General features: G+C 72.9%; 54 protein-coding genes (1 of these 54 cut by a window edge). 9 read left to right on the forward strand and 45 right to left on the reverse strand.

The window, feature by feature from the left end; translation table 11 throughout:
• Positions 1-602: 602 nt before the first annotated feature.
• The 11 genes from tyrS to argC form a co-directional block, all read right to left on the reverse strand.
• Positions 603-1,865 carry a tyrosine--tRNA ligase gene (gene tyrS, locus ACXJKF_RS03440; protein ID WP_456786345.1) on the reverse strand — a complete coding sequence of 421 codons (1,263 nt, stop codon included), beginning with the start codon at positions 1,863-1,865 and terminating at the stop codon, positions 603-605.
• A gap of 76 nt (positions 1,866-1,941) precedes the next feature.
• Positions 1,942-2,643, reverse strand: coding sequence for a DNA-3-methyladenine glycosylase (locus ACXJKF_RS03445; protein WP_456786346.1), 702 nt, complete (start codon positions 2,641-2,643; stop codon positions 1,942-1,944).
• A gap of 259 nt (positions 2,644-2,902) precedes the next feature.
• The gene (locus ACXJKF_RS03450) at positions 2,903-3,469 is read right to left on the reverse strand and encodes a uridine kinase family protein (RefSeq protein WP_456786347.1); all 567 of its coding nucleotides are present in this window, start codon (positions 3,467-3,469) and stop codon (positions 2,903-2,905) included.
• Positions 3,466-4,920, reverse strand: a complete 1,455-nt coding sequence (gene argH / locus ACXJKF_RS03455) for an argininosuccinate lyase (RefSeq protein ID WP_456786348.1) — start codon at positions 4,918-4,920, stop codon at positions 3,466-3,468. Before argH ends, ACXJKF_RS03450 begins: the two co-directional genes overlap by 4 nt.
• The gene (locus ACXJKF_RS03460; protein ID WP_456786349.1) at positions 4,913-6,154 is read right to left on the reverse strand and encodes an argininosuccinate synthase; all 1,242 of its coding nucleotides are present in this window, start codon (positions 6,152-6,154) and stop codon (positions 4,913-4,915) included. The genes argH and ACXJKF_RS03460 overlap by 8 nt, the downstream gene beginning before the upstream one ends.
• Positions 6,155-6,200: 46 nt before the next feature.
• Entirely contained in the window at positions 6,201-6,731 is a 531-nt protein-coding gene (locus tag ACXJKF_RS03465) for an arginine repressor (protein WP_456786350.1), read from the reverse strand.
• Complete coding sequence (gene argF, locus ACXJKF_RS03470; protein WP_456786351.1) at positions 6,731-7,663, reverse strand: ornithine carbamoyltransferase; 933 nt, start codon at positions 7,661-7,663, stop codon at positions 6,731-6,733. The genes ACXJKF_RS03465 and argF overlap by 1 nt, the downstream gene beginning before the upstream one ends.
• A gap of 120 nt (positions 7,664-7,783) precedes the next feature.
• Positions 7,784-9,076, reverse strand: a complete 1,293-nt coding sequence (locus tag ACXJKF_RS03475; protein WP_456786352.1) for an acetylornithine transaminase — start codon at positions 9,074-9,076, stop codon at positions 7,784-7,786.
• Positions 9,073-10,047 carry an acetylglutamate kinase gene (gene argB / locus ACXJKF_RS03480; protein ID WP_456786353.1) on the reverse strand — a complete coding sequence of 325 codons (975 nt, stop codon included), beginning with the start codon at positions 10,045-10,047 and terminating at the stop codon, positions 9,073-9,075. Before argB ends, ACXJKF_RS03475 begins: the two co-directional genes overlap by 4 nt.
• The gene (gene argJ, locus ACXJKF_RS03485; protein ID WP_456786354.1) at positions 10,044-11,249 is read right to left on the reverse strand and encodes a bifunctional glutamate N-acetyltransferase/amino-acid acetyltransferase ArgJ; all 1,206 of its coding nucleotides are present in this window, start codon (positions 11,247-11,249) and stop codon (positions 10,044-10,046) included. Before argJ ends, argB begins: the two co-directional genes overlap by 4 nt.
• The gene (argC, locus tag ACXJKF_RS03490) at positions 11,246-12,310 is read right to left on the reverse strand and encodes an N-acetyl-gamma-glutamyl-phosphate reductase (protein ID WP_456786355.1); all 1,065 of its coding nucleotides are present in this window, start codon (positions 12,308-12,310) and stop codon (positions 11,246-11,248) included. Before argC ends, argJ begins: the two co-directional genes overlap by 4 nt.
• An 84-nt stretch (positions 12,311-12,394) precedes the next feature.
• Between argC and ACXJKF_RS03495 the strand changes: the two genes are divergently transcribed.
• From ACXJKF_RS03495 to ACXJKF_RS03505, 3 genes are all read left to right on the forward strand, one after another.
• Positions 12,395-13,378 carry a quinone oxidoreductase family protein gene (locus ACXJKF_RS03495; RefSeq protein ID WP_456786356.1) on the forward strand — a complete coding sequence of 328 codons (984 nt, stop codon included), beginning with the start codon at positions 12,395-12,397 and terminating at the stop codon, positions 13,376-13,378.
• Entirely contained in the window at positions 13,375-14,124 is a 750-nt protein-coding gene (locus ACXJKF_RS03500; protein ID WP_456786357.1) for a DsbA family oxidoreductase, read from the forward strand. Before ACXJKF_RS03495 ends, ACXJKF_RS03500 begins: the two co-directional genes overlap by 4 nt.
• A gap of 76 nt (positions 14,125-14,200) precedes the next feature.
• Positions 14,201-15,487: a TrpB-like pyridoxal phosphate-dependent enzyme gene (locus ACXJKF_RS03505; RefSeq protein WP_456786358.1), complete on the forward strand. Its 1,287-nt coding sequence runs from the start codon at positions 14,201-14,203 to the stop codon at positions 15,485-15,487.
• Between the two features lie 50 nt (positions 15,488-15,537).
• Here the strand turns inward: ACXJKF_RS03505 and ACXJKF_RS03510 are convergent, their stop codons facing one another.
• The 9 genes from ACXJKF_RS03510 to infC form a co-directional block, all read right to left on the reverse strand.
• Complete coding sequence (locus tag ACXJKF_RS03510; protein WP_456786359.1) at positions 15,538-20,481, reverse strand: ExeM/NucH family extracellular endonuclease; 4,944 nt, start codon at positions 20,479-20,481, stop codon at positions 15,538-15,540.
• Between the two features lie 194 nt (positions 20,482-20,675).
• The gene (gene pheT, locus ACXJKF_RS03515) at positions 20,676-23,234 is read right to left on the reverse strand and encodes a phenylalanine--tRNA ligase subunit beta (protein ID WP_456786360.1); all 2,559 of its coding nucleotides are present in this window, start codon (positions 23,232-23,234) and stop codon (positions 20,676-20,678) included.
• Positions 23,234-24,277 carry a phenylalanine--tRNA ligase subunit alpha gene (pheS, locus tag ACXJKF_RS03520; protein ID WP_456786361.1) on the reverse strand — a complete coding sequence of 348 codons (1,044 nt, stop codon included), beginning with the start codon at positions 24,275-24,277 and terminating at the stop codon, positions 23,234-23,236. Before pheS ends, pheT begins: the two co-directional genes overlap by 1 nt.
• Positions 24,278-24,516: 239 nt before the next feature.
• Complete coding sequence (gene thpR / locus ACXJKF_RS03525; RefSeq protein ID WP_456786362.1) at positions 24,517-25,158, reverse strand: RNA 2',3'-cyclic phosphodiesterase; 642 nt, start codon at positions 25,156-25,158, stop codon at positions 24,517-24,519.
• Entirely contained in the window at positions 25,155-25,967 is an 813-nt protein-coding gene (locus ACXJKF_RS03530; RefSeq protein ID WP_456786591.1) for a TrmH family RNA methyltransferase, read from the reverse strand. The genes thpR and ACXJKF_RS03530 overlap by 4 nt, the downstream gene beginning before the upstream one ends.
• 13 nt (positions 25,968-25,980) lie before the next feature.
• Positions 25,981-26,625, reverse strand: a complete 645-nt coding sequence (locus tag ACXJKF_RS03535; RefSeq protein WP_456786363.1) for a hypothetical protein — start codon at positions 26,623-26,625, stop codon at positions 25,981-25,983.
• A gap of 183 nt (positions 26,626-26,808) precedes the next feature.
• Complete coding sequence (rplT, locus tag ACXJKF_RS03540) at positions 26,809-27,192, reverse strand: 50S ribosomal protein L20 (protein ID WP_055921876.1); 384 nt, start codon at positions 27,190-27,192, stop codon at positions 26,809-26,811.
• Between the two features lie 63 nt (positions 27,193-27,255).
• Positions 27,256-27,450 carry a 50S ribosomal protein L35 gene (gene rpmI / locus ACXJKF_RS03545; RefSeq protein WP_028046910.1) on the reverse strand — a complete coding sequence of 65 codons (195 nt, stop codon included), beginning with the start codon at positions 27,448-27,450 and terminating at the stop codon, positions 27,256-27,258.
• Between the two features lie 94 nt (positions 27,451-27,544).
• Positions 27,545-28,783, reverse strand: a complete 1,239-nt coding sequence (infC, locus tag ACXJKF_RS03550; protein WP_456786592.1) for a translation initiation factor IF-3 — start codon at positions 28,781-28,783, stop codon at positions 27,545-27,547.
• A 233-nt stretch (positions 28,784-29,016) separates the two neighbouring features.
• On the opposite strand from infC, the gene ACXJKF_RS03555 reads away from it, so the two are divergent.
• The gene (locus ACXJKF_RS03555; RefSeq protein WP_456786364.1) at positions 29,017-29,385 is read left to right on the forward strand and encodes a DUF1844 domain-containing protein; all 369 of its coding nucleotides are present in this window, start codon (positions 29,017-29,019) and stop codon (positions 29,383-29,385) included.
• On the opposite strand, the gene ACXJKF_RS03560 is transcribed toward ACXJKF_RS03555, so the two are convergent.
• Positions 29,366-30,652 (reverse strand): MFS transporter, encoded by a 1,287-nt coding sequence (locus ACXJKF_RS03560; RefSeq protein ID WP_456786365.1) that lies wholly within the window; start codon positions 30,650-30,652, stop codon positions 29,366-29,368. The genes ACXJKF_RS03555 and ACXJKF_RS03560 overlap by 20 nt on opposite strands.
• A gap of 117 nt (positions 30,653-30,769) precedes the next feature.
• On the opposite strand from ACXJKF_RS03560, the gene ACXJKF_RS03565 reads away from it, so the two are divergent.
• From ACXJKF_RS03565 to ACXJKF_RS03575, 3 genes are read left to right on the forward strand one after another with little or no spacing between them, the layout of a single operon-like run.
• On the forward strand, positions 30,770-31,444 hold the full coding sequence (locus ACXJKF_RS03565; RefSeq protein WP_456786366.1) for a hypothetical protein: 675 nt from the start codon (positions 30,770-30,772) through the stop codon (positions 31,442-31,444).
• Positions 31,441-32,163: a trypsin-like peptidase domain-containing protein gene (locus ACXJKF_RS03570; RefSeq protein ID WP_456786367.1), complete on the forward strand. Its 723-nt coding sequence runs from the start codon at positions 31,441-31,443 to the stop codon at positions 32,161-32,163. Before ACXJKF_RS03565 ends, ACXJKF_RS03570 begins: the two co-directional genes overlap by 4 nt.
• Before the next feature lie 20 nt (positions 32,164-32,183).
• Positions 32,184-32,588 (forward strand): spore germination protein GerW family protein, encoded by a 405-nt coding sequence (locus tag ACXJKF_RS03575; RefSeq protein ID WP_456786368.1) that lies wholly within the window; start codon positions 32,184-32,186, stop codon positions 32,586-32,588.
• Here ACXJKF_RS03575 and ACXJKF_RS03580 read toward each other — a convergent pair.
• The 11 genes from ACXJKF_RS03580 to hisD all read right to left on the reverse strand — a co-directional run bounded on the left by ACXJKF_RS03580 (position 32,572) and on the right by hisD (position 44,240).
• Entirely contained in the window at positions 32,572-33,309 is a 738-nt protein-coding gene (locus tag ACXJKF_RS03580) for an SseB family protein (RefSeq protein ID WP_456786369.1), read from the reverse strand. The two genes, ACXJKF_RS03575 and ACXJKF_RS03580, sit on opposite strands and share 17 nt — an antisense overlap.
• Positions 33,306-34,046 (reverse strand): bifunctional 1-(5-phosphoribosyl)-5-((5-phosphoribosylamino)methylideneamino)imidazole-4-carboxamide isomerase/phosphoribosylanthranilate isomerase PriA, encoded by a 741-nt coding sequence (gene priA / locus ACXJKF_RS03585; protein WP_456786370.1) that lies wholly within the window; start codon positions 34,044-34,046, stop codon positions 33,306-33,308. Before priA ends, ACXJKF_RS03580 begins: the two co-directional genes overlap by 4 nt.
• Positions 34,043-34,723: an imidazole glycerol phosphate synthase subunit HisH gene (locus ACXJKF_RS03590; protein WP_456786371.1), complete on the reverse strand. Its 681-nt coding sequence runs from the start codon at positions 34,721-34,723 to the stop codon at positions 34,043-34,045. The genes priA and ACXJKF_RS03590 overlap by 4 nt, the downstream gene beginning before the upstream one ends.
• Before the next feature lie 82 nt (positions 34,724-34,805).
• On the reverse strand, positions 34,806-35,972 hold the full coding sequence (locus ACXJKF_RS03595) for a GH12 family glycosyl hydrolase domain-containing protein (RefSeq protein ID WP_456786372.1): 1,167 nt from the start codon (positions 35,970-35,972) through the stop codon (positions 34,806-34,808).
• A 72-nt stretch (positions 35,973-36,044) separates the two neighbouring features.
• Positions 36,045-36,536, reverse strand: coding sequence for a hypothetical protein (locus tag ACXJKF_RS03600; protein ID WP_456786373.1), 492 nt, complete (start codon positions 36,534-36,536; stop codon positions 36,045-36,047).
• The gene (gene hisB, locus ACXJKF_RS03605) at positions 36,536-37,150 is read right to left on the reverse strand and encodes an imidazoleglycerol-phosphate dehydratase HisB (RefSeq protein WP_456786374.1); all 615 of its coding nucleotides are present in this window, start codon (positions 37,148-37,150) and stop codon (positions 36,536-36,538) included. The genes ACXJKF_RS03600 and hisB overlap by 1 nt, the downstream gene beginning before the upstream one ends.
• Positions 37,147-38,274 carry a histidinol-phosphate transaminase gene (locus tag ACXJKF_RS03610; protein ID WP_456786375.1) on the reverse strand — a complete coding sequence of 376 codons (1,128 nt, stop codon included), beginning with the start codon at positions 38,272-38,274 and terminating at the stop codon, positions 37,147-37,149. The genes hisB and ACXJKF_RS03610 overlap by 4 nt, the downstream gene beginning before the upstream one ends.
• A gap of 9 nt (positions 38,275-38,283) precedes the next feature.
• Entirely contained in the window at positions 38,284-39,279 is a 996-nt protein-coding gene (locus ACXJKF_RS03615; protein WP_456786376.1) for an NAD-dependent epimerase/dehydratase family protein, read from the reverse strand.
• Positions 39,276-41,822, reverse strand: coding sequence for an alpha/beta fold hydrolase (locus ACXJKF_RS03620; RefSeq protein WP_456786377.1), 2,547 nt, complete (start codon positions 41,820-41,822; stop codon positions 39,276-39,278). The genes ACXJKF_RS03615 and ACXJKF_RS03620 overlap by 4 nt, the downstream gene beginning before the upstream one ends.
• Entirely contained in the window at positions 41,819-42,841 is a 1,023-nt protein-coding gene (locus ACXJKF_RS03625; RefSeq protein ID WP_456786378.1) for a 3-oxoacyl-ACP synthase III, read from the reverse strand. Before ACXJKF_RS03625 ends, ACXJKF_RS03620 begins: the two co-directional genes overlap by 4 nt.
• 76 nt (positions 42,842-42,917) lie before the next feature.
• The gene (gene hisD, locus ACXJKF_RS03630) at positions 42,918-44,240 is read right to left on the reverse strand and encodes a histidinol dehydrogenase (RefSeq protein WP_456786379.1); all 1,323 of its coding nucleotides are present in this window, start codon (positions 44,238-44,240) and stop codon (positions 42,918-42,920) included.
• 99 nt (positions 44,241-44,339) lie between these two features.
• Here hisD and ACXJKF_RS03635 point away from each other — a divergent pair, with 99 nt between their 5' ends.
• Entirely contained in the window at positions 44,340-44,570 is a 231-nt protein-coding gene (locus ACXJKF_RS03635; protein ID WP_456786380.1) for an RNA-binding S4 domain-containing protein, read from the forward strand.
• 4 nt (positions 44,571-44,574) lie between these two features.
• Here the strand turns inward: ACXJKF_RS03635 and ACXJKF_RS03640 are convergent, their stop codons facing one another.
• Together ACXJKF_RS03640 and ACXJKF_RS03645 are read right to left on the reverse strand one after the other, a co-directional pair.
• Complete coding sequence (locus ACXJKF_RS03640; RefSeq protein ID WP_456786381.1) at positions 44,575-45,072, reverse strand: SRPBCC family protein; 498 nt, start codon at positions 45,070-45,072, stop codon at positions 44,575-44,577.
• On the reverse strand, positions 45,062-45,385 hold the full coding sequence (locus tag ACXJKF_RS03645) for an ArsR/SmtB family transcription factor (RefSeq protein WP_456786382.1): 324 nt from the start codon (positions 45,383-45,385) through the stop codon (positions 45,062-45,064). The genes ACXJKF_RS03640 and ACXJKF_RS03645 overlap by 11 nt, the downstream gene beginning before the upstream one ends.
• Positions 45,386-45,455: 70 nt before the next feature.
• Here ACXJKF_RS03645 and ACXJKF_RS03650 point away from each other — a divergent pair, with 70 nt between their 5' ends.
• The gene (locus tag ACXJKF_RS03650) at positions 45,456-46,022 is read left to right on the forward strand and encodes a peroxiredoxin (RefSeq protein WP_456786383.1); all 567 of its coding nucleotides are present in this window, start codon (positions 45,456-45,458) and stop codon (positions 46,020-46,022) included.
• Here the strand turns inward: ACXJKF_RS03650 and dnaE are convergent.
• The 11 genes from dnaE to ACXJKF_RS03705 form a co-directional block, all read right to left on the reverse strand.
• The gene (dnaE, locus tag ACXJKF_RS03655) at positions 46,003-49,542 is read right to left on the reverse strand and encodes a DNA polymerase III subunit alpha (protein ID WP_456786384.1); all 3,540 of its coding nucleotides are present in this window, start codon (positions 49,540-49,542) and stop codon (positions 46,003-46,005) included. The genes ACXJKF_RS03650 and dnaE overlap by 20 nt on opposite strands.
• Positions 49,543-49,625: 83 nt before the next feature.
• On the reverse strand, positions 49,626-50,108 hold the full coding sequence (locus ACXJKF_RS03660) for a GNAT family N-acetyltransferase (RefSeq protein WP_456786385.1): 483 nt from the start codon (positions 50,106-50,108) through the stop codon (positions 49,626-49,628).
• Positions 50,105-51,043 (reverse strand): RluA family pseudouridine synthase, encoded by a 939-nt coding sequence (locus ACXJKF_RS03665; RefSeq protein WP_456786386.1) that lies wholly within the window; start codon positions 51,041-51,043, stop codon positions 50,105-50,107. Before ACXJKF_RS03665 ends, ACXJKF_RS03660 begins: the two co-directional genes overlap by 4 nt.
• Positions 51,036-51,683, reverse strand: coding sequence for a signal peptidase II (locus ACXJKF_RS03670; RefSeq protein ID WP_456786387.1), 648 nt, complete (start codon positions 51,681-51,683; stop codon positions 51,036-51,038). Before ACXJKF_RS03670 ends, ACXJKF_RS03665 begins: the two co-directional genes overlap by 8 nt.
• A gap of 20 nt (positions 51,684-51,703) precedes the next feature.
• Positions 51,704-52,165: a TraR/DksA family transcriptional regulator gene (locus ACXJKF_RS03675; protein WP_456786388.1), complete on the reverse strand. Its 462-nt coding sequence runs from the start codon at positions 52,163-52,165 to the stop codon at positions 51,704-51,706.
• Positions 52,166-52,336: 171 nt separating this feature from the next.
• Positions 52,337-53,020: a DivIVA domain-containing protein gene (locus ACXJKF_RS03680; protein WP_456786389.1), complete on the reverse strand. Its 684-nt coding sequence runs from the start codon at positions 53,018-53,020 to the stop codon at positions 52,337-52,339.
• A 132-nt stretch (positions 53,021-53,152) separates the two neighbouring features.
• Entirely contained in the window at positions 53,153-53,437 is a 285-nt protein-coding gene (locus ACXJKF_RS03685) for a YggT family protein (protein ID WP_456786390.1), read from the reverse strand.
• A 3-nt stretch (positions 53,438-53,440) separates the two neighbouring features.
• Positions 53,441-53,935, reverse strand: a complete 495-nt coding sequence (locus ACXJKF_RS03690; protein WP_456786391.1) for a cell division protein SepF — start codon at positions 53,933-53,935, stop codon at positions 53,441-53,443.
• A gap of 147 nt (positions 53,936-54,082) precedes the next feature.
• Entirely contained in the window at positions 54,083-54,853 is a 771-nt protein-coding gene (gene pgeF / locus ACXJKF_RS03695) for a peptidoglycan editing factor PgeF (protein ID WP_456786392.1), read from the reverse strand.
• A 7-nt stretch (positions 54,854-54,860) separates the two neighbouring features.
• Entirely contained in the window at positions 54,861-56,126 is a 1,266-nt protein-coding gene (ftsZ, locus tag ACXJKF_RS03700) for a cell division protein FtsZ (protein ID WP_456786393.1), read from the reverse strand.
• Between the two features lie 222 nt (positions 56,127-56,348).
• Positions 56,349-57,142, reverse strand: partial view of a cell division protein FtsQ/DivIB gene (locus ACXJKF_RS03705; RefSeq protein WP_456786394.1) — the 3' portion only. 205 nt of this gene lie beyond the right edge of the window; the window shows 794 of its 999 coding nt (coding positions 206-999); its start codon lies off the right edge, out of view; its stop codon occupies positions 56,349-56,351.

A 57,142-nucleotide genomic window follows, 5' to 3' on the forward strand; every position in this document is an offset into this window, starting at 1 on the left:
GATAAGGACCGTTCAGATTCGGCTGAATTTTGGCCCCGCCACCCCACGGAGGTGGAGACAACGGAACCTATCTCAACCAAGACCCACCACCCTCCAACACCCCCACCCAAACGGGCGCAAGCATCATCAGATAGCGAGCCATATGGCATCGACTATTTGGCACACTGTTGAGTTCTCAAGGAACAGACGCGCATCTCCTCGAGATCTTTCGATCTCATCCGAGAGGCTTTGTCGTTCTGAATCCTACCTGGCTTTCCGACCGCTTCCTGCCACCCTTTCGGGCAGCGTCCGCGGGCCGAGAGCCCGTCCCCGTCCGGCTTCAGGGCGCACGAAGCGCCTGTCAGCACGATCGGGGGTGGCCACCCTAGGGACCAGCCACCGTGGGTCTATCCGCGGTGTCCGTTCCTCCCTCTCGGGCGACATCGAGAACATTACGCGCGTGTTGCGGCAGGTGGCAAATCCCGTCGCGGTGACGCCGGTCACCAGACCCCGTCCGGAGGGCAGATCAGCAGGTCAGTGGCCAGAAACGGCGACGACGGGACCTCCGTCGCCTGCAGGCGGAACGGAGGACCCGTCGTCGGACGGTGCCCGGTCAGGTGCCGTCAGGGCTGCGCGTCGACCACGGCGAGGGTCCGCTTGCCCCGGCGCAGGACCGCCCAGCGCCCGTGCAGGAGGTCGTCGGCGGTCAGGACAGCGTCCTCGGCCGCGACCCGGACGTTGTTGACCGACGCACCGCCCTCCGCGATCGCTCGTCGGGCCGCCCCCTTGCTCGCCACCACGCCGGTCGCGGCCAGGAGGTCGGCGATGGTGTCGCCGGCGGTGCCGGGAGCCGACGGGAGCTCGGCCACGGCTGCGGCGAGCGTCGCGGCGTCGAGCTCGGCCAACGAGCCTCGCCCGAACAGCGCCTGGCTGGCAGCCACCACCTGGTCGGCGGCAGCTGTGCCGTGCACGAGAGACGTCACCTCGTACGCCAGCGCGCGCTGCGCCTCGCGAGCCGCCGGTCGTTCCGCGACGGCCGACTCCAGATCCTCGATCTCGTCGCGCGAGCGGAAGCTGAACACCTTGAGGTAGCGCACCACGTCGGCGTCGTCGGCGTTCAGCCAGAACTGGAAGAACGCGTACGGCGTCGTCATCTCGGGGTCGAGCCAGACCGTGCCGGTCTCGGTCTTGCCGAACTTGGTGCCGTCCGCCTTGGTGATCAGCGGCGTCGTGAGCGCGTGCACGGCGACACCCTCGGCCTTGCGGATCAGCTCGACGCCCGAGAGCAGGTTGCCCCACTGGTCGCTGCCGCCGGTCTGCAGGGTGATCCCGTGCCGGCGGTGCAGCTCGAGGTAGTCCATGCCCTGCAGGATCTGGTAGCTGAACTCGGTGAAGCTGATGCCCGCGTCGCTGTTCAGGCGTCGAGCCACGGTGTCCTTGGCGAGCATCGTGCCCAGCCGGTAGTGCTTGCCGATGTCCCGCAGGAAGTCGATGGCCGACAGCGGGGCCGTCCAGTCCAGGTTGTTGACCATCGTGGCGGCGTGGGGGCCGTCGAAGCGGAGCAGCGGCTCGATCTGCTTGCGGATGCGCTCCACCCAGACCGAGACGACGTCACGGTCGTTGAGGGTGCGCTCCCCCGCCATCTTCGGGTCACCGATCAGACCGGTCGCGCCGCCGACGAGGCCGAACGGCGTGTGGCCGGCGTCCTGCAGGCGACGGACGGTCAGGATCTGGACGAGGTTGCCGATGTGCAGGCTCGGCGCGGTCGGGTCGAAGCCGCAGTAGAGGGAGACGGGCCCGGCGGAGAGCGCGTCACGGAGGGCGTCGAGGTCGGTGGTCTGGGCGATCAGGCCGCGCCACTCGAGCTCGTCGAGGATGTGGTTCACAGGGTCTCCAGGCAGTAGGCCGGCTCGCGTCCGGCACAGAGGGTGGGCGAAGGCGTCCAGCCGGCGTCGTCGTCCCTCACGGGACGTCTACCGACGCCGGCGCGCGATACGCCGGGCGATACGCGGAGACCGTGCGCTCGTCCGTGAGCCAGTAGCGCCACGGGAACCTGGTGCCCTCGCCGCCCGAGCCCGAGACGCCGACCCTCGGGCCTGTCTTGTGCGTCGGCTGGGCCACGACCTGGTGGCGGTGCAGCACGATGTCGCCGCCCGCCTCCGTGATGTCGGCACCGTTCGCGCGCAGGTCCAGGCCGAGGGCGACCGCGAGCCGGGCGGGGCCACGGGCGAGCTGGCGCTCCGAGTCCACGACTCCGACCGCCTCACGTCGACGCCACGCCAGGTCGGCGCCGTCGACGATCTCGCCGGCGCGCAGCAGGACGGCCGACGGCCTGCCGGTGGGCTCCGTGACGATGTTGAGGCAGTGGTGCAGGCCGAGGTGGCGGTACACGTACAGCCGGCCGGGCTCCGCGAACATCACCGCGTTGCGCGCGGTCCGGCCGCGGAACGCGTGGGAGCCCGGGTCGTCGGCGCCGCCGTAGGCCTCGACCTCGGTGATCCGCAGCGTGACGTCACCCTCGGGCGAGCGCGCCGTGAGGTACGCACCGAGCAGGTCGCGAGCGACCGTGTGCACGTCGCGGCTGAACCAGACGCGCGCCGGCACAGCCACGGGGGCGTGCCGACCGGCGGCATCCGGGCTCTGCAGCGGTTCGGACGGGCTCACCCGAACATCTTGCCGCACGAGCCGGTCACGGCGATCCGGGATTCCGGGCTCGGTGCGCCGAGCGGTCGGTGCGAAGGACGTCGCACGCGTCGAGACTCGTGGCGACACGAGGCCACCGGCATCCCCACAGGCAGCCAGAGCATCCCCGGCCGCACCCCGGCCGTCCGGCGCGGGGGCCGCGCGACCACGGACCGATCGACATCCGGGTCGCCGCCCAGGCGGCGTCGCCCGCCGACGCTGTGCTTCCGGTGGCGAGGACTCACGGCGCCATCTCGCCGGTGAGGAGGTGGCCGAACGCGTCGAGCCGCACGTCGGCGCGCTCGCGCGTGCGTTCGCGGGCGAAGTGGGCGGCCTCGTCGGCCATCCAGGTCAGCCAGTGCTCGCGGGCGTCGGCGCCGTCGCGGGCGAGGCCGCGCTCGAGACGCAGGTCGTCGGGGGCCTCGACCCAGACGCGGAGCGTCGCGACGGTATCGACGGCACGGCGGGCCGACCCGCACCCCTCGACGACGAGCAGGCCCGGGACCGGAATGTCGACCCACTCCGCGAAGGCCCCTGCCGCCCAGTCGTAGCGCTGGTAGCGGCCAGGCACGCCCCGGCGGAGCGGCTCCAGGACCTGCGCCGAGAGGCGCGGCCAGAGCGAGCCCTCGAGGCCCGACCAGCCCTCGTAGAGGTCGTCCAGGTGCAGCACGGTGGCACCGCGGGCGCCCAGCGCGTCCGCGAGCGTCGTCTTGCCCGAGCCGGCGGGACCGTCGACGGCCACGACCCGGACGGGCCCGAGCCGAGGACGGGCCGCGAGTGCGCGCGCAACGAGCTCGTCGGCGATCACGACGCCCAGGAACGCAGCTCCGCCGCACGGGCCCGGGCACGCTCCAGCTGCTCGGCGACACGCACGGGCGCCGTCCCGCCGAAGGCCGACCGCGACGCCAGCGACCCCTCGACCGTCAGCACGGTGCGCACCTCGGGCGTCAGGTGCGGCGAGATGGCGGTGAGCTCGTCGTCGGTGAGGTCCCACAGCTCGATGGCCGGCTCGTGCTCCTCGCACGCACGGACGCACGCGCCCGCGACCTCGTGCGCGACCCGGAACGGCACGCCGTTGCGGACCAGCCACTCGGCGATGTCCGTCGCGAGCGAGAAGCCCTGCGGCGCGAGCGCCGCAAGCCGGTCGGTGTCGAACTCGAGGGTCTGGACCATGCCGGAGAACGCCGGCAGCAGGACCGAGAGCTGGTCCACCTGGTCGAACACCGGCTCCTTGTCCTCCTGCAGGTCGCGGTTGTACGCGAGCGGGAGGCCCTTGAGCGTGGTGAGCAGGCCCGTCAGGTCGCCGACGAGACGGCCCGCCTTGCCGCGCGCCAGCTCGGCGACGTCGGGGTTCTTCTTCTGCGGCATGATGCTCGACCCGGTCGAGTAGGCGTCGTGCAGCCGGACGAAGCCGAACTCCTTCGTGGCCCAGAGGATGACCTCCTCGGCGAGCCGGGAGATGTCCACCGCGAGCATGGCCGCGACGAACGCGAACTCCGCGACGACGTCGCGCGACGCGGTGCCGTCGATCGAGTTCTCGACCGGGCCGTCGAACCCGAGCTCCGCGGCGACCGCGGCAGGGTCCAGGCCGAGCGACGAGCCCGCCAGCGCCCCCGAGCCGTACGGCGAGCGGGCCGCACGGGCGTCCCAGTCGACCCAGCGCTCGACGTCGCGCAGCAGCGGCCACGCGTGCGCCAGCAGGTGGTGCGCGAGCAGGACCGGCTGGGCGTGCTGCAGGTGGGTGCGGCCCGGCATCGGCGCCTCGCCCGCGCGGTCGGCCTGCGCGACGAGCGCGTCGACCACGTCGAGCACCAGGCGTGCAAGACCACGCGACTCCTCGCGCAGGTACATGCGCACGAGGGTGGCGATCTGGTCGTTGCGTGACCTGCCCGCGCGGAGCTTGCCGCCGAGGTCCGCGCCCGCACGGTCGATCAGCCCGCGCTCCAGGGCGGTGTGCACGTCCTCGTCCTCGAGCACGGGCAGGAAGTCGCCGCTCGCGACGTCGCTGCGCAGCCGCTCGAGGGCGTCGACCATGCCGGTCAGCTCGTCGTCCGTGAGCAGACCGGCGCCGTGCAGGACGCGGGCGTGCGCGACGGATCCGGAGATGTCGTGCCCGGCGAGCCGCCAGTCGAAGTGCGTCGACTGCGACAGCGCCTGCAGCGCCTCCGAGGGGCCGCCGGCGAACCGGCCTCCCCACAGCGACACGCCGCCTGTCGGCTGGACGCCGCCGCCCGACGTCGTGGCGACGTCCTCAGGCACTCGTGATCCCGCCCTGCGTGCCGAGGTCGACCCCGTTGCCGAAGCGCACGTCGCGCGCCGCGGCCAGCTTCGAGGACAGACCGTAGATCTCGATGAAGCCCTTCGCGGCGGACTGGTCGAACGAGTCGCCCGTGTCGTACGTCGCGAGGTTGAAGTCGTACAGGCTCGCGTCCGAGCGGCGGCCCGTGACGGTCGCGCGACCGCCGTGCAGGACGATCCGCACGTCGCCGGAGACGTAGCGCTGGGTGTCGTCGACGAACACGTCGAGCGACTTCTTCAGCGGCGAGAACCACTGGCCGTCGTAGACCAGCTCGGTCCAGCGCTGCTCGACGCCCCGCTTGAACCGCGCCTGCTCGCGCTCGACCGTGACGTTCTCGAGCTCCTGGTGGGCTGCGATGAGGGCGATCGCGCCGGGGGCCTCGTAGACCTCGCGGGACTTGATGCCGACCAGGCGGTCCTCCACGATGTCGATCCGGCCGATGCCCTGGGCACCCGCGCGACGGTTCATCTCCTGGATCGCCTGCAGCGGCGTGACCGGGATGCCGTCGAGCGCGACGGGGATGCCCGCCTCGAACGTGATGACGACCTCGTCGGCGACCGGCGGGAACGTCGGGTCGTCCGTGTACGTGTAGACGTCCTTCGTCGGACCGTTCCAGATGTCCTCGAGGAAGCCGGTCTCGACCGCGCGGCCCCACACGTTCTGGTCGATGGAGAACGGGTTGTGCTTGGTGGTCTCGATGGGCAGCGCGTTGCGCGTCGCGAACTCGATGGCCTTGTCGCGCGTGAGCGCGAGGTCCCGGACCGGTGCGAGGCACGTGAGGTCGGGCGCCAGCGAGGTGATGCCGACCTCGAAGCGGACCTGGTCGTTGCCCTTGCCGGTGCAGCCGTGCGCGACCGTCGTCGCGCCGAACTGGCGGGCCGCACGGACCAGGTGCTTGACGATGACCGGACGGGACAGTGCCGAGACCAGCGGGTAGCGGTCCAGGTACAGCGCGTTCGCCTTGAGCGCGGGCATGCAGTACTCGTTCGCGAACTCGTCGCGGGCGTCGGCGACGTAGGCCTCGACGGCGCCGCAGTCGAGGGCGCGCTGGCGGATCACGTCGAGGTCCTCGCCGCCCTGGCCGACGTCGACCGCCACGGCGATCACCTCGGCGCCGGTGGCCTCGGCGATCCAGCCGATGCCCACGGAGGTGTCCAGGCCGCCGGAGTAGGCGAGGACGACGCGCTCAGTCATTGTTCTTCTCTCTTCGGGGTTCTGGGTCGGGGAGGACGTTGTGTGGTCAGTCTGACGGACGGGTGCGCGACGGCGCGTCGGTGGCCAGCGCGAGGAAGCGGGCGGCCAGTGCGACACCGGTCTCCCCCTCCCGCGCGATGACCAGGACCGTGTCGTCGCCCGCGATCGTGCCGAGCACGGCGGGCAGGACGGAGTGGTCGATGGCCGACGCGAGGAACTGGGCGGCCCCGGGCGGCGTCCGCAGCACGACGAGGTTGCCCGACGCCTCCGCGGTCACCAGGAGCTCGGCGCACAGCCGGGCCAGCCGGGCGGCGAGCATCTCCTCGTCCGGCCCGGCGGCGGGCGTGCGCAGGCCACCCTCGGCGGGGACCGCGTAGGCGAGAGCGCCGGACGGGGTCCGGATCTTCACCGCGCGCAGCTCCACGAGGTCGCGCGAGAGCGTCGCCTGAGTGACCGTGACGCCCTCCGCGGTGAGCAGCTCCGCCAGCTGCTGCTGCGAGTGGACCGTGCCGCGGGTGAGCATCGAGGTCACGAGCGCCTGCCGGGCGGCCTTCGTGTGCGGGACGGTGACGCTCATCATCGTCCCTCCACCAGCCAGGACAGGAGGGCCTTCTGCGCGTGCAGGCGGTTCTCGGCCTCGTCCCAGACGACCGACCGCGGCCCGTCGAGCACCTCCGCGGTGATCTCCTTGCCGCGGTAGGCCGGCAGGCAGTGCAGGACGAGCGCGTCCGGCCGGGCGAGGGCCATCGCGGCCGCGTCCACCCGGAACGGCACGAACGGGGTCTCGCGGTCCGCCGCCTCGGACTCCTGGCCCATCGACACCCAGGTGTCCGTCGCGACGACGTCCGCTCCCGCGACAGCCTCCGCGAGGGAGTGCACGACCGTGACCGAGCCACCCGTGTCCGCGGCGATCTCGGCGGCGTCGGCGAGGATCGCCGCGTCGGGCAGGTACCCGTCGGGCGTGCCGATCCGCACGTGCAGGCCTGCGGTCGCGCCCCCGAGCAGGTACGAGTGGGACATGTTGTTGGCACCGTCGCCGACGTAGGCGAGCGTCAGCCCGGACAGCCCGGAGACTCCCCCGCGGTGCTGCGCGACCGTCGCGAGGTCCGCGAGGATCTGGCACGGGTGGAAGCTGTCCGTCAGCGCGTTCACGACCGGGACGCCCGCGTGCTCGGCCATCTGCTCGAGCCGCTCCTGGGAGAACGTGCGCCAGACGATCGCCGCGACCTGCCGGCCCAGCACGCGGGCGGTGTCCTCGATCGACTCCCGCTCACCGATCCTCGCGAGCTTGCCGTCGACGCTCAGCGGGAAGCCGCCGAGCTCCGCGATGCCCGCCGCGAAGGAGACCTGGGTGCGCAGCGTCGGCTTGTCGAAGATGACGGCCACCGCCCGCGGTCCCGTCAGCGGGGTGCGGATGAACCGGTCGTCGCGGAACGCGAGGGCGAGCTCGAGGACGTCGCGCTGCTCGCGGGGGGTGAGGTCGTCGTCGCGGAGGAAGTGCCGGGTCATGACAGGTCACCGCCAGCCAGGTCGCCGGAAGCACAGCCGTCGCGGAGGAAGTGCCGGGTCATGACAGGTCACCGCCAGCCAGGTCGCCGGAAGCACAGCCGTCGCGGAGGAAGTGCCGGGTCATGACAGGTCCTCCGGCAGGCTCGCGAGGAAGTCGACGAACTGGGCGGCCTGCTCCTGCGTCAGCAGGAACGGTGGCGCGAGGCGGATCGTCGTCGGGGTGCAGGGGTTCACGATGAACCCGGCCTCCAGCGCGCGGACGGCGAGCGCCGCGGCGACGGGCGCCGTGAGCTCGATGCCGACGAGGAAGCCCTCGCCGCGGACCTCCCCGACGAGCGGGTTGCCGGTGCCGGCCAGCTGCTCGCGCAGCTTCGCGCCCAGCGTGCTGACGTGCTCGAGGAGACCGTCCCGTTCGATCACGGCGATCGTCGCGAGCCCGGCGGCCGACGCGACGGGGTTCCCACCGAACGTGGTGCCGTGCTGGCCGCGGCCCAGGAGCGTCGCGGTCTGCCCGCCGTAGGCGATGAGCGCGCCGACGGGGAACCCGCCGCCGAGCCCCTTCGCGACGGTCACGGCGTCGGGCACGATGCCGCCGCCGACGTGCGGGAGCTGGTGGGCGAACCAGGAGCCGGTCCGGCCCATGCCGGTCTGCACCTCGTCGAGGATCAGGAGAGCGCCGTGCTCGGCGGTGAGCGAGCGGGCGAGGGCCAGGTAGCCCGGCGGGAGCGGCCGCACGCCGGCCTCGCCCTGGATCGGCTCGACGAACAGCGCGGCGACCCGGTCGCCGTCGACCGCGAAGGCGGCCTCGAGCGCCTCGGTGTCCCCGAACGGCACGAACTCGACGCCCGCGGGCAGCGGCTCGAACGGCTCGCGGTACGCCGCCTTGTGCGTGAGCGCGAGGGCACCCATGGAGCGGCCGTGGAACGAGCCCTCCAGCGCGAGGATCCGCGGCCGGTCGGTGCCGCCGTTGCGGCGGGCGAGCTTGAACGCGGCCTCGTTGGCCTCGGTCCCGGAGTTGGTGAGGAAGACCCTCGACCCCTCCGGGGCGCCGGCCAGGGCGAGCAGCCGCTCGGCGAACGCGATCTGCGTCGGGCTGCCGAAGAAGTTGGAGACGTGCCCGAGCGTGCCCAGCTGGGCGCTGATCGCCGCGGTCAGGGTGGGGTGGGCGTGGCCGAGCGAGTTCACCGCGATCCCGCCGAGCAGGTCGAGGTACCGGGTGCCGTCGGCGTCCCAGACGTAGGGACCCTCGCCGCGGACGAGCACCCGCTGGGGCGCGCCGAACGTGTCCATGACGGCGTGGGTGTACCGGTCGGTCCACTGCGCGACGGAGCCGTCGGCAGCCAGCACCGGCAGGTTGGCGTCCGTGGCCTCCGGGGACCGGTGCCGGGCCCGGGCGTTCTCGAGCGCGGTCACAGGGTCACCTCGGGGTCGTGGGGGATCACGGGGATGGGGGCCGTGAAGGGGGCGTCGGCGGGCTCCTCGTCGGGCAGCACCATGGTGCCGATGCCGTCGGAGGTGAAGACCTCGACCAGGATCGAGTGCGGGGCGCGCCCGTCGATGACGTGGGCGCGGCCGACGCCGCCCTCGACGGCGCGCCAGCAGGCCTCCATCTTCGGGCGCATGCCGGCGTCCAGGCCCGGCAGCAGCTCCGCGAGGGCGCTGGCGCCGATCCGGCGCACGAGCGAACCCGTGTCCGGCCAGCTGGTGTAGAGGCCCTCGACGTCGGTGAGCACGATGAGCTTGCGGGCGCCGAGCGCGACCGCGAGCGCGGCGGCCGCGGTGTCCGCGTTGACGTTGAGCACCGTCGTGGGGTCGTCGAGGTCGGGGGCGACGGTCGAGACCACGGGGATGCGGCCGGCGTCGAGGAGGTCGAGCACGGCACCCGGGTTGACCTTGACGACGTCGCCGACCAGACCGATGTCGACGCTCTGACCGTCGACGATGGCCGTCCGCCGACGCGCCTGGAACAGGCCGCCGTCCTCGCCCGACAGGCCGACGGCGTGCGGTCCGTGCGCGTTGAGCAGCCCGACGAGCTCCCGGGAGACCTGCCCGGTGAGCACCATCCGCACGACGTCCATCGCCTCGGGGGTGGTGACGCGCAGGCCGCCGCGGAACTCCGACTCGATGCCGAGCCGGTCGAGCATCGCGTTGATCTGCGGTCCCCCGCCGTGCACCACGACGGGCTTGAGGCCCACCTGGCGCAGGAACACCATGTCCTGGGCGAAGGCCCGCTTGAGGTCCTCGTCGATCATCGCGTTCCCGCCGTACTTCACGACGACGAGCGCGCCCGCGAACTTCTGCAGCCACGGGAGGGCCTCGATGAGGACCTCCGCCTTCTGGTCGGCGCGCAGGTCGGTGCGGGTGTTGAACGTGAAGTCGCTCATGTGGAGTACGCGCTGTTCTCGTGGACGTAGTCGTGCGTGAGGTCGTTGGTCCAGACCGTGACCACCTCGCCGCCCGCGTGCAGGTCGATCAGCACGTGCACCTCGCGGTTCGCGGCGAGGTCCACCTCGGAGCGGGGCCGGAACGCGCCGCCGGCCTTGCACACCTGGACACCGTTGATGGTCACGTCGAGCTGGTCGGGGTCGAACGCGGCGACGCTCTCCGGGACGGTCCCGACCTGCGCGAGCACCCGTCCCCAGTTGGGGTCGTTGCCGAACATCGCGGCCTTGAACAGGTTGGAGCGGGTCACGGCGCGGGCGACGGCGAGCGCGGCGTCCTGCGTCTCGGCGCCCATCACGGTGACCGCGATGTCGTGCGTGGCGCCCTCCGCGTCGGCGACCAGGGCGCGGGCGAGCTCGCCGCAGACCTGCGTGAGCGCGGCGGTGAACCCGGCGGGGTCGGGGATCGCGCGGCTGGCGCCCGAGATCATCAGCGTGACCGTGTCGGACGTCGACATGCAGCCGTCGGAGTCGACGCGCTCGAACGTGTCCGCCACCGCGGCGCGCAGAGCCGCGGCCGCGGTCTCGGCGTCCACGACGGCGTCGGTCGTGATGACGCAGAGCATCGTGGCGAGTCCGGGGGCGAGCATCCCGGCTCCCTTGGCCATGCCCCCGACGGTCCACGCGCCCCGGTCGCCGTCGACGTGCAGGTGAGCGGTCTTGGCGACGGTGTCGGTGGTCATGATCGCGACGGCTGCGTCGGGACCGCCCTCCGGCGAGAGCGCCTCGACAGCGACGCCGATGCCGTCGAGGATCTTGTCGATGGGCAGCCGCTCCCCGATCAGACCGGTGGAGCAGACCACGACGTCGCCCGCGGAGATCTCCAGGGCGGCGCCGACCGTCTCGGCGGTCAGGTGCACGTCGAGGAAGCCCTCGGGCCCGGTGCACACGTTGGCGCCGCCCGAGTTGAGCACGACGGCGCTGACGACGCCGTCGGAGACGGCCTGGCGCGACCAGACGACGGGCGCCCCCACGACGCGGTTGGTGGTGAACACGGCGGCGGCGGCCTGCGAGGGGCCGTCGTTGACGACGAGCGCGAGGTCGGGGCGGCCGGAGGCCTTGAGGCCGGCGGTGATGCCGGATGCGCGGAAGCCCGCCGCCGCGGTGACACCGGGCGACGGCAGGGCGAGGGTCTCGGTGGTCACGGTGCGACTCCGTCCAGAGGAAGGCCGAGCGTCTCGGGCAGGCCGAGCGCGAGGTTGAGGGACTGCAGGGCGCCACCGGCGGTGCCCTTGACCAGGTTGTCGATCGCCGTGACCGTCACGACGCGGCCCGCGCGCTCGTCGACCGCGACCTGCACGAGCGCGGTGTTGGCTCCGAGTGTCGCAGCCGTCGTCGGCCACTGACCCTCGGGCAGGAGGTGCACGAAGGGTTCGTCGGCGTAGGACTGCTCCCAGGCGGCGCGCACGCCTGCCGGGTCGACCCCGGCGGCGAGCCGCGCCGTGGCGGTCGCGAGGATGCCGCGGGCCATGGGCACGAGGGTCGGGGTGAACGAGATCGTGACGTCCGAGGCGCCGGCGGAGCGGAGGTTCTGCGCGATCTCCGGGATGTGCCGGTGCGTGCCGCCGACGGCGTACGGCTGGGCGGCGCCGAGCGCCTCGCTGGCGAGCAGGTGCGTCTTGAGAGACTTGCCGGCGCCGGAGTAGCCGTTGGCGAGCACCGCCACGAGGTCGGTGGGCTCGATCAGCCCGGCGGCGATGCCCGGCTGGAGCCCGAGCGAGACGGCGGTGACGTTGCAGCCGGGGACGGCGATCCGCCGTGCGCCGGCGAGCACCGCCCGCTGCTCGCTCGCGGTCCGCTCCCCCGGGTGCAGCAGCTCCGGCAGGCCGTAGGGCCACGTGCCGGCGTGGGCGCTGCCGTAGAACTGCTCCCAGTCGGCGGCGTCGACGAGCCGGTGGTCGGCGCCGAGGTCGACGACGACCGCACCGTCCCCGCGCGCCTCGAGCTCGGCGGCGATCGCACCGCTGGCGCCGTGCGGCAGGGCGAGGACGACGACGTCGTGCCCGGCGAGCTCGTCGACCCCCGTCGGTGCGAGCACGCGGTCCGCGAGCGTGCGCAGGTGCGGCTGGTGCGCACCCAGCAGCGTGCCGGCGTTGGAGTGCGCGGTGAGGGTCCCGATGCGGGCCTCGGGGTGCGCGAGCAGCACGCGGAGCATCTCGCCACCGGCGTACCCGCTGGCACCCGCGACTGCGACCGTGAACGTCATGTGCATGAACATACACAAGGCTGCACGAAGATACGAACGGGATCGCGGGGAATGCTCACGACCGTTGCCGGTGTTTGTCGAACAGTGCGCGCCATCAGAGCCACCGCCGCAGGCGGTCCCGACGTCCTTGAGCTCGTCGAGCTCCCTGACCCCGAGCCCGCCGCCGACGAGGTCCTCGTCCGCGTCGCCGCGGCCGGGGTCAACTTCATCGACACGTACCGACGGTCCGGCGTGTACGCGATGACGTTCCCGCACGTCGTGGGCTCCGAGGGCGCCGGGACGGTTGTCGCCGTCGGCTCCGACGTCAGCGAGATCGCCGTCGGAGACCGGGTCGCCTGGTCGTCGGCTCCCGGCTCGTATGCCGAGCTGGTGAGCGTCCGGGAGTCCAAGGCGCTGGTGGTCCCCGACGGCGTCTCCGACCAGGTCGCCGCCGCACTCCCCCTCCAGGGCCTCACCGCGCACTACCTCGTGACCTCGACGTTCCCCGTCCAGGCCGGGCACGACGTGCTCGTGCACGCGGCCGCCGGAGGTGTCGGGCTCCTGCTCACCCAGCTGGCGTCGCGGCGAGGGGCCCGGGTCATCGCGACCGTGGGAAGCGCCGAGAAGGAGCGCCTGGCGCGCGCGGCGGGTGCCGCCGACGTGATCCGGTACCGCGAGCTCGACGACCTGACCCGCGACCTGCCGGCCGAGGTGCGGTCGCTGACCGACGGCCGAGGCGTGCACGCCGTCTTCGACTCCGTCGGCAAGGACACGTTCGACGCGTCGCTGGCCAGCCTGCGCCCCCGCGGGACGCTCGTCCTGTTCGGCGGCTCGTCGGGTCCGGTCCCCCCGGTCGACCCCCAGCGCCTCAACGCGGCCGGCTCGCTCTTCCTGACCCGCCCCACGCTCGACCACTACATCGCCACCCGCGACGAGCTCGACGGGCGCTCCCGTGAGCTGTTCGACGCCGTGCGGGCGGGCGAGCTCGACGTGCGCGTCGGCGCCACGTTCCCCCTGGCCGATGCGGCCGACGCCCACCGCGCGCTCGAGTCGCGCTCCACCACCGGAAAGGTCCTGCTGCTCCCGTGAGTGTCCCCACCCTGAATCCTCTGTCCGCGGTACGCACCCTGCAGGTCGAGGTCTGGTCCGACATCGCCTGCCCCTGGTGCTACATCGGCAAGCGTCGCTTCGCCGCCGCGCTGGCCGGCTTCGCCCACCGCGACCACGTCGAGGTGACCTGGCGCGCGTACGAGCTGTCGCCGAGCACCCCCACCGGCCCGGGCATCCCCGAGATCGACGCGCTCGCCCGGCACAAGGGCATCCCCCGCGACCAGGTCACGCGCATGTTCGCGCAGGTCACGGCGGTGGCCGCAGGCGAGGGCCTCGCCTACGACTTCGACCGGGCGATCGCCGCCAACACCTTCGCGGCGCACCGCCTGGTCCACCTGGCCCGCGTCTCCGGCGGTGCCGAGCTGGCCGAGCGCACGCTGGAGGCCCTCTTCTCCGCGCACTTCGAGCACGGCGCGGACCTCGGCGACGACGAGACGCTCGTGCGGATCGTCGGCGGCGCGGGCGTCGACCCCGACGCGGCGCGGGCCGCTCTGGCGGACGACACGGGGGCCGACGCCGTCCGAGCCGACGAGGACGAGGCGCGCGCGCTGGGCGTCACGGGCGTGCCGTTCTTCGTCGTCGACCGCCGCATCGCCGTGTCCGGCGCCCAGCCGGCCGACGTGTTCACGCAGCTGCTCGAGACGGCGTGGCGCGACGCGAACCCGATCCAGACCCTGGCGACCGCCGACGGGACGGCCTGCGTCGACGACTCCTGCGCCATCTGACCTCTCGACCGCCGGGACGAACCGGGCGATACGGTGACGCTGCGCACTGACGCGCGCCGCCCACCCGGAGGCTCTGATGACGACGTCGCTCCTCGACACCCTCGGCGTGACCGTCCCCTCGACGGTCCCCACGCACTGGTACAACCTGGCGGCGGACCTGCCGTCGCCCTGCCCGCCGGCCCTGCACCCGGGGACCCGGGAACCGCTGACGCCCCCCGACCTGGCGCCGCTGTTCCCGATGGCCCTGATCATGCAGGAGGTCAGCACCGAGCGATGGATCGAGATCCCCGAACCGGTCCGGGAGATCTACGCCCTGTGGCGCCCGTCGCCCCTCGTCCGCGCGCGTCGCCTCGAGCGCGCGCTCGGCACCCCGGCGCGGATCTACTACAAGTACGAGGGCGTGAGCCCGGTCGGGTCGCACAAGCCGAACACCGCCGTCGCGCAGGCGTACTACAACGCGGCCGAGGGCATCACGAAGCTCACCACCGAGACCGGCGCCGGGCAGTGGGGTGCGTCGCTGGCCATGGCGTGCGCTCTGCTGGGACTGACCTGCGAGGTGTGGCAGGTCCGCGCCTCGTACGACTCCAAGCCGTACCGCCGGATGCAGATGGAGACGTACGGGAGCATCTGCCACCCGTCGCCGTCGGACCTCACCAACGCCGGCCGCGCGATGCTCGAGGCCGATCCCGAGACCACCGGCTCGCTCGGCATGGCGATCAGCGAGGCGGTCGAGGCCGCCGCCACCGACCCTGACGCGCACTACTCGCTGGGCAGCGTGCTCAACCACGTCCTGCTGCACCAGAGCGTCATCGGTCAGGAGGCCCTCGCCCAGCTCGACGCGATCGAGGAGAGCGCCGACGTCGTGTTCGCGTGCGCCGGAGGCGGTTCGAACCTCGGCGGGCTCTCGTTCCCGTTCCTCGGCCGCAACCTCCGCGACGGCGCGACGACGCGGGTGGTCGCCTGCGAGCCGGCCGCGTGCCCGTCGCTGACGCAGGGCGAGTACCGGTACGACTTCGGCGACGTCGCCGGCCTGACTCCCCTGCTGAAGATGCACACGCTCGGCAAGGACTTTGTCCCCCCGCCCATCCACGCCGGTGGCCTGCGGTACCACGGCATGGCGCCGATGGTGTCGCACGCGGTCGAGCTCGGGCTGATCGACGCGATCGCCGTCGACCAGGAGACGGCGTTCGCCGCCGGGATCGAGTTCGCACGCGCCGAGGGGATCATCCCGGCGCCGGAGTCCACGCACGCCGTCGCGGGCGCCATCGCGCACGCCCGTTCGGCCACCCGGCCCGAGACCATCGTCATCGGCCTGTCCGGCAACGGGGTCCTGGACCTGCCCGCCTATCACGACTACGTGTAGCGACGCCGAAGGCCCGCGCCCCGGGAGGGACGCGGGCCTTCGTCATGTCGTCAGCGGGTGCTGACGGGTGCGCTCGTGCTCGGGTTCACGTTCGCGGTGTCGCTCGGGACGAACGTCGCCGTGTACGTGTGCCGACCCGACGGGACCGTACCGACGGCGATGCCCAGCACCACGTTCAGGCGCTTGACCACGGTCGTCCCCTCCCGGATCTCGACCGTGCCGGACGGCACCCGGCCGTTGTTGGTCGCGACCGTCACGAACGCCACCGACGGGATGAACAGGAACCCGCGGGTGACCGACAGCCCCGTGGTCGTGGTGACCTTCTCGACGACCACGGTGACCGGCGCCGACTCCGAGCCGGACACCGTGTCGTCCCCGGCGAACCGGGCGACGACGTCGTAGGAACCCGCCGGGGTGGACGACGGGAGCCGCAGGGTCGCGGTGCCGTTCCGGAGCGCCGACGTGCCGAGCACGGTGTCCCCGGCGACGAACTCCACGGTCCCGGCCACGGGCGCGTCGGCCGTGACCGTCGCCGTGAGCGTGATCCGCGAGGTCGAGCCGAACACCTGGCTCGACGGCGAGGCCGTCAGCGTGGTGCTGGACGACGGGATGCCCGCCTCGACGGTGAGCGGGAGCGTCACCGTGGTGAGGCTCGGGCTCGCGACGAGGGTGAGCGTGTGCGCGCCCGCGCTCGTGCCCGCCGGGATCGTGACCGAGACGTCGGCGGCGCCGTTGGTGACGGTCGCCGTCCCGAGGGACGTCCCGTCGAGCCGGACGTCCAGGCTGGTGTTGAGCGGCGAGCCGAGGCTCGTCAGGTCCAGCTTGGTGACCGGGAACGCCAGCGTGTCACCGGCGGTGACCGCCGACGGCACCGTCGGCACGCCGACCGACTGGCGGGCGAAGTCCGGGGCGAGCCCGGGGTGCGCCTGCAGGTAGGCGATCCAGCCGTCCCGGTCGACGAGCCCGGAGTCGCGAGCGTCCGTGCTGTCGTTGAAGATCCGGAAGTTGTCACCGCCGGTGATCAGGAACGAGAACGTGCCGATCCGGTAGCTCGCCGCCGGGTCGATCGGTGCACCGTTCACCGTGATGGACGTGATGTGCGACCCCGCCGGAGCGGCGGCGTCGAACGTGTACGTCACGTTGTCCGACAGGCCCAGCTGCAGGTAGGACCTGCTCGGGACCGTGCCGTCCGGGAGGGTCTGCCACTGCTGCTCGAGCATCGTCTTGAACTGCGCGCCCGTGAGCGACGTGGTCCAGAGGTTGTTCACGAACGGCAGCACACCGTTCGCCTCGGCCGTCGTGATGACACCGTCCGGGGCGTAGTACAGCTCGGCGCGCAGACCGCCAGGGTTGACGACACCGATCTCAGCGCCGCCCAGGTTCTCCGGGGCGAGCGTGTCCCGCAGCGAGTTGGCGACGAGGTCACCCAGGGTGGACTCGCTGGCCCGGTCGTCCCGGGCGGTCACCGGTGCCGTGTAGCCGGTCGGTCCGTACGTGCCGCCGCTGAAGGCGGTCGTGATGTCCGCCGTGACCGACCCCACGGGGACCGATCCGACGACGTTCGCGTAGGCCAGCGCCGCCGTGACGATGGTGTTGACCTGCGCGACGCGCGGATACGTCGCGACGAGCTGCGCCGCGAACGCCGCCTCGTTCTGCGCCGGGGTGTTGCCGGGGATGACCGGCGCGACCAGGCGCGGGACGTTCTGCTGGGTGTGCGCGACGACCTCGTCGCTGGCCGGGTCGAACGTCAGCACGACCTTGCCGATGAACTCGCCGTAGCTCCCGGTCTGCACGATCGGCCGGGTCTTGTCCGTCGCGCCCGGAACCGGAGCCTCCCACGCGTACTGCTGGTGGGTGTGGCCGGTGAAGATCACGTCGACGGCCCCGGAGGTCTGCTCGACGATGTCCTTGAACGCGCCGCCCTCGGCGAGCTCCTTCTCGAGGGTGCCGTTCGGCAGACCCTCGCCCGCGCCCTCGTGGAAGCTGGCGACGAGCACCTCGGCCTCACCGTTGGAGGCGTCCCCGTCGCTCAGCTGCGCGGCGACGCGGTTCACGGCGTCGACCGGGTTGCCGAACTCGAGCTCGGTGATGCCGCCGGGGGTGACCAGCGAGGGGGTCTCCTCGGTGACGGCACCGATGACACCGACCGAGACGCCGTCCATGTCGAGGATCGCGTACTCCGGCAGCGCCGGGGTCGTCGTCCCCTTGAGGTAGACGTTCGCGCCGAGGTAGTCCCACTTCGCGTTGGTGCCGCCCGCGAGCACGCGGTCGGTGAGGTCCTGGAACCCCTTGTCGAACTCGTGGTTGCCCACGGCCGACGCGTTGAGCTCCAGGGCGTTGAGCACGTCGATCGTCGGCTGGTCCTGCTGGACCGCCGAGGCGAACAGCGACGCGCTGATGTTGTCACCGGCCGACACGAACGCGACCGGACCGCCGGCCGCGATGGCAGCTGCCTTCTCCTTCTCGACGGTGCCCGCGAACTTCACGGTGTTGGTGTCGATCCGGCCGTGGAAGTCGTTGATGTCGAGCAGCGTCAGCGTGACCGGCTTCGCCGCGCCCTCGACCAGCCCGACGACCACCGGGTCGTGGTCGGAGGAGCGGTAGAAGTCGTCGTCGTAGAAGAGCGTGCCGTGGTAGTTGTACCGGTCGTACTCGAGCGCGATGGACTCCTCGGCGTTGATCTCCCAGATGTCCGCACCGGTCGCCCGCTGCATCGCCGCCTCGTTGAGCAGCACGTGGTCCAGCGAGCCCGACAGGCCGCTGAACGAGTACGAGAACTGGCCGTCGGCGAGCGCCGTCGCGGCGTCGGTGTACCCGGCGTCGTACAGCGTCTGCAGCGGGTCCTCGAGCGTGTACGCGTTGAAGTCACCGATCAGCGCGACCGCCTGGGCGTCGCCCTGGACCGTCGGGACCCAGTCCCGCAGCGCGGCGGCCTGCCGCTTCCGCGAGCCGTTCGAGGCGCCCTGGCCGTCACCGGTGTCGGCGTCGTCCGGCCACGGACCCGCGGAGCCCTTGGACTTGAAGTGGTTCACGGCGACGAAGAACGGCGCGCCCCCACCGACCGGCGTGAAGACCTGGCCGATGGGCTCGCGTGCGTTGCCGAACGCCTCGTCGTCGTCGCTCTGGTCACCCAGCGCGCGCGCCTCCCCCGTCCGCTCGACGGCGGCGGGCTTGTAGATCAGGGCGTTGGTGATGACGTCCTGCCCAGCGGCCGGCGGGAGCTCCGACGACGACGGGACGAACGCCCAGACGGTGGAGCCGGCGGCGGCGTTCAGCGCGTCGACCAGGGTGCCGAGCGCCTCGTCGGCCACCCCGTCCACCCGCGCCGAGTTCTCGATCTCGAGCAGTCCGACGACGTCTGCGTCGAGCGCGTTGATCGCGGCGACGATCTTGTCCTGCTGGCGCTGCAGGTCGGCCGGGTCCCATGCCCCGCGCGGGTCGCAGCCGCCGTTGACCGTGACGGGGTCACCCGTGCGGTCGTTGAAGGACGTGCACCCGGCCCTGTCGGCGCCGAGCGTGGTGAAGTAGTTGAGGACGTTGAACGACGCGACCTTGAGGTCGCCGCCCACGGCGGTCGGCGCCGTCGTGCGGTCGTTCTCGAACGTCACGGACGCCGGCCCGGGGGCCGTGGGGTTGAGCTTCCAGACGTTGTTGCGGAAGTCGACGACGACCGGCGCGGTGATGTTCGCGGCCGCACCCACCCGGACCGGGTTGGTCAGGGAGACGTACGGGGGCGTCAGTGCGGAGTTCGCAGCCGACAGGAAGTTGGTGGAGGACCCGTCGTCGAGCACGACGCCACGAGCGGCGTTGTCCGCCGCGGCGGCGAGCGCCTCGGCGGAGCCCGGGCGGCCGACCTCGGTCGGCTGGAGCAGCGGGAGCGTGCCGGCCGCGAGGCCGACCTCGCCGAACTGGTTGGTGGAGAAGGTGTTGGTGATGGTGAGGTCGCCGGTCGGCTGGAACAGCATCGACTCCAGCGCCTCGCGCGCGTCGTTCGTCGTCGGCCACGACCCGGAGACCGGGGTCACCGGGTCGGCGGCAGGCAGGTCGACCAGGTCGGCGGCCGAGGTCACGGTGATCTCCGTGAGCCCGTTGAACTCGGAGACCACACCGGTCACGCGGACGTGGTCACCGAGGGCGACCAGGTCGTCCGTGGCCGACGAGAAGACGAAGAGCGCGTCGGAGGCACCCGGCGTCGCGTCGGTCGCGCCACCCGTCCCCGGCGTCTGGATGACGTAGCCGTTGAGGCCGCCCGTCGGGTACGCCGCCGTCACGACGCCCTCGGTGGTGACCGTCTGCCCGGCCACCGGCGAGACGGCGCCCGTGCCCTGGATCTCGGCGATCGTGGCCGTCGTCGGCTCGGCCGGGGGGATGCTGCCGACCACGCCGGGGGTGGGGGTGGCCGCGGCGAAGTCGGCCGCGTTGTCCGCCGTGTTGGTCAGCGTCGCGTTGCGCGTCACCGACTGGGTGTTCGAGGCGCCGAGCGCCGGCCCGCTGCCCGCGTACGCCGCGGCGGCCGCACCGTAGCCGACGAGGTCGACGACCGCGGAAGCAGCTGCACACTCGACGCCGCCGCCGCAGGCCAGGGCCGTCGTCGACGAGACCAGTGCGACCTTGCCCGCGGTCCCGCTCATCGGGATGGTGCCGGTCGCGTTGCCGGTCACCGGCGTCGTCCCGCCCGCACCCTGCGCCTCCACGACGACGTACGCGGCTCCGGGGGCGATCACGCCGCTCACCGCCGTCGTCTGCCAGGTCACGCCCGCCGAGGACGCGTACTGCACCGACCAGCCCGTGACGTCGACCGGGTCGGGGCTCGCGTTCACCAGCTCGATGAAGTCGTGGGTGAAGGTGGCGCCGCTGTTGCCGCCCCCGCCGTACACCTCGTTGATCAGGACGCGCGGCGTGGTGCCGACCGCGGCCTGCGCAGCGCCCGCCGTGATCACCCCGCCCGTCAGGGCCAGTGCGAGGGCGGCGATGCCCCCGCTGATCGACTTCATCGCAGGACGCACGTCGTGCTCGCTTTCGTCAGGAACGCAAAGAGGCCGCTCGTGACGGCCTGGACAACTGTCGCTGTTCGCCCGATTCGTGGCAACTACCCGCCGGTAACTATTGAGTGAACACATCCGATGATTTGTCCGGGTACGCCGCAGCCCCCGTCGACCGTGCGGTCGACGGGGGCTGCGGACGATCCTCAGGCGCGCAGCGACGCCCCGAACCGGCTGTGCGCCTCGGCCACGATCGCGTCCCGGACCGCCGCCGACTCCTGCGCCGTCAACGTGCGGTCCGCGGCACGCAGCCGGAGCGAGAACGCGAGCGACTTGCGGTCCTCGCCCACCTGCGGGCCGGTGTACACGTCGAACAGCCGGACCTCCTCGACGACGTCACCGACCGAGCTCGCGGCCGCGCCGGCACGGACCGCGTCGAGCACGTCGGCGGCGGGGACATCCGACCCGACCACCAGCGCGACGTCCTCCTTGTTGACAGGGAACGTCGAGACCGGCACCGCCTGGACCGGATCGGGCGACGCCGCCGCCAGCACCACGTCGAGGTCCAGCTCGAACGCCGCCGCACGCGCCGGCAGGCCGAGCGCCGTCACGACGTTCGGGTGCAGCTCACCCGCGTGGCCGACGAGGGTGCCGTCGGACGTCGTCAGGCGGGCGCACCGACCCGGGTGCCACGGCGCGTGGTCGGCGTCGGCCGACGCCGTGAGCACCACCCCGACGACCTCCGCGACCAGGCGCGCGGCCGCGATCGCGTCGGTGTGGTCGGCCCGGCGACCGGGCCCCCACCAGCCGGCCGGCTCCCGCAGGCCCGCGAGCACCCCCGCAACCCGACGCGGCTGCGGCGGCACCGCGGCGTCGATCGCCGCCAGGTCCTCGTCGGACGGGCGGACGCCGCCCGGCAGCCGGGGTGCCGCGGGCGCGCCCTCGACCGGTCGCGTGACCAGCCCGAGCTCGAAGATCGCCACGTCGCTCTCCCCCCGGCTCACGTTGCGCCGGGCGGTGTCGAGCAGCGTGACCAGCAGGTTCGTGCGCAGGTACGGCTGCTCGTCGGAGAGCGGGTTGACCAGCCGCACGGCGCGACGACGCGCGTCGTCCGCGGGCAGGTTCAACGCGTCGAGCTGGTCGGTCCCGACGAACGGGTAGCTGAGCACCTCGACGAGCCCGGCCTCGGCCAGCGCCCGCGCGACCGAGCGGCGCGCCCGCTGGCCCGCGGTCAGACCGGCACCCGCCGGGGCGACAGGCAGCGTCGACGGGATCGCGTCGTACCCGCGCAGGCGTGCGACCTCCTCGACCAGGTCGACACCGGCGACGAGGTCCGGCCGCCACGACGGCGCCGTCACCGTGACCGCGTCGGCACCGGCGTCGACCACGTCGCAGCCGATCGAGCGCAGGGTCTCGCGCACCTCGTCGGGCGTGAACGGCAGGCCGACGAGCCGCGCAGGCAGGTCGAGCGCGAGCTCGAACGACGGAACGGGAACGCGACGGTCGAGGTCCGTGAGCGGACCCGCGACGCCGCCGCCGTGCTCGACCAGGAGCGCGACCGTCCGCGCGACCGCCACCGGCGGCAGCTCGGGGTCGGCGCCCCGCTCGAACCGCTTCGCCGCCTCGCTGGGCAGCTTGTGCCGGCGCGCGGCGCGGGCGACCGTGATCGGGTCGAAGTGCGCGGCCTCGATGAGCAGGTCGGTCGTCGTCGCGCTGACCTCGCTGTCCCCGCCGCCCATCACGGCCGCGAGGCCGATGGGCCGGGCACCGCGGACCCCGTCGGGGCTGTCGGTGATGAGCAGGTCCTCGGGGTCGAGGACGCGGTCGACGTCGTCGAGCGTCCGGATCCGCTCGCCGGGGTTCGCCCGCCGCACCACGATCGGCTCGGACAGGTGCGCCAGGTCGTAGGCGTGCAGAGGCTGCCCGAGGTCGAGCATCACGTAGTTGGTGACGTCGACGGCCAGGCTGATGGGCCGCATGCCGGCCTGCTGGAGCCTGCGCTGCATCCACGCGGGCGAGGGGTCGTTCGCGCGCACGCCACGCACGATCTGCGCGACGAAGCGGTCGGCACCCGGGACCCCGTGGATCGGTGCCGCGTCGTCGATCTCGACCGCGAAGCCACCCCCCGCGGGACGCTCGTCACCCGACGGCAGGCCGCGGTCGGTGAACGTCGCGCCGGTCGACAGGCCGTACTCGCGCGCGACCCCGCGCATCGAGAAGCAGTACCCGCGGTCGGGCGTCACGTTGATCTCGAGCACCTCCTCGCCGAGGCCGAGCAGCTCGCGCGCGTCCGTGCCGACGGGCGCGTCCAGCCCGAGCTCGTCCAGCACGATGATCCCGGCGTGGTCCTCGCCCAGGCCCAGCTCGCGCGCCGAGCAGATCATCCCGTCGGACACGTGCCCGTACGTCTTGCGCGACGCGATGGCGAACGGTCCGGGCAGGACCGCTCCAGGCAGCGCGACGACGACGCGGTCACCGACGACGAAGTTGTGCGCACCGCAGACGATGCCTCGCGGGTCCCCGCCGGGCTCCTTGTGCTCCGGACCGACGTCCACCCGGCACCAGTTGATGGTCTTGCCGTTCTTCTGCGGCTCCGGCGTCAGCTCCACGACCTCGCCGACGACCAGCGGGCCGGTCACGGCGGCGGCGTGGATCGCCTCCTCCTCCAGACCCACGCGCACGAGGTCCGCCGCCAGCTGCTCGGCGGTCAGGCCCACGGGGAGCTCGACGTGCTCGGCGAGCCACGTCAGGGGGATGCGCGGCATCAGATCTCCGTCCCGAACTGCAGGGAGAAGCGGACGTCGCCCTCCACCATGTCGTGCATGTCGGCGATGCCGTGGCGCAGCATCAGGGTGCGCTCGATGCCCATGCCGAACGCGAAGCCGGAGTAGACCTCGGGGTCCACGCCGACGGCCCGCAGCACGTGCGGGTTGACCATCCCGCAGCCGCCCCACTCGATCCAGCCGGGCCCGCCCTTCTTCTGCGGGAACCAGAGGTCCATCTCCGCGCTGGGCTCGGTGAACGGGAAGAACGAGGGCCGCAGGCGCGTGCGCGCCTCGGGGCCGAAGATCGCCCGCGCGAAGTGGTCGAGCGTCCCCTTGAGGTGCGCCATGGTCAGGCCCTTGTCGATCGCGAGACCCTCGACCTGGTGGAACACCGGGGTGTGCGTCGCGTCGAGCTCGTCGGTGCGGAACACCTTGCCCGGGCACGCGATGTACACCGGCAGCTCGCGCTCCAGGAGCGTGCGGGCCTGCACCGGCGACGTGTGCGTGCGGAGCACCAGCCCGGGCTGATCCACGAAGAACGTGTCCTGCATCTGCCTGGCCGGGTGGTCCACACCGAAGTTCAGCGCGTCGAAGTTGAACCACTCCGCCTCGAGCTCCGGCCCCTCGGCGATCTCCCAGCCCATCGCGACGAAGAAGTCGGCGATGCGCTCGGACAGCGCCTCCAGCGGGTGCCGCGCGCCGCGCGGGTGCCGGTCGGTCGGCAGCGTCACGTCGACGGACTCCTCGACGAGGACGCGCTGGTCGCGCTCGGCCTCGAGCTCGGTCTGCCGGTCGGCCAGGGCGCGGGCGAGCCGGCCCTTCGCCTGACCGAGCAGCTTGCCCGCGGTCGCCTTGTCGGCAGGCGCGAGGCCGCCGATGGCACGGTTGGCCAGCGCGATCGGGCTGCGCTCCCCCACGTGCTCGAGGCGTGCGGACTTCAGCGCGTCGAGGTCGGCCGCAGCCGCGAGGGCCTTCAGCGCGTCCTCGACGGCGGACTCGATGCCGTCGGCGTCGAGCGGGGACAGGGCGGTGTCGTCGGACATCCTGACCTTCCAAGTGTTCTGCGGCAGCCGGCGCACGGCTGTCGGCCGGGACGCGAGTGCGTCCGGGCCGGCGGACAAGTCTAGAGGCGCCCGATCCAGGTCGTAGCGGCCGGTCCAGCGGTGGACGGCCTGCTCACGTGCGCGTCAGTGGCGCAGCCCGGGAACGGGCCCGGGAAATCGGCGACCACCGGCCGCCTGCGCACGCGCTGTCATGGTCGCCATGATGCCACGACCCTCGCCTACCGCCCCAGCGCAAAGGTCTCGAGGCGCTCGTACAGCGGTCCCCCGCCCCGACCGGCGCCCGGCTGCGACGAGACCAGGGTCAGCTCGTCGACGAGCCAGCGCGGACTCTCGTAGACGGCGAGCGCGCGCACGAGGCTCGCCGCGACGTCCTCGTCCTCCGGCCCGTTCATGTCCGGTCGCTGGCCCGGGCGGTCCGGGCGCGACGAGCGCCGCCGGGGCGGCCGGCTCCCCGGACGCACCCGCCCGACGGTGAGGTGCGGGCGGTCGCGGGGCCGGTTGTCGGTCACCCCGACCGCCGACTCCCCCGCCTCGACGCACCCGCGCGTCACCGTGCGCTGCGTCTCCAGGTCACCGCCGACCCCCACCCAGAGCGTCCGGTGCGAGAACACCCCTGCTCCGCGCAGCGCCAAATCGTAGGGGTCGACCCCGACGGCGAGCTCGGCGAGGTCCGCGGTCAGACCCGGCACGACGCCGTCAGGGACCTCGCCGTAGAACGCCACGGTCAGGTGCCAGGACTCCCGCGCCGACCAGCGCACCGCCGACGAGAGGCCCGCCGGGGCACCGCGCACGGAGGCGAGCGCCAGGTCCAGGTGGTCGAGGACGTCCTCGGTCGGCCAGACGGCGGCGAAGAGCCTCATCGATGGGCCCGTGCACTGGCGTAGAGGCAGACGGTCGCGGCGGTCGCCAGGTTGAGCGACTCCGCCCGCCCCCGGATCGGTACCCGCACGACGGCGTCCGCGAGTGCGCGGTCCTCGTCGCGCAGGCCCCACGCCTCGTTGCCGAACACCCAGGCGGTCGGACGTGCGAGGTCGGGCACGCCGTCCGGCGCATGCCCGGCGACGTCGAGCAGGTCGTCGAGGTCGTGCTCGCCCGCACCGTCCGCCGCGAGCACCGTCAGCCCGGCGGACCGCAGCGCAGCGACCGCGGTCGCCAGGTCGGCGCCGGTGACGACGGGCAGGTGGAACAGCGAGCCGGCCGTGGACCGGACCACCTTCGGGTTGTGCACGTCGACGCTCTCCGTGGTGAGCAGCGCGGCGTCGGCGCCGGCCGCGTCGGCGGCGCGGATGACCGTCCCGGCGTTCCCGGGGTCCCGCACGTTCGCCAGCACCGCGACCAGGCGGGGACCGGTGAGGTCCGCCAGCGTGTGCGACGTGAGCGACGCGACCGCCACCACCTGCTGCGCGTCGGGGCTCATCGCGTCGAGCACCTCGGTCGTCCCGACGAGCACGCGGATGCCCCGCTGGTGGGCGCGCTCGACGATATCCGGGTAGCGCAGCGCCGCCTCGGCCGTGACGTAGACGTCGTGCACCTCCGCGGCCAGCACCGCCTCGCGCACCGCCTGCGGACCTTCGACGACGAACCGACCGGCCCGCTGCCGGACGGACCGGTTGCTCAGGGACCGCACCGCCTTCACCCGCTCGGCCCGGGGGTTGGTCAGGGTGGGGATGCTCACCGGGACATCATCGCGTGCCCGGGTACGACGGCGCCGGGACCATCCCGTGACGGTGCCACTTCCGGGTGAAGTGCAGGGCGACGAAGCCCAGCCCCAGGATGATCGGGGCGACCACCAGGAGCGCCGCGCCGATCCCGTACCGGGCGTTGTCCGACATGAACCCGCGCGCGGACGCGATCGCGAAGGACTCCACCCCGGCACCGGAACACGTCAGGAGGTCCGGTTCCATCCACCCGGTGCCCTCGGTCGCGGCGATGGGCACGAAGCTGCGCGGAGGCGCCTCGAAGGTCGTCAGCGCCTCGGCGACACCGTCCGGTCGAGCGAGGTCCAGGGTGCCGACCCGCTGGACCCCGGTGCTGTACACCTGACTCTTCCACGAGCACTCCATCGTGCTGACGTCCGCGGTGGCTGGGTACGCGAGCACCATGAAGTTGCCCGGACGAGTCCCGTCGCTGATCTTCACCTCCTGGCCGGGGGCGAACTCCAGGCCAGGGTCGAACGACGCCTTGTCGGCGAACATGCCCGTGCCGGTGACCAGCATCAGGCCGAACGACGCGAACAGCAGCGACCCGAAGAAGCCGACGAAGACCCACATCGCGACGACGACCTGGAACCGGCTGGCGTTCTGGCGGAAGTAACCCGTGGTGCTCATCGACAGCCTCTCGGACGCTCACGGACAGGCGGGGGCAGGGCATCGGCGACCGCGCGGCCGAAGCACAGCGAGCACGGCGAAGCCCCCGCGAGCACTGGGCTCCGGGGGCTTCGGGTGCACCGAGCCACCGCCCGTCCCCGCGGCGAGGCGGGTCGGGCGGCCGGGCTCAGCAGCGAACGAGGGTCACGCAGCCTTCGGCGCGTTGACGTCCTCGGGCAGCGCGGCCTTCGCGGCGGCCACGAGCGTGTTGAACGTCGCGGCGTCGTTGACGGCGAGGTCGGCCAGCACGCGGCGGTCCACCTCGATGCCCGCGAGCTTCAGGCCCTGGATCAGGCGGTTGTAGGTCAGGCCCTGCTCGCGGGACGCAGCGTTGATGCGCTGGATCCACAGCTTGCGGAAGTCCTGCTTGCGCACCTTGCGGTCGCGGTACGCGTAGACGAGGGAGTGGGTGACCTGCTCCTTCGCCTTCCGGTACAGGCGCGACCGCTGACCGCGGTAGCCCGCAGCGCGCTCGAGGGTTGTACGGCGCTTCTTCTGGGCGTTGACCGCCCGCTTCACGCGTGCCACGTGATGCTCCTTGCTTGTCTCAGGCTCGGACCGAGTGACCGGGGCGCAGGTGCGCCCCCGGGATCACTTCCCGAGCAGCTTCTTGATACGGGGGGCGTCGGCAGGGGAGACGACGAGGTCGCCGGCGATGCGGCGGGTGCGGCGGCTCGACTTGTGCTCGAGCAGGTGGCGACCGCCGGCCTGCTCGCGCATGACCTTGCCGGTCCCGGTGACCCGGAAGCGCTTCTTGGCACCGGAGTGCGTCTTGTTCTTCGGCATGGCTGCCGTGTCTCCTTGTCCTTCACATCGCACGGGTTCGTACGACTCGTCTGGTGCGGTCCGACCGGGGGGCCGGGCCGTCCGTTCGTGCTGGCTAGCTGGCCTCTTCCGAGGCCGTCGAGCTGGTCTGTGCCTTCGCCGGGGCGGCCGGGCCAGGTCGCGGCGCGGGCCGCGGCGTGGCGGTCGGCCGGGGTGTGGCCGGCTTCGGTGTGGCGGGCTTCGGCGTCGCCGCCTTCGGTGCGGCCGACGACGCCGCGGGCTGCGACGTCGTGGGGGCCGCCGGCGCGGCTGCGGCCGCCGGTCGTGCAGCGGCCGCGGGACGCGGTGCTGCGGCGGGACGCGCTGCGGCCGGACGCGGTGCCGACGTCGCACGGGGTGCGGCGGCGGGTGCGGGCGGACGCGGGGTGCTGGGGCGAGACGCAGCCGGACGCGGGGCGGCGGCGGGCTTCTCGACCGGAGCAGGGGTCTCGACCGGGGCCTCGACCTCCACCGGCGCCTCGACCACGGGTGCGGTCTCGACGACGGGTGCGGTCTCGGCGACCACGGGTGCGGTCTCGGCGACGACCGGGGCCTCGGCGGCGGCCGGGGCGACGGGCTCGGCCTGCTCGACCGGGTTGGCCGCAGCAGCAGCGGCAGCGGCAGCAGCCGCGGCGTTCTGCTCACGGGCCGCAGCAGCCTGCGCCGCGCGGCGCTGCTCCTGCTTCTGGTCGGCCTTCTTCTTCATCGGGCCGAGCACCATGATCATGTTGCGCCCGTCCTGCTTGGGCATGCTCTCGATGAAGCCGAGCTCGGACACGTCGTCCGCCAGCCGCTGCAGCAGGCGCACGCCCATCTCCGGGCGCGACTGCTCGCGGCCACGGAACATGATCATGACCTTGACCTTGTCGCCGGCCGTGAGGAACCGCTCGACGTGGCCCTTCTTGGTGCCGTAGTCGTGCGGGTCGATCTTCAGCCGGAAACGGATCTCCTTGAGGACCGTGTTGGTCTGGTTCCGCCGGGCCTCACGGGCCTTCATGTCTGCTTCGTACTTGAACTTGCCGTAGTCCATGATCTTGCAGACGGGCGGACGAGCGTCAGGTGCCACCTCGACGAGGTCGAGGTCGGCGTCCTGGGCCAGGCGCAAGGCGTCCTCCACGCGGACGATGCCGACCTGCTCGCCGTTGGGGCCGACCAGGCGGACCTCGGCGACGCGGATCCGATCGTTGATGCGGGGCTCGCTGATGTGGTGCTCCTCAGGTTCGTCGTGGGTGACCGCCGGGAAACGAGGAAGGCCCCCGTCCTGGTCACAGGAGGAGGCCTCGAGGTCCGCACGGTGGGCGTGGCCGGGAGCCATGCTCACGCGACCGGGCTCGGCTGGCGCCGTCCGGTGCGGACTGTGACCCGGTCTCTGTCGTCGATGTGCATCCAACACGTCGAACGGTCGAGGCCCAGGTGGGAGGAACTCCACTTGTGAGCCTGGGCAGCAAACAGCACCACCCAGGTCAGTCGACTGCCTAGGTTACCAGAGGACGCCCGAACACCCGAATCGGTCGAGGCGAGCTCTCGGGCCGGTGAGAGGATCTGCCCATGAGCGAGACGAGCCCGGCCACCGATCCCACCACGACCGCCACCCGCGACATCGCGGACGTCGCCGCCGTCGAGGTCATCACGACCGCAGCCGTCCACCTGATGAGCGCCGCAGCGGTGAAGTGCGGGCTCGCCGAGGACGGGCCCACCGGCGCCGGAGCGGACTTCCTCGACCTCGACGAGGCCCGCAAGCTCATCACCGCGCTCGCCGCCCTGGTCACGGCCTCGGCCCCCGACATCGGCAACCAGCACGCGCGGTCGCTGCGGGACGGGCTGCGCTCGCTCCAGCTCGCGTTCCGGGAGGCGTCCCCGTTCCCGGACGCCCCGGGCGAGGGACCGGGCGAGAAGTTCACCGGCTCGGTCGTCTGACCCGGACCCGTCGGGTCGGCGCCGCACCGCGCCGCCGCACCGCCCGCACGGTCGGCACGTGCCGCGGCGCGGGACGGTCCTCCACCACCTCGGGAGCGACCCGCCCCCGGCCTCGGCCCAGCGCGAGCACGACGAGCCCGCCGACCGCGAGCCCCCCACCGACCACCGCGGCGGTCAGGAACCCGGCGCCGGGCGTCGCGCGGTCGATCACCGCGCCGCACAGCGGGGCGCCGAGCGCGTTGCCGACGGTCGACATCGTGCCGCTCCACCCCATGACCTCGCCCCGCCGGTGCTCCGGGACGAGCCGCACCAGGGTCGCGTTGATGGAGGACAGCGCGGGTGCGCAGGGCAGCCCCGCGACGACGACAGCCACGGCCAGCCACACCGGCCCGGTCGCGAACGCCGCCGGGACCGTCGCGAGCGCCAGGAGCGCGACGAGGAGCAGCGGCGAGGGGTTGCGGTGGCTGGCCCCGTGGACCAGTCCCCCGATGACCGACCCGGCCGCCCACAGCGCGATCATCCAGCCGACGTCGGCGGAGCGACCGGAGTCGTTGAGCGTCGCGACCAGGGACACGTCGGTCCCGACCAGCACGAACGACGCCGCCACTCCCGCCAGGAGCAGGACGACCAGCGCGGGACCGATCAGCCGCTGCTTCGGGAGCTCCGGCGCGGGTCCGGTCGGTCGCGCGCTCCGCGTCGGCGGGTTCGCCCACATGAGCAGGACGCCGCCGGCCACCGTCAGCGCCCCCACGACCGTGAGCGCGACCGACGTCGACGCCTGCGTGGCCAGCAGCACCCCGACCACCGGCGAGAGCATGAACGTCAGCTCGACGGCCACCGAGTCCAGCGAGAACGCCGCCTTCTGGTGCGCGAGCGGGACGAGGACCGAGAGCGACTGCCGGCTGACCGAGAAGACGGGCACGAGGAACAGCCCGGCGAGGAACGCGGCACCGATGAGCCACTCGAAAGTGAGGTGCGGCGCGACCAGCCACACGGCCGACTCGACGGCGACCGACGGCGCGATCGCACGCCGCAGCCCGAGCTTGTCCACCAGACGCCCTCGCCAGGGCGCACCGAGCGCCATGCCGACAGTCGCGGCCCCCACCACGATGCCCGCCTGGCCGTAGCCGCGGTCGAGCGTCGAGACCACGTGCAGCGTGAGGACGACACCGACCATGGCCGCCGGGATGCGGGCGAGGAAGGAGACGACGAAGAGCCGCGCGACGCCGGGCAGGCGCAGCACAGCTCCGTAGGTCGTCGAGGGCATCCGCTGATTGTCACCGCTGCGGCTGTGCGGGCTCGCCATGATTTCTCGTCCACGCGCCGGGTCCACCGGGCACCCGCACCCGCCGGGACGCACAGACGTGCCTCGTATCCTGGGCCGATGCAGCCCGACGAGCCGCACCCACGCGACGTCCCGCCGCCCCGCGCAGAGCCGCCGGTGACGGAGATCACGCGCGTGAGCCCGCCCACGCCGGCGCCCGCGTCGTGGTACCCGGGCGTGCCTGCCGTGCAGCCGGAGCCTCCGGCGGCAGACCCTCGGCGTCGACCCGGGACGGTGACGGTCGTGCTCACCGTCCTGCTCGTCGCGACCCTCGTCGGCGCGGGTCTCGTCCTGGGCCGCATGCTCACGACGAACGAGGCGTGGCAGGACTCCACGCAGCAGTGGGAGACGCTCGCGCGCTCGACAGGGGGCGAGCTCGCGGCGTCGCAGGCCGATCTCGCCGCGACGCAGGCGGAGCTCGACGCCACGATCACGCAGCTCGCCACCGCCCAGGAGCGGATCACGCAGCTGGCCGACGAGAAGGCCCAGCTCGGGGACACCAGCGCGTCGCAGCAGCAGCTGGCCGACTACCAGTCGCGCGTGTCCCAGGCGGCCGGTCAGGTAGCCACCGCCCTGGCCAGCTGCGTGGACGGGCAGCAACGGCTCATCGGCTACCTGCAGAACTCCGACCAGTACGACCAGGCCGACCTCGAGCGGTTCACGTCCGACGTGCAGACCGTGTGCGCCCAGGCGACCGACGCCAACGCCGCCCTGCAGCGCGAGCTCGAGCGATGAGGCGACGGCTGGCCGTCGCCGCCCTGCTCGTCCTGACCAGCGGGTGCAGCCTGCTGCCCGGACCGCCCGCGCCGGTGCCCACGGACGTCGTGCCCACCGCCCTCCCGCAGCAGACCCCGACGTCCAGCGGGAACCTGTCCCCCGACGGCTTCGACGCAGCCCAGCGGATGGCGGTGCGGATCCGGAACATCGGGTGCGGCACCCTCTCCACCGGCTCCGGGTTCGCGCTCGACGACCACACCCTGGTGACCAACCGGCACGTCGTCAGCGACTCCTCGACGCTCCAGCTCAGCACCTACGACGGCCGCGACATCGCCGCCGCGGCGGCGAGCACGGCGGCCCTCGCCGACCTGGCGGTCGTGCGGACCGACGACGCCCTGCCGGCCGCACCCGAGCTCGCGGAGGCGGACCCCGCCGTCGGGGAACAGGTCACCGTGGTCGGGTACCCGCTCGGGCGCGCCCTGACGGTGACCACCGGCCAGGTGCTGGCCAGCCAGACCGATCCCCTCAACGCGAACCTGGGCACCGTGCTGGTCACCGACGCGCCCGTCGAGCACGGCAGCTCGGGGTCGGCGGTCCTCGACAGCGACGGCCGCGTGGTGGGCGTCGTGTACGCGAAGGACACGAACGGGCACAGCTTTGTGGTGCCCGTGAGCACGCTGCGGGCCATGCTGGACGACGAGGCGTCGTTCACGCCCACCGCACCCTGCTCCGGCTGACCCGATCCCGGGAGGATCCCATGGCTGCACCGCACTTCGACCCGGCCACCCTGACGCACGCCGCGAACGACACGTTCACCGTCCGCCGCGTCTTCGGCGAGGCGTACGAGCGCAACGGCACCCTCGTCATTCCCGTCGCGCGGCTCTGGGGTGGGACAGGATCCGGCTCCGGCGGAGGCGAGATGGGGGTGCCGTCGGCCGACGCCGAGGGAGCGACCACGCGCGCCGGGGGCCAGGAGGGCCACGGCGGAGGGGGCGGCTACGGCGTGCACGTCAAGGCCGTGGGCGTCTTCGTCGTCGACGAGACCGGTGCGCGCTGGCAGCCGGCGCTGGACCTCAACCGGGTCATCCTCGGCGGTCAGCTGGTGCTGGCCGCGGTGCTCAGCACGTTCGCCCTCGCGTGGGCGGTCAAGCGCCGCCACTGACCCGGGGACGGACCTCGAGCGAGTCGACGCGGGTCGCCACCAGCTCGGCACCCGCCAGCGCGGCGTTGACCTGGGCGAGCACCGCGTCGAGCCCGGTGCGGTCCAGGCCGGCGACCAGCCCGACCACGACCGCGACCTCCGCGCGCGTGCCGGGCACCGCATCGGCCGTCACCACGCCCGCCACCGGCGTCACGGCGGTGACGATCGCGGCACGGACCTCGGGGTCGACGCCCTCGGCCGTGACCGCGGGACGCCAGCGCACCTGCTGCGCGAGAGCCCAGACGGCCGGCCGCGGGACCAGCACGGTCGTGGGGCCGCCGGGGTCGACGACGAGCACCTCCCAGCCCTCGGTCACCGCCGAGAGAGCGGCGCGCGCGACGTCGGAGGGCACCGGTCGGGCGTCCGTCCGCCACGCGGCCATCGTCGCGACGGACGTGAACACCGGCAGTGCCGTCCGACCGTCGGGAGCCTGGAGCGCGACGATGCCCGCCGACGCCTCCTTGTCCACGGTGTGCTCGTGGCCGTCGTGCACGACGACGTCCTCGACCTCGAGCTCCGCGAGCACCGGGACGAGCACCCGGGTGCCCGCCAGGGCGTCGACCAGTGCGCGAACCGTCCCCGAGCCGTCCTGCAGCGCGTCCAGCGCAGCGGCGACCGCGGGATCGGCGGTGCCGTCGTCGCCCGCGAACGGGGACGACGGCGGGAGCTCGCGTCCCGTCACGGGCGTCCGGCGACGTCCAGCGCCTGGGGCAGGGTGAACGCGCCCGCGTAGAGCGCCTTGCCGACGATCGCGCCCTCGACCCCGAGCGGCACGAGCGTCCGCAGCACCCGCAGGTCCTCCAGGCTGGAGACCCCGCCGGACGCGATCACGGGAGCGTCCGTTCGGGCGCACATCTGCTGCAGCAGCTCGACGTTCGGGCCGTTGAGCATGCCGTCCTTGTGGACGTCCGTGACGACGTAGCGGGCGCACCCGGCATCCTCGAGCCGGGCGAGCACCTCCCAGAGGTCCCCGCCGTCCTGCGTCCACCCGCGCGCGGCGAGCGTCGTCCCGCGCACGTCGAGCCCGACCGCGATCTGCTGGCCGAACGACCCGATCACCCGGGCAGTCCACTCCGGGTTCTCCAGGGCCGCCGTGCCGAGGTTGATCCGCGTCGCCCCCGTGCCGAGCGCACGCTCGACCGAGGCGTCGTCGCGGATCCCGCCCGACAGCTCGACCTTGACACCCTTGCCGACGAGCTCGGCGGTGACCTCGGCGAGCAGGTCGGCGTTGGACCCGCGGCCGAAGGCAGCGTCGAGGTCGACCAGGTGGATCCACTCCGCGCCACCCTCGAACCAGTCGAGCGCGGCGGACAGCGGGTCGCCGTAGCCCGTCTCGGTGCCGGCGGCTCCCTGGGTCAGGCGGACGGCCTGGCCGTCGGCGACGTCGACGGCGGGCAGCAGCTCGAGGCGGTCGGTCATGCGTTCACTCCGGAGATCTCGGGGGGACGGGTGGGCAGGGTCGCGACCCAGCGGGCGAGCACCGTGGCGCCGGCCGCTCCGGACGACTCCGGGCGGAGCTGGAGCGCCACGAGCGGACCGTTCTCGATGGCGACGACGATGCGTTCGTCCCCGGTCGACCAGGCGACCCGCGGCACGACGAGACGCGTGTCTGCCGGCCAGTCGTCCAGCAGGGGGAAGGTGCGGGCAGCGTGCTCGTGCGGGACGTCGAAGCGCGCGTCCTGGAGACCGGCGAAGAGTGCGGACTCGTCAGATGCCTCGACCGCGACCTCACCACCCGGAGCGCCGACGGAGTCGACGACGCCCACCCACTCCCCCAGCCCCTCGGTGACCGCGCCGTCCTGGACGACCTCGGTGAACATCACGTGCATGCCGACGCCGATCGCGAGGACCGCGCGACCACCCGCGAGGCGGCGGTCGACCACCTGGTCGGCGCCCATCGCCCGCAGGGCGGGCATCACGGCCGCGGCCGGGGCGCTGCCGGCGATCACCAGGCCGTCGGCGACGAGGGCGGTCCGCTTGTCGGCGGTGACGACGACCTGCGCACCGGCGTCGGTCAGCGCCTGGGCCAGCGGGGCCAGCGAGGCGCTGTCGTCGGCGCCGTGGTCGAGCACGACGACGAGGGGCTGAGCGGGCACCGGGCCACGGTACCCGCGGCTGCGGGACGGCACGCACGGACGCCGGTCCGCGAGACGACCGGCGTCCGTGCTCGGGTGGGGGTCAGGAACCGGTGCAGGTCAGGGTCGGCGACGCCGGCGCCGAGCCGTTGCCCACGAACCCGAAGCTCGTCGACGCGCCTGCCCCGAGCAGCCCGTTGTACGGCGCGTTGGCCACGGTGACGGCGGACCCGCTCTGCGACGCGACACCGTTCCAGAGGTTGTTGATCGTCTGGCCGGACGGGAACGTCCAGCCGACCGACCAGCGGCTCAGCATCGCGGAGCCCGTGTTCCTGACGGTCACGGCGCCCTGGAACCCGCCCTGCCAGGACCCGGTCACGGCAAGCGTCGCCGTGCAGCCCGCGGGGCCGGTGGTCGGGTTCGAGGTCGGCGTCTGCGTCGGGGTGGGCGTGCTCGTCGGCGTCGGGGTCTGGGTCGGCTGCGTGCCGTCCGTCGTCACCGAGAAGCTGTTCAGCGTCAGACCGGTCCCGCCGATCCACGGCTCGAAGCCCGCCTGGATGCTCGTGAGGTACCAGCTGGTCGAGCCGAGCCCGCGACTGACGACGTCCTTCCAGAAGTCGTTCACCAGGAACGTCGCGGAGGACGTCGGCGTCTGACGGACGTAGGAGATGACGTTCCAGCCGCTGCTGCCGGACCAGACGTCCCACGTCGCGCCCGCGATGCTCGCGGTGCCGATCTTCGAGCCGATCGGCTGGATCGGGCCGGCGTGGTTGAGCCAGACCATGAGCTCGGCGCCGTCGTTCTGCTGCGTGGTCGTCGTCGGCCGGGACTTGTGGAACCAGATGTCGTACGCGGCGTCGTACGTCCCGCTGCTCGGGTACGTCATGCTCACGCTGGTCGAGATGGTCGCGAACCGGGGGTCCGACGCCTGCAGGCCGTTGGGGCTGAGGATGTTCCCGTTGGTGGTGCAGCTGGAGTAGTGGCAGCCGTAGTACGCCGCCGGGTACGACTTGGGTGCACCGTTCGTCGCCGCCGAGCCGTCGGCCTGCGTGACGGTGAAGCCCGTGGACGAGACGTCGATGCACTGGGTCGCGCTGGTGCCCCAGCGGTTGTTCATGACCGTGTAGCGCCCACCCTGGATCGGGGCGCTCCCCCACTGCTCGCACAGGACCGGTGCCGCCGACGCGACCTGGGCGGCGGCCACCCCCGACATGCCGAGCAACGAGCACAGGAGGGCGATCAGGACGGCAGAGCGGCGTGGACGAGTCATGCCGGTGATGCAACCACCGGCATCGCAGGTCGGCGAGCGACGAAACGATTCCGTCTTTACCGCTACAACCGCCTACTTGCGCTTGGCCGAGCCGGCGATCGTCCGCATCGCCTGCCACCGGGACATGCCGACGCTCGTGACGACACCCTCGACCTCGCCCGCCTGGACGGACCCCAGGAGCAGGTCCTCCAGGACCGGCGGCGCGTCGGACAGCACGAGCCCGGCGGGCAGGTCGCCGTCGCGCTCCCCGCCCTCCCAGCGCGACGCGCTGATCTGCCCCTCGCGCCGCTCCAGCAGGATCACCGGGACGGCACGCAGCAGCTTCGAGATCGCCGCCGCCCCGTCCGCCGCGGCCCGCGGGTCGCGCAGCACCGCGATGGCACCGATCGGCGTGGGCACCACGTCGACGTCGACCTTCGCGATGGCGCACGCGGCCGCGAGCGGCGCCGGTGCGGCCACCTGGGTGATCACCAAGACGACCGACGGGTCCTCCGCCGGGGTGTCCAGCAGGGACGAGAGGTCGTCGGGAACCTCGAAGTCGTCGGGAAGCTCGTCGTCCGCCATCACAGCGCACCCTTCGTCGACGGGATGCCCTCCACGCGCGGGTCGAGCGCCACGGCGAACCGAAGCGCCCGGGCCAGCGCCTTGAACTGCGCCTCGACGATGTGGTGCGGGTCCCGGCCCGCGAGCACGCGCACGTGGATGCTGAACGCGGCGTGGTGCGCGATGGACTCGAGCACGTGCCGGGTCAGCGAACCGGTGAAGTGCCCGCCGATCAGGTGGTACTCCTGGCCGGGAGGCTCCCCCGTGTGCACCAGGTAGGGGCGGCCCGACACGTCGACGACGGCCTGGGCGAGCGCCTCGTCGAGCGGCACCGTGGCGTCACCGAACCGGGAGATGCCGCGCTTGTCGCCCAGTGCCTGGCGCAGCGCCTCACCGATCGTGATCGCGACGTCCTCGACCGTGTGGTGCGCGTCGATGTCAGTGTCGCCCGTGGCCTTGACCGTGAGGTCGATGAGCGAGTGCTTGCCCAGGGCCGTGAGCATGTGGTCGTAGAACGGCACGGTCGTCGAGATGTCCGTGCGACCGGTGCCGTCGAGGTCGAGCTCGACCAGCACGCTCGACTCGCTCGTCGCGCGCTCGATCCGCGCGGTACGCCCAGCGTTCGTGGGACTCACAGTCCTGCCACCTCACTCAGGGCGTTCTTGAACGCCACCATGTCCTTCGGGGTGCCGACCGACACCCGCAGCCACCCGTCCGGTCCGACCTCGCGGATCAGGACCCCGCGGTCGAGCAGACCCTGCCAGATCGCGTGCCGGTCGTCGAACAGGCCGAACAGCACGAAGTTCGCGTCGGAGTCCGCGACGGTCAGCCCCTGCCCCCGCAGCCAGACCACGAGGGCGTCGCGCTCGTCGCGCAGCGAGCCGACCTGCGCCATGAGGGCGGGCGCGTGCCGCAGCGCCGCGCGCGCGACCGCCTGGGTCACCGCCGACAGGTGGTACGGCAGCCGGACCACCCGGAGCGCGTCGACGAGCGCCGGCGCCGCGACCAGGTAGCCGACCCGCGCACCGGCGAGACCGAATGCCTTGGACATCGTCCGGCTGACCGCGAGGTGCGGGTGGTCGGGCAGCAGCTCGAGCGCCGACGGCGTGCCGGTGCGGCGGAACTCGCCGTAGGCCTCGTCGACGACGACCACGCACCCGCCCGGCACCCGGGCCGCGGCGTCGAGCACCGCCAGGACCGTCTCGGCAGGGAGCGCCGTCCCCGTGGGGTTGTTGGGGCTCGCCAGGAGCACGACCGACGGCGCGTGCTCGGCGATCGCCGCCCGTGCGGCCTCGGGGTCGAGGCTGAAGTCCGCCTCCCGCCGCCCGGCGACCCACCCCGTGAACGTGTCGCGGGCGTACTCGGGGTACATCGAGTAGGTGGGCGCGAACGAGAGCACGGTGCGCCCCGGCCCGCCGAACGCCTGCAGGACGTGGAGCATGATCTCGTTCGAGCCGTTGGCGGCCCAGACCTGCTCGGTCGTCAGGTCGACGCCGGACTCCACCCGCAGATAGCCGGCGAGGTCGGCGCGCAGTGCCTCGAAGTCGCGGTCGGGATACCGGTTGAGGCCGGCCGCGGCCTGCGCCACCGCCTCGGCGATGTCGGCGACGACGTCGGCCGCGGGCGCGTACGGGTTCTCGTTGACGTTCAGCAGGTGCGGCACGTCCAGCTGGGGAGCGCCGTAGGGCTCGAGGCCGACGAGGTCCGGGCGCAGCGGCAGGATGCCGTTCGGCTGCTCGGTGTCGAGATCAGAGGTCACGGACCGAGTCTAGGGAGCGCTGGTGACGGCCTGCCGCGCCGTCCACGCCGCCAGCCGGGCCAGACCCTCGTCCAGGCCGACCCGGGGCGTCCAGCCGAGCGCCTCGCGCGTGCGCCGCTGGTCGAACCAGTGCGCGGTCGAGAGCTGCTCGGCCACGAACCGCGTCAGCGGAGGCTCGCCCGCCAGCGGGAACGTCCGCCACGCCGCGTCCAGCAGGGATCCGGCACCGCGGGCGAGGGCGGCGGGGACGTGCCGACGGGGCATCGGCACCCCGCTGGCGGCGCAGATCCCCGCCAGGAGCTCGACGACCGGACGCGGTTCCCCGTTGGTGACGACGTACGGCTCTCCGTAGACGGCCGCGTCGGCGTGCAGGGCCGCGACCAGGGCGTCCACGGCGTTGTCGACGTAGGTCGTGTCGATGAGCGCCGCTCCGTCGCCGAGCACCGGCAGGCGTCCCGCCCGCGCGCGGTCGACGATGCGCCCCACGAGCTGGGTGTCCCCCGGTCCCCAGACGATGTGCGGCCGGACGGCGACCACGCGCAGGCCGGCGGGGTCGTGCGCCGCGAGCGCGAGGAGCTCGGCGGCGGCCTTGGTCCGCGCGTAGCTGTCGCGGGCGCGCCCCGGGTCGGCGGGTCCGGCACCGGCGCCCGCGAGCGAGCGACCGAGGTGCGCGACGGACGGCGTCGAGACGTGCACGAACCGGTCGACGCCGGCCGCCCGTGCCTCGTCGAGCAGCAGCCGGGTCCCGCCGACGTTGACGGCCTCGAACTGCTCGAACGGTCCGGTGATCGTCACCTTGGCCGCGAGGTGCACGACCGCCTCCCGGCCGCGCAGGGCAGCGCGCACGACCTCGGGGTCCGTGACCGACCCCGCCACGTCCTGGGCGCCGGCGACGGTCGACGGGCTGCGCTGCAGGGTCCGGACGTCGTGGCCGTCCGCGACGAGACGGTCGGCGACGGCGCAACCGAGCATGCCGCTCGCGCCGGTGACCAGGACGCGGGTCACAGCCGGGCCCGCTCTCCCGCCAGCACCCGCTCGGCCCACGCAGCGACGCGGGTCCGGTCGATCTTCGAGCTGTGCCGGACGTCCGTCGGCAGCTGCTCCACCACGAGCACGGCGGCGACGTCGGTGCCTCGCAGCGCCGCACGGACCTCCGCGGCCAGCCCGGGCTCCGCGACGACCGGCCCGTGCGCGTACACCTCGGGCTGGACGACGACCACGACCTGCTGCGCGCCGCGTGGCCCGACGCCGACCACGGCCGCGGACACGACGGACCCGACCGCCTGCGCCCGCTGCTCCAGCCCGACGGGCGTGCGGACGCCGTCGGCGGTGACGAGCACGTGGGCGAGCCGGCCCTCGATCCAGAGCCGGCCGTCACCGTCGAGGTGCCCGACGTCGCCGGTGCGGTGCCAGCCGGTGTCCCGCGCCGACGCCTGCTGCGTGAGCCAGAGCCCGTCGTAGCGCTCCTTGACGTGCGCTGCGGCGACGAGCACCTCACCCGTGACGCCAGGGAGGTCCTCGGGCGTCCCGGTCGGCTCGCCGTCGGCGTCGAGTGCGCTGAGCGCGACGCGGACCCCGGCGACCGGCCGCCCGACGCACACGCCGTCACCGGCGCCGAGGTCGCGGAGCTCGTCGAGCGACACGTCAGCGACGACGAGCGCCTCCGTCATGCCGTAGGGCGTGTGGGCCTCGGCGGCGGGCATCAGCGTCGCAGCCGCCTCGAGCAGGTCGACGCCGACCGGGGCACCCGCCGAGAGGAACAGCCGGACGTCCGCGAGCGCCGCGAGCTCCGACCCGTCGGCGGTGCGGACGACCGACCGCAGCGCCGCGGGCGACGCGAAGACGACCGCGGCGTCGACCGCCCGCACGGCCTCCGCCAGGGCGCGGGCGGTCAGGGTGCCGGGCGAGGTGACGTCCATGTCCGGGCTCGCGCTCGTCGCACCCAGCGCGGGTCCGAGCAGCACGAACGGCGCAAAGGCGGCGACGAGCGGGCTGTCCGGGCCGATGCCGTAGGTCCGGGCGACGACGTCGCGCATCGCGGCGAGCCGGCGGTGGGTGTAGACGACCCCCTTGGCGGGGCCGGTCGACCCCGACGTGAACAGGACCGCCGCGTCGGCGTCGGCGTCGGGCCACGGCAGGTCGGCGGTCGAGACGCGACCGAGGGCGGCGAGGTCGTCGAGCGACGCGCTGACGCCCAGCGTCCGCGCCACGCCCGCACGCAGGGGTCCGGCGCTGACCAGCGTCGGCGCCCAGCGCAGCCACCGCGCGGCCACCAGGGCCTTCTCGATCCCGACGACGACGGTCGGGTCCGCCGCGCGCACCGCCCGGGTGAGCCCTTGCACCCCGAGGCCCGCGTCGGCGACGACGACAACTGCCCCGATCCGCAGGCACGCGTAGAGCACGGCCGTCAGGTCCGCACCGGGCGGCACCAGGAGGGCCACCCGGTCCCCCGGCCTGACTCCGCTCGCCGCCAGACCACGGGCCAGCTGGTCCGTCCGGGCCGCGAGCGCCGACCAGGTCACACGGCGCGACCGCGGGCCGGCCAGCTCGATCAGGGCGGTGCCGTCGTCGTCCGCCCGCTCGTCGAGGGTGGCGCCGAGCGCCCGGTACGGCTCGTCGGACCTCGTCGGCGGGGCATCGGGGGCGTCCAGCCAGCGCAGGACCGCCCCGGCGACGTCCGCGTCCTCGACCACCAGGTGGCCGGCACCCTCGAACCGGTGCACGTCCGCGTGCGGCAGCCGCTCGCGCAGGTCCCGCAGGTAGCGGGCGGAGAACACCGGGTCGCGCGGGCCCCAGAGCAGCAGCGCCGGCACGTCGAGGCCGCGCACGCCGGCGGCGATGCGATCGAGCTCCGGTCGGCTGGGGTGGTCGGCGGTGGCGGGGATGTCCGCGACGAAACCACCGATGCCCGCGCGCAGGTCGGCGGTGCGGTACGGCGCGCGGAAGCCGTCGGCGACCACCGGATCCAGGCGAGGGTGCGCGAGCGCGAGCGTCGTCTCGAGGAAGGCCGGCGTGGTGACCGTGCCCACCGGCAGCACGCCGCGAGCCGTCGCCACGCGCAGCGCGGCCGGCATGGCGTCGTCGACCTCGTGGTGCACGGCGGTGTTGGTGAGCACGACGCCCGCCAGCAGGTCCGGGTGGTCGAGCGCCCAGCCCAGGCTGACGAGCCCGCCCCAGTCGTGGCCGACCGTGACGACGGGACCGGCGAGCCCGAGGTGGTCGGTCAGCGCCCCGAGGTCGGCGACACGGTCCGCCAGGCGGTGCTGCTCGCCGGTGCGCTCCGAGTACCCCATCTCCAGCTGGTCGACGGCGACCACCCGCCACGGACGCTCCGCGCGCGCACCGGCCGCGACCAGCCGGCGCCACAGGAACGACCACGTGGGGTTGCCGTGCACGCACAGCAGGGTGCCGACGGGATCGGCGTCGAGCGTCGGGCCGTTGTCCAGCAGGTGCCACGACCGCGTGCCCACCTCGACCGTCCGCGACCAGCGCGGATCGATCCCCCCGGCCGCGAGGACGTCCACCGGCGGGCGCGAGGCCGCGGTCACCAGACGATCTCGGCCATCGCGGTGTGCAGGCCGGAGCCGACACCCATGCACAGCACCCGGTCCCCCGTGCGCAGCGAGTCGGCCTGGTCGGCCAGGGTCATGGGCAGGGCGGCGGGGCCGACGTTGCCCCAGCGCGGGAACGTCGTGGGCACCTTGGCGAGGTCCAGGCCCAGCGCCTCCACGATCGAGCGGGTGTGCACGGAGGAGACCTGGTGCGTGACGATGCGGTCGACACCCGCCCAGTCCCACTCCGGCTGCGCCTCGTGCCACGCGTCGACGACGAGCTCGAGGCCCCCGGCCAGCAGCCCGGCCGGATCCGTCTTCATGCCCTCGACCCCACCGACGCACAGCTCGTGGTGCTGCGTCGCGGACCGGGCGACGCCGCCGACCAGCCGGTGCGCACCGGGGTGCAGGCTCGCGGGACCGAGCACGGCGGCCGCGGCACCCGCACCGAGCGTGAGCGTCGCGAACTCCTCGAGGAACTGCTCGCGCGTCGTCTCCGGCGCCGTGAGACGGTCCAGCGTGGCCTCCTGCGTCGGACGCGGGTCCTCGCCGTTGACGATGACCGCGTACCGGATCTGCCCCGAGTCGATCAGCTGGGCCGCGAGCGTCATGCCGTTGACGAAGCCGAGGCACGCGTTGGTCAGGTCGAAGCCGAGCGCGCTGGACGGGAGGGACAGACCGGAGTGGATGCGGGACGCGACCGACGGCTCGAGGAACGTCCTGGTCACCGACGTGTTGATGAGCAGCCCGACGTCACCCGCGTCGATGCCGGCCTCGGCCAGCGCCTTCGCCCCGGCCGCGGTCGCGGCGTCGTCGAACGTCATCTTGTCGTCCCACCAGCGCCGCTCGTGCACGCCCGCGACGCGGGACAGCAGGCCGCGCGGGAGGCGGAGCCGCTTCAGGGTGGGCGCGAGGCGCTCGTCGAAGACCTCGGACGGCACGACGACCGGTGCCTCGATGCCGACGACCGCCAGGAGCGCGACATCACGGTGGCGGAACGTCGCGTTGCCTGTCACAGGCTGTCCTCTCGACGGGGGCGTAGGTCGCAGGCACGCGCGGCGGCGCGGTCGCGTGGGGTGCGCACGTGGTGACTCAGAATCTGGCCCGCACCGCCTCGCCGTGCGCGGGAAGCCCTTCGGCGTCGGCGAGCGCGACGATCTTGTCCGCGACCTCCGCGAGGGCGTCGGCGTCGTACTCGATCACCTGCACGGCGCGCAGGAACGAGTGCACCCCGAGGCCGCTGGCGAAGTGCGCACAGCCCCCGGTCGGCAGCACGTGGTTGGACCCAGCCATGTAGTCGCCGAGCGAGACGGGCGAGTACGCGCCGACGAAGATCGCCCCGGCGCTGGTGACCCGCTCGGCCAGCGCGGCCGCGTCGACCGTCTGGATCTCCAGGTGCTCGGCGCCGTACGCGTTGACCACGTCGAGGCCCTGCTCGAGGTCGTCGACGAGCACGATCGCGGACTGCTCGCCGCGCAGCGCCGTCGTCACGCGGCCACGGTGCATCGTCGCGTCCACCCGGTCGACGAGCTTGGCCTCGACCGCGCCCGCCAGCTCGACGGACGGCGTCACCAGGACGGCGGCGGCCAGCGGGTCGTGCTCGGCCTGGGAGACGAGGTCGGCGGCGACGTGGTTCGCGTCCGCGGTGCCGTCGGCCAGGATCGCGATCTCGGTCGGCCCGGCCTCCGCGTCGATGCCGACGATCCCGCGCACCAGACGCTTGGCCGCGGCGACGTACACGTTGCCCGGGCCGGTGACGACGTCGACCGGCTCACAGAGGGTGTCGCCGTCCACGTCGACCGTCCCGGCGGCGCCGTAGGCGAACATCCCGACCGCCTGCGCCCCGCCGACCGCGTAGACCTCGTCGATGTCGAGGAGCGCGCACGTCGCGAGGACCACCGGGTCGGGCAGGCCGTCCTGGTCCTTCTGCGGCGGCGACGCCACCGCCAGCGACCCGACGCCCGCCGCCTGGGCGGCGACGACGTTCATGACCACCGACGACGGGTACACCGCGAGCCCGCCCGGCACGTAGAGGCCGACGCGACGCACCGGTACCCACCGCTGACGGACCTGCGCACCCGGGCCGAGCTCGACGGTGAAGTCGGCGGGCCGCTGGGCACCGTGCACCTGGCGGACGCGCCGGATCGTCTCCTCGAGCGCCGCCCGGACCTCCGGGTCGAGCGCGCCGACCGCCGCAGCGATGACCTTCGGCGGGACGCGCAGGTGCTCCGGGCGCACGCCGTCGAACCGCTCCGCGAGGTCGCGCAGCTCGGCTGCTCCACGGGCACGGACTGCCGCGAGGATGGGTGCGACGATCTCGGCGGCGTGCTCGACGTCGACCTCCGCACGGGGGAGCTCGTCCAGGAGCTCGCGACGTGACAGGGTGCGACCGCGCAGGTCGATGCGGGTGATCACGTTCCCGAGCATAGGACGGACGTCTGCACGTGGCCTGACCACGACCACCGTGCGAGCCGTGCGCTGCGCCACAGTCCCGGGGGGAGGCAGACTGCTCCCATGACTGCTCCCATGGCCGAGGTGCCGATCTCCGACGACTCGATCCGGCTCGGCCAGTTCCTCAAGCTGGCCAACCTCGCCGACTCCGGTGCGCACGCCCGCGAGCTGCTCGAGGACGGGGCCGTGACCGTGAACGGTGAGGACGAGACCCGCCGTGGCCGTCAGCTGGTCAAGGGCGACGTCGTCGAGGTGGACCTGCCGACGGGCTACAGGGAGGCCACGGTCGGCTGACCGGTCACGCCTCCCGGTACCGCGGCAGGGCGGCCGCGAACAGGTCGTCCCACGCACGGACGGGACGGTCGGCGACGTGGTCGTCGAGCTGGTCGAGCGAGGCGTGCCAGCCGCCGCCGTAGCCGCGGGCCGCCGCCTCCTCCAGGTCGAGGTGCTCGAGCACGAGGACGGCGCCGTCGCCGTCCGGGCGGATGTCGACGGTCACCCGGCTCGCCGCCTCCCCAGGGAACTCCCATCCGATCACCAGCCGGCGCGGCGCGTCGCACTCGACGACGTCCCCGACCGCGTTCTGCGGCGAACCGGCGACGTCGTCGCCCATCCGCAGCTCGTACCGGCCACCGACGACGAGGTCGCCGTAGACGGGTCCCAGCCAGCGGGCGAGACGCTCCGGCTCGGTCACCGACGACCAGAGGTCCTCGGGCGTGGTCGCGTAGTGCCGCTCGAAGCGGACCGTCACGCCGTTCGGGGTCGGGGTCAGAACGCCCCACACGTCAGTCGTCATCTCGGCTCCTCCGCCCGCGGGCGATCTCGGTCTCCAGTGCGTCCAGGTGCCCGGCCCAGAACCGGCGGATGCCCCGTGCCCAGACCTCGACCTCGTCGAGCGCCTCGGGCCGCACCGAGTAGAGCCGGACCGCACCCTGGGGAACCGAGTCGACGACACCGGCCTCCCGCAGCACGCGCAGGTGGCGCGACGCGGCCGGCTGGCTGATGCCGAACTCTGCCCCGACTGCGCTCGCCAGCTGGCCGGCGCTGCGCTCACCGTCGGCGAGGAGCTCGACGAGCCGCCGCCGGACCGGGTCCCCCAACGCATCCATCACCTGCACGTACCTCAGACTTCCACTCCGGGTTATATAACGCAAGTGGTATATGAACTATCATCGCCCGGTGGACCTCACGCGACTTCCCGACAACCTCCCCGTCCCCGTCGACGACGGCGCGGCAGCCCACCTGACGGGCACGCGGCTCCCCGCGATCGCCCTGCCCGCGACCGACGGATCCTCCGTCGCGCTGGCCCAGCTCGGCACCGGGCGCACGATCCTCTACGCGTACCCGCTCACCGGCCGACCCGGGACAGACCTCCCCGACGACTGGGACGCCATCCCCGGCGCGCGCGGCTGCACCGCCGAGGCGTGCGCGTTCCGCGACCACCACGCCGACCTGCTCGCCGCCGGTGCGTCCGCGGTGTACGGCCTGTCCACCCAGGACACCGCCTACCAGCGCGAGGCCGTCGAGCGGCTGCACCTGCCGTTCCCGATGCTCAGCGACGAGGGCTTCGCGCTCACGCGTGCGGTCGCTCTGCCCACGTTCGAGGTCGCCGACCGGACGTTGCTGCGCCGGCTCACGATGGTCGTGCGCGACGGGGTCGTCGAGAAGGTCTTCTACCCCGTGTTCCCGCCCGACGGGCACGCCGCCGAGGTGCTCGCCTGGCTGGTCAGGACGCCAGGCAGCTAGGACCGAGCAGCGCCTTGAGGTCACCGAACAACGACGGCGACCGCTCCACGCGCAGCCCGTGGTCCAGGCGCATCACCGTCGCGCGGCCCGGACTCGTGAGTCGGAGGTGCACCTCCGTGACACCCGGGTGCGTCGAGAGCACCTCGCGGAGCCGCTCCACCACCGGCGGCGTGCACCGCGAGACGGCCATCGAGACCACCACCGGAGCGTCCGCCGCCTGAGACACGTCCGGCAGCGACACCTCCATGGCCTGCAGCTGCATGGTCTCGTCGCGCCGCCGCACCCGCCCGCGGATCACCACGACCGCGTCCTCGGCCAGCGCGGTCGAGTACGCCAGGTAGGTCTCGCCGAAGAACATGATCTCGACCGATGCCTCCATGTCCTCGATCGTGACCGCGGCCCACGGGTTGCCCTGCTTCGACATCTTGCGCTGCAACGACGTGATGAGCCCGGCGATGACGACCGTGGAGCCGTCCGGCCGCTGCTCGTCCTGCAGCAGCGTGGCGATCGACACGTCCGCCGCGGCGGCGAGCACGTGCTCGAGCCCCGACAGCGGATGGTCCGACACGTACAGGCCGAGCATCTCCCGCTCGAACGCCAGCCGCTGCTTCTTGTCCCAGTCCGGCAGGTCCGGCACGACGACCGCGAAGCCCTGCGTGCCGTCGTCGCCGCCCATCAGGTCCGCGAAGAGGTCGAACTGCCCCTCCGCCTCCTTGCGCTTCACGCCGATGACGGAGTCGACCGCCTGCTCGTGCACCAGCAGCAGGGCGCGCCGCGCGTGACCGAGCGAGTCGAACGCCCCGGCCTTGATGAGCGACTCGATGGTCCGCTTGTTGCAGACGACGGCCGGCACCTTGTCCAGGAAGTCGGTGAAGGACGTGAACGCGCCCTTCTCCTCACGCGCCCGCACGATCGCGTCGACCACGTTGGCGCCGACGTTGCGGATGGCCGTCAGACCGAACCGGATGTCCTTCCCGACGGCCGTGAAGTTGGCCGACGACGAGTTCACGTCCGGCGCGAGCACCGTGATGCCCATGTGCCGGCACTCGCCCAGGTACAGCGCCGACTTGTCCTTGTCGTCGCGCACGCTGGTGAGCAGGCCGGCCATGTACTCGGTCGGGTAGTTGGCCTTGAGGTAGGCCGTCCAGTAGGAGATGACGCCGTACGCCGCGGAGTGCGCCTTGTTGAAGGCGTACCCGGCGAACGGCACCAGCACGTCCCAGACGGCCTGGATGGAGGCGTCCGAGTAGCCGCGCTCGCGCATGCCGGCCTGGAACGGGACGAACTCCTTGTCCAGGACCTCCTTCTTCTTCTTGCCCATCGCGCGCCGCAGCAGGTCGGCCTGGCCGAGCGTGTAGCCGGCGAGCTTCTGCGCGGCGCGCTGCACCTGCTCCTGGTACACGATCAGCCCGTGGGTGATGCCCACGACCTCCTCGAGCGGTGCCTCCAGCTCGGGGTGGATGGGCTCGACCTTCTGCAGGCCGTTCTTGCGCAGCGCGTAGTTGATGTGGGAGTTCATCCCCATCGGGCCCGGCCGGTACAGCGCGATGACGGCCGAGATGTCCTCGAAGTTGTCGGGCCGCATCTGGCGCAGCAGCGACCGCATGGGACCACCGTCGAGCTGGAACACCCCCAGGGTGTCGCCGCGGCCGAGGAGCTCGTACGTCGCCGGGTCGTCGAGGGGCACCTCCTCGATCTTGATCGCCGGCTTGCCGTTCATCTCGATGTTCTCGAGGGCGTCGTCGAGGATCGTGAGGTTGCGCAGCCCGAGGAAGTCCATCTTGATCAGGCCCAGGGCCTCGGACCCCGGCTGGTCGAACTGCGTGATGATCGCGCCGTCCTGCGGGCGCCGCATGATCGGGACGATGTCCACCAGCGGCTCGCTCGACATGATGACGCCGGCCGCGTGCACACCCCACTGCCGCTTGAGGTTCTCCAGCCCCTTGGCGGTCTCCAGCACCCGCTGCGCCTCGGGGTCGGCCTGGACGACCTGCCGGAACTCGTCGGCCTCCGCGTAGCGCGGGTCCTGCGGGTTGTAGATGCCCGAGAGCGTGATGTCCTTGCCCATCACGGCGGGCGGCATCGCCTTGGTGAGCTTCTCCCCCATCGCGAACGGGAAGCCCAGGACGCGCGAGGCGTCCTTGAGAGCCTGCTTGGCCTTGATGGTGCCGTACGTGACGATCTGGGCGACACGGTCCTCGCCGTACTTGTCGGTCACGTACCGGATGACCTCACCGCGCCGACGCTCGTCGAAGTCGACGTCGACGTCGGGCCAGGACACGCGCTCGGGGTTGAGGAACCGCTCGAAGATCAGGCCGTGCTCCAGCGGGTCCAGCTCCGTGATGCCCATCGCGTACGACGCCATCGACCCCGCCGCGGAACCGCGACCGGGTCCGACGCGGATGCCCTGGTCCTTGGCCCAGTTGATGAAGTCGGCGACGACGAGGAAGTATCCCGAGAACCCGAGCTGCGTGATGACGCCGGTCTCGTACTCGGCCTGCGTCCGCACGTCCGCGGGGATCGACCCGGAGTAGCGCTTCTGCAGACCCGTCTCGACCTCCTTGATGAACCAGGAGTCCTCGCTCTCCCCGACCGGCACGGGGAAGTTCGGCATGAAGTTGGCGTCGGTGTTGAACTCGACCTCGCACTGCTCCGCGATGAGGACGGTGTTGTCGCACGCCTCCGGGATCTCCGCCCAGGTGCGCCGCATCTCCTCCGCGGACTTCAGGTAGAACTGGTCGGTGTCGAACTTGAACCGGTCGGGGTCGGCCAGGGTCGAGCCCGACTGGACGCACAGCAGCACCTCGTGCGCGTGGCTGTCCTCGTGCTTGGTGTAGTGCAGGTCGTTCGTCGCGACGACGGGGGCACCGATCGACTCGGCCAGGCGTCGCAGATCCTTGATGACCCGCGTCTCGATCTCGAGCCCGTGGTCCATCAGCTCGACGTAGTAGTTCTCCTTGCCGAACAGGTCCTGCATCTCGCCCGCGGCCCGCACGGCCTCGTCGAACTGGCCCAGCCGGATGCGGGTCTGCACCTCGCCCGACGGGCAGCCGGTGGTCGCGATGAGCCCGTCGCTGTACGTGCTGAGCAGGTCGCGGTCCATGCGCGGCCACTTGCCCATCTGGCCCTCGAGCGACGCCAGCGACGACATCCGGAAGAGGTTGTGCATCCCCTTCGTGGACTTGGCCAGCAGCGTCATGTGCGTGTACGCGCCGCGCGCCGAGACGTCGTCGGACGCCTGGTGCGCCTCGCCCCACCGCACGCGGTTCTGGTCGAACCGGCTGGTGCCCGGCGTGACGTACGCCTCGACGCCGATGATCGGCTTGATCCCGTGGTTCCTGGCCTTCTGCCAGAAGTCGAACGCCCCGAACAGGTACCCGTGGTCGGTGATCGCGACGGCGGTCTGACCGAGCCGGTTGGCCTCGGTGAACAGGTCGTCCAGGCGCGCCGCGCCGTCGAGCATCGAGTACTCGGTGTGCACGTGGAGGTGGACGAAGTCGGAGCCCCCAGCTGATGCCATGCGGGCGATCCTACGTCGGCCCACCCACACTCCCGAGCCGCCTCCGGGCCGTGTCGGAGTGCGCCCGGCGTGTCGCGGCGCGCCTAGGCCGGAGCCGTGACGGCCTTCACCGCGTCGCGGTGCCAGATGGCCTCGTCGAGGTACCGCTCGGACCGCGCGACGTAGCCCAGCCGGGCGTAGAAGCCGAGCGCCTGCTCCTGCGCGCTGAGCTCGACGGACACGCTCCGGACACCACCGGCCACGGCTCCGAACCGCTCCAGCGCCGCGGTCTCGAGCGCGTCCATGAGCAGCGCCCCGACCCCCAGCCCGCGGGCGGCGGCACTCACGGCGACGCGCCCGATGTGCGCAGGATCACCGGCGTGGTGCGGCGGCAGGAGCCGGGCGGTGCCCAGAGCCGAGTCGTCGTCGCCGACCGCCAGGACGTGCAGGGTCGACGGGTCGTCGTCGAGCGCGTCCATCTCGTTCTCCGCGGCCACGTTCTGCACGTGCACGAACACGGCCATCCGGATCGCGGTCATGGCCGCGCGCTGCTCGGGCGTCTCCACCCGGACGACGCGCACGCTCACGCGTACCCGTCCTGCAGCACCGCGAGCGAGCGGGACAGGTCCTCCGGGTACTCGCTGGTCAGCTCCAGCCACTCCCCCGTGCTCGGGTGGTGGAACCCGAGGCGCATCGCGTGCAGCCACTGCCGCGTCAGCCCCACCCGCGCCGCCAGCGTCGGGTCAGCCCCGTAGGTGAGGTCCCCGACGCAGGGGTGGCGCGTCGCGGCGAAGTGCACGCGGATCTGGTGCGTGCGCCCGGTCTCCAGGTGCACCTCGACCAGGGAGGCCGCGGGCAGCATCTCGAGCACCTCGTAGTGCGTGATCGACGGCTTGCCGTCGGCGACGACCGCGAACTTCCAGTCCGAGCTGGGGTGCCGGCCGATGGGGGCGTCGATCGTGCCCGTCGTCGGCTCCGGGTGGCCCTGGACGAGTGCGTGGTAGACCTTCTCGACGGTGCGCTCCTTGAACGCCCGCTTGAGCACCGTGTACGCGTGCTCGGACTTCGCGACGACCATCAGCCCGGACGTGCCGGCGTCGAGGCGGTGCACGATGCCCTGCCGCTCCGCGGCACCCGACGTCGAGATCCGGTAGCCGACGGCCACGAGCGCGCCGACGACTGTCGGGCCGGTCCAGCCGGGCGACGGGTGCGCCGCGACGCCGACGGGCTTGTCGATGACCACCAGGTCGTCGTCGTCGTGCACGATCCGCATGCCGGGCACCGGCTCGGCGACGATCTCGATGCTCTCCGCCGGGGCGACGTCCGGGATCTGCACCTCGAGCCACCCGCCGGCGGACAGCCGGTCGGACTTGCCGAGCTCCCTGCCGTCGAGCTGCACGCCACCGGCCTCGGCGATCTCCGCCGCCCGGGTGCGGGACAGACCCAGCAGCCGGGCCAGCGCCGCGTCGACCCGCTCGCCGACGAGCCCGTCGGGCACGGGCATCGCGCGCGTGTCAGGCATTCTGGTCCGTCGTCGTGGCGCCTGCAGACTCGGGAGCCTCGTGAACGAGGGAGGGGTCCGCCGCCTCGTCGTCGCCCTGCTCGGGCTCCGCGTCCTGCTCAGAGTCCCCGTGCCCGTCCCGCGTGCCGTCGATGTGCACGCCGAGCGCCGCCAGGATCACGACGAGGACCGCCGCGGAGACGATCGCGATGTCCGCGACGTTCCCGACGAACCAGTCGGCGTACGCGATGAAGTCGACCACCTCGCCGCGCGCGAGACCGGGCTCGCGGACGAGCCGGTCGATCAGGTTGCCGAGCGCACCGCCCAGGAGCAGGCCCAGTGCGACCGCCCACGCCCAGGACCCGATCCGGCGGCTGGCCCGCACGACGACGACAATGACCACCGTCGCGACGATCGTCAGCACCCACGTCATCCCGGTGGCGATGGACAGCGCCGCACCCGGGTTGAACACGAGCTGGAACCCGAGCAGGTTCCCCACCAGGTCGTGCCGCTCGTTCTCGACCAGGGAGCTGACCGCCCACGCCTTCGACACCTGGTCGAGCACGAGGACGACGGCGGAGAGCGAGAAGAGCGTGATCAGCAGGGCACGCCGACGGGTGCTCGGTGGCGCGTCAGGCTGGTCGTCCGTGGTGGTGGGCACCGCAGGAGTCTACGTGCGCGTCAGCGGCGCTCTTCGCGCTGCTTGCACTCCACGCAGAGGGTCGCCCGCGGGAACGCCTGGACGCGTGCCTTGCCGACGGCCTTGCCGCACGACTCGCAGGTGGCGAACGTGCCGACCGAGATGCGCGCCAGCGCACGGGTGGTCTGCGCGAGCAGGTCCCGCGTGTTGTTCACCAGCGTGAGCTCCTGCTCGCGCTCGAGCGCCGACGACCCGGAGTCCGCCTGGTCGTCGCCTGCCCCGTCACCGGAGTTGCGCAGCAGGTCGGAGAGCTCGGCGTCCGCAGCGGCGAGCTCGCTCGTCAGCCGGTCGATGTCGCTGGTGAGCTCTTCTGCGATGTCCTTGACCTCCCGTGCGGTCCACGGCTTCTCGCCGTCCCGCACCGGGAACTGCTTGACCAGCTTGGCCAGGTCCTTGATATCGGTACTGACGTCGACCGCGCTGAGCGCGTCGTTGATGGCCACGAGCGGGCCCCCCTGTCCTCGAAGTCACGCGACTGTATGCGGGCGACAGTCAGGGACACAACACGCCACGCCGGGTGAAACCCGGCGTGGCGGTGTAAAACTGTCGACCTGACCTGTGGTGATGCAGCGCGAGCGTCCCCGGCGGGTGGTCGCCGGGTGCGTTCGTCCCTGTCAGAGGTTCTGGCCGTCCCCGACCGTCTGCGGCTGACCCGAGCGCGGCGGCAACGCGTTGCCCCGGTTGTCGAGGTCGCCCAGCAGGTTCTCCAGGTAGCTCTTCAGACGGGTGCGGTAGTCGCGCTCGAACACGCGCAGCTCGTCGATCTTGCGCTCGAGGAGCGACCGCTCCTGCTCCAGCTGACCGAGCGTGCGCTGCGACGTCTCCTCGGCCTCGCGGACGATGCGGTTGGCCTGGCTCTTGGCCTCGCCCACCAGACGGTCCGACTCCTCCTGCCCGCTGCGCACGTAGTCGTCGTGCAGCTTCTGCGCGAGGGCGAGCATCCCGGTGGCGGACTCGGGCTCGCTCGTGCGCGGTCCGCTCTGCACCGGGGCGACGATCGGCGCCTGCTGCGCCACCGGCGCCGCGAGCACGGGCGCGGGGGCCGGGACGGGCTCGGGCGTGGGCTCGGGCTTCGGGGCCGGCGCGGCCTGCTGCGCACCTGCGCGGCTCAGCTCGGCGATGCGGCGCTCGGCCGCGGCCAGCTTCGTCTTCAGGTCGTCGTTCTCACCCTGCAGGTCGCGCAGCGTGTTGACGACCTCGTCCAGGAAGTCGTCGACCTCGTCCTGGTCGTAGCCCTCGCGGAACTTCGTGGCCTGGAACTTCTTGTTCAAGACCTCGTCTGCGGTCAGCAGAGCCATCGTCATCACCTCAGTCGGTTTTAGTGCTCGGTCGGGCCGGCGGCAGTCCACCGACCGCCTCGGGCCACGGTAGCGGAGAATGCGTCGGCCGCACGTCCCCGCGACACGCGCCAAGACGCGTCGGAGGTCGGATCAGATGCTGCTGAGGACGCTCATCAGGATGGAACAGCCCAGCACCAGCACCAGGAAAGCCAGGTCCAGGCGGACGGATCCGATGGCGAGCGGAGGCAGCACGCGCCGCAACGCCTTGAGCGGCGGATCCGTCACGGTGTAGGTCGCCTCGGCGATCACCAGGGCGATCCCCGAAGGGTGCCAGTCCCGGGCGAAGAACTGGACCCAGTCCAGCACCAGCCGGATCAGCAGCAGGATGAAGAACGCGAGGACGACGTAGAACAGCAGGGCTGCGACGAGGTGCACGCGTCAGCTCTGGTTGTAGAAGCCCGCACGCGCCGGCGGCTCGGCGACGGGGCCGGCAGCCTCGCCGGCGACCTCGACGTGGGCGGGCGAGAGCAGGAAGACCTTGCTCGTCACCCGCTCGATCGCGCCGTGCAGCCCGAAGATCAGACCTGCGGAGAAGTCGACCAGACGCTTGGCGTCCGCGTCGTCCATGTCTGTGAGGTTCATGATCACCGGGGTGCCCTCGCGGAACGCCTCACCGATCTTGCGGGCGTCGTTGTAGGAGCGGGGGTGGATCGTGGTGATCCGCCGGAGCTCACCGGCGACGGGAGCGGCCTGCGGCGCGGCCTGCGTGGGCAGGGTCGTGCGCGTCGGCCGGTGCAGCGGCGTGACCTGGGCCTCGTACTCCTGCGGCACCGCGACCTCCTGGTCGTCGAACTCCTCGAGGTACTCCTCGTGCTCCGACCGGTCGTCGGCCAGGCCGAGGTACAGCATCGTCTTGCGCAGCGCTCCGGCCATCGCGTTGGCTCCCTCCCCGGATCCCTCCGGACCATCCCGGAGCCCGTGCCGGTCCAGCCGGCGACGATGGGCTCCCTCTGCCGGTCACGCTAGCAACGCCCCTGTTCCGCCCGCCTCGCGACACGCCCGACATCCTCGCCGTTCACCTCAGATTGATCGCCGCGACGGCCGGACGACGCCCGCGAACCGGCCGGTCCGCTGCGAGCGGCGGAACGAGAACAGGGCCGGATCGGTCCACGTGTCCCTCGCCAGGTGCACGACGTGCTCGACCCCGACCGCACCCAGCAGCGCGGCGACGCCTGCGGGCAGGTCCAGCGCGGGCGTCCCCCACGACGTCGTCGCCCGCGTCTGCGGGAGCACCGAGGCGACCTCGTCCTGCAACGGTGCGGGCACCTCGTAGGACTGTCCCGCGATGGCCGGTCCGATCGCGGCGCGCAGCCGGTGGACCGACGCGCCCTGCTCGACCATCGTCGCGACGGCCGCCTCGACCACGCCCGCCACCAGGCCCCGCCGGCCCGCGTGCACCGCGGCGGCGACGCCGGCCTCGGGGTCCGCCAGCAGGACGGGAACGCAGTCCGCCACCAGCACCGCCACCGCCACCTCGGGCGACACCGACACCAGCGCGTCAGCCTCGCCCACCGAGGTGGTCCCGGGCGCGGGTGGCTCCGCCAGGACCACGACCCGGGAGCCGTGCACCTGCGTCGCGTACGCCACCGCCGCGCCGGCCCACCGCTGCAGACCGGCCCGGTTGCGGTCCACGGCCGACGGGTCGTCGCCGACCGCGTACCCGAGGTTCAGCGCGTCGTAGGGCGGACGGCTGACACCGCCCCCGCGTGTGCTGAACCCCGCGCGGACCCCCGCTCCCAGGTCGACCTCGACGACGGGCGGGACACCCGACCCGGGCAGCGCTGCGCTCATCGTCCGGCTACTTGAGGAAGTCGGGCACGTCCAGCTCGTCGCGGTCGCGGTCGCGGTCCCGTCGGGGGGCGTCCTCGGTGAAGATCCGGGGCACCTCCAGCGCACCGGTGATGGGCGTCGGCTCGGCCTCCGTGGACAGGAAGGCCGGGACGTCGGGCTGCGTCGGGGCGGCGTGGTTCTGGGTGTACGCGCCGACGGGCACCAGCTGCTCCTCGGGGTCGAGGACCGGACGGGGCGCCGGGACGCGCGGAGCCACCGACGGCACCTGCCGGGCGGAGCCGCCGCTGATCTGGCCGAGCGCCCGCGAGTCGTGGCGGACCGTCGGCGAGCCCGAGTCGAAGCCCGCTGCGATCACCGTGACCCGCACCTCGTCGCCGAGCGCGTCGTCGATGACCGCGCCGAAGATGATGTTGGCCTCGGGGTGAGCGGCCTCCTGGACCAGCCGCGCGGCCTCGTTGATCTCGAACAGACCGAGGTCGGAGCCGCCCTGGATGGACAGCAGCACGCCGTGCGCGCCGTCGATGCTGGCCTCGAGCAGCGGCGACGAGATCGCCATCTCCGCCGCCTGCACCGCGCGGTCGTCGCCGCGCGCGAAGCCGATCCCCATGAGGGCCGAGCCGGCACCCTGCATGACGGACTTGACGTCGGCGAAGTCGAGGTTGATCAGGCCGGGGGTGGTGATCAGGTCCGTGATGCCCTGGACACCCGACAGCAGCACCTGGTCGGCCGAGTGGAACGCGTCGAGCACGGAGACGGACCGGTCGGAGATCTGCAGCAGCCGGTCGTTCGGGATGACGATGAGCGTGTCGACCTCGGCGCGCAGCGCCTCGATGCCCGAGTCGGCCTGCACCGAGCGGCGGCGACCCTCGAACGTGAACGGCCGCGTGACCACACCGATCGTCAGGGCGCCGAGCGAGCGGGCGATCCGCGCGACGACCGGCGCGCCACCGGTACCCGTGCCGCCGCCCTCGCCCGCGGTGACGAAGACCATGTCGGCGCCCCGCAGGACGTCCTCGATCTCGTCCTTGTGGTCCTCGGCGGCCTTCTTGCCGACCTCGGGGTCGGCGCCGGCACCGAGGCCGCGGGTGAGCTCACGGCCGACGTCGAGCTTGACGTCCGCGTCCGACATGAGCAGCGCCTGGGCGTCGGTGTTGACGGCGATGAACTCGACACCCTTGAGGCCGACCTCGATCATGCGGTTCACGGCGTTGACGCCGCCGCCGCCGATGCCGACGACCTTGATGACCGCCAGGTAGTTCTGCGGAGCTGCCACGGTGGGTGCCTCTCGTTCTGTGCCGGTCGCGGCCGGGGCCACGGGGTCCGTCCGCGGCCCGCACGGCGGCGGACGAGCGTCGGGGTGAAACCTTCACCCTCTACTTGAGGGTTATAGTTATGTCAGGTGCGTTGTCAGTGCGTGACGCTAGGTGCCACCCCGACCTTGATCAACGACCGCGCCGCGCGTGTCGGGAGTTGCCGACGAAAGTCGCCCGCTCGCTCACCTGGTGATCGGGAGCCGCGGCGCCGACACGTCGATGACGGTGGCACCTGCGGCAGCCGGCGACGCCCGCAGAGCCGAGAGCACCGCGATCTTCAGCGGCGTCTCGCTCGCACTCCCCCAGTCGACCCGCACCCCGTCGCGCAGGTTCATCGTCACGGTGTCCTGCGTACGGGCCGAGACGTCACCCACCTGGGCGAGCAGGTCCGCGGGCAGCTGCTGGAGCACGGTCAGCACCGCGCGGAGGGTCCGCTTGTCCCCCACCGGGACGTCGACGACGGGCAGCCCTTCGGGTGCGGCATCCACCCGGCCCACCTGCACGCCGTCCATGTCGAGGAGCGCGAAGCCCGCCTGCCCGGGCGTGGCCCCGGGCGTCGCGGCACCCGGCTGCTCCGGGACCGCGGCGACGGGTTCCCGCGCGACGAGCACCACGGCGAGGCCCCGCGGCCACTCGCGCGTGACCCGCGCCTCCCGAACCCCGGGCACCTCCAGCACCTCGTCGCGCAGCCCGACGGTGTCCAGGCGCGGCAGGGGCGTCGAGGCGTGCGCCCCGACGACGCCGAGCACCTGGTCGACCGCGACCACCGTCCCCGCACCCTCGACGCGCACCTGCGCGGGGTCCAGCGCGAGCACCGGGGAGAAGAACAGCAGCCACCCGAGCACCCCGACCACGACCGTCGATCCCGCGACCAGGAGAGCCTGGCGCCGGGCGAGGTTGCGGCGGGCGCGCGAGCGCTCGGCGAACCGGGCCATCGAGCTGGTGGACACCACGGGCGGGGCGACCGGACCGGCGT

The organism is Cellulomonas sp. P5_C5 (assembly GCF_054049655.1).

Bases quoted from the DNA above. Each gene is read 5' to 3' on its own strand.
- ACXJKF_RS03460 (WP_456786349.1), bottom strand. From the start codon at position 6,154: ATGACTGAGCGCGTCGTCCTCGCCTACTCCGGCGGCCTGGACACCTCC.
- ACXJKF_RS03465 (WP_456786350.1), bottom strand. From the start codon at position 6,731: ATGAGCGTCACCGTCCCGCACACGAAGGCCGCCCGGCAGGCGCTCGTG.
- argF (WP_456786351.1), bottom strand. From the start codon at position 7,663: ATGACCCGGCACTTCCTCCGCGACGACGACCTCACCCCCCGCGAGCAG.
- argB (WP_456786353.1), bottom strand. From the start codon at position 10,047: ATGAGCGACTTCACGTTCAACACCCGCACCGACCTGCGCGCCGACCAG.
- argC (WP_456786355.1), bottom strand. From the start codon at position 12,310: ATGACGTTCACGGTCGCAGTCGCGGGTGCCAGCGGGTACGCCGGTGGC.
- ACXJKF_RS03505 (WP_456786358.1), top strand. From the start codon at position 14,201: ATGACGACGTCGCTCCTCGACACCCTCGGCGTGACCGTCCCCTCGACG.
- ACXJKF_RS03510 (WP_456786359.1), bottom strand. From the start codon at position 20,481: ATGAAGTCGATCAGCGGGGGCATCGCCGCCCTCGCACTGGCCCTGACG.
- pheT (WP_456786360.1), bottom strand. From the start codon at position 23,234: ATGCCGCGCATCCCCCTGACGTGGCTCGCCGAGCACGTCGAGCTCCCC.
- pheS (WP_456786361.1), bottom strand. From the start codon at position 24,277: ATGTCCGACGACACCGCCCTGTCCCCGCTCGACGCCGACGGCATCGAG.
- thpR (WP_456786362.1), bottom strand. From the start codon at position 25,158: ATGAGGCTCTTCGCCGCCGTCTGGCCGACCGAGGACGTCCTCGACCAC.
- ACXJKF_RS03535 (WP_456786363.1), bottom strand. From the start codon at position 26,625: ATGAGCACCACGGGTTACTTCCGCCAGAACGCCAGCCGGTTCCAGGTC.
- rpmI (WP_028046910.1), bottom strand. From the start codon at position 27,450: ATGCCGAAGAACAAGACGCACTCCGGTGCCAAGAAGCGCTTCCGGGTC.
- infC (WP_456786592.1), bottom strand. From the start codon at position 28,783: ATGGCTCCCGGCCACGCCCACCGTGCGGACCTCGAGGCCTCCTCCTGT.
- ACXJKF_RS03555 (WP_456786364.1), top strand. From the start codon at position 29,017: ATGAGCGAGACGAGCCCGGCCACCGATCCCACCACGACCGCCACCCGC.
- ACXJKF_RS03560 (WP_456786365.1), bottom strand. From the start codon at position 30,652: ATGCCCTCGACGACCTACGGAGCTGTGCTGCGCCTGCCCGGCGTCGCG.
- ACXJKF_RS03565 (WP_456786366.1), top strand. From the start codon at position 30,770: ATGCAGCCCGACGAGCCGCACCCACGCGACGTCCCGCCGCCCCGCGCA.
- ACXJKF_RS03570 (WP_456786367.1), top strand. From the start codon at position 31,441: ATGAGGCGACGGCTGGCCGTCGCCGCCCTGCTCGTCCTGACCAGCGGG.
- ACXJKF_RS03575 (WP_456786368.1), top strand. From the start codon at position 32,184: ATGGCTGCACCGCACTTCGACCCGGCCACCCTGACGCACGCCGCGAAC.
- priA (WP_456786370.1), bottom strand. From the start codon at position 34,046: ATGACCGACCGCCTCGAGCTGCTGCCCGCCGTCGACGTCGCCGACGGC.
- ACXJKF_RS03595 (WP_456786372.1), bottom strand. From the start codon at position 35,972: ATGACTCGTCCACGCCGCTCTGCCGTCCTGATCGCCCTCCTGTGCTCG.
- ACXJKF_RS03600 (WP_456786373.1), bottom strand. From the start codon at position 36,536: ATGGCGGACGACGAGCTTCCCGACGACTTCGAGGTTCCCGACGACCTC.
- ACXJKF_RS03635 (WP_456786380.1), top strand. From the start codon at position 44,340: ATGACTGCTCCCATGGCCGAGGTGCCGATCTCCGACGACTCGATCCGG.
- ACXJKF_RS03640 (WP_456786381.1), bottom strand. From the start codon at position 45,072: ATGACGACTGACGTGTGGGGCGTTCTGACCCCGACCCCGAACGGCGTG.
- ACXJKF_RS03645 (WP_456786382.1), bottom strand. From the start codon at position 45,385: ATGGATGCGTTGGGGGACCCGGTCCGGCGGCGGCTCGTCGAGCTCCTC.
- dnaE (WP_456786384.1), bottom strand. From the start codon at position 49,542: ATGGCATCAGCTGGGGGCTCCGACTTCGTCCACCTCCACGTGCACACC.
- ACXJKF_RS03665 (WP_456786386.1), bottom strand. From the start codon at position 51,043: ATGCCTGACACGCGCGCGATGCCCGTGCCCGACGGGCTCGTCGGCGAG.
- ACXJKF_RS03680 (WP_456786389.1), bottom strand. From the start codon at position 53,020: ATGGCTCTGCTGACCGCAGACGAGGTCTTGAACAAGAAGTTCCAGGCC.
- ACXJKF_RS03690 (WP_456786391.1), bottom strand. From the start codon at position 53,935: ATGGCCGGAGCGCTGCGCAAGACGATGCTGTACCTCGGCCTGGCCGAC.
- pgeF (WP_456786392.1), bottom strand. From the start codon at position 54,853: ATGAGCGCAGCGCTGCCCGGGTCGGGTGTCCCGCCCGTCGTCGAGGTC.